Consider the following 57,671-nt stretch of genomic DNA (forward strand, 5'->3'; position numbering starts at 1 on the left):
GGAAGTCGCCTTGGTGCTTGGCGGCGTCGGCGCGGACGTCCAGGCGGCCCTCGGCGGCGGCTTTGATCAGGGTATCGGTATCGGCGATGACCGCGCGCAAATTGGCGCGGATTTTATCGATGGCGTTATTGATAAAGATCAGTTTGCCGGGAAGTTTTTCAATATCGGCATCCAGGTTGCCTTGGCCGAATTGCTCGAAGCAAGCGATGGCTTTTTGGTTGACGGCGATGTGGGCGCCGACCATGTCGTTGACGCCTTTAGCCATCGTCGCGAATTCGCCTTGGAATTTGCCGGTATCGATCTTGAAATCGATTTCGCCGGCGTCGTGCTGCCCGGCCATTCGGTTCATGTCGGCGATAAAACTTTTCAGATTGCCGCGTACCAATTCAATCGCTTCGTTAATAAACGCACGCTTGCCGGGTTGCTTTTCGATATTGGCTTCGAAGTCCCCTTGGCCGAAGTTTTTGAATACGCCCATGGCTTTTTGGGTAACCGCGACTTGAGCGCCGACCATGTCGTTGACGCCTTGAGCCATTGACTGGAAACTGCCTTGAAATTTAGCGGCATCGACGACGGCATCGATATCGCCGGCTTCGTGAGATTGGGCCATTTGGCCCATGGCGGCGAGTAGCGTTTTGATGGTGTCGCTCATGTGCTTCATCGCGGCCATCACGCTGGCGTTATCGCCGGCTTGTAACACGATGGTGCCGCTGAGATCGCCGACGGCGATTTGATTGGCCAGTCCGGCGACCGCGTCCGGTTCGCCGCCCAGTTGGCGCATTAAATTGCGGATGATCATCCAGCTCATCATCCCAACTAGCAGTGTGATCAGTACCGCGATGCCGACCGAAGTATTGGTGGCGCTTTGCTGGATACGGCTCGCTTCGAGCATTCCTTGGTCGGCCAATTGGGAGTTGTAATCCATTTCCGTCTGAATGGCGTCCTGCAGTTTCCTGACGGCGGGCATCAATTCTTCTCTGACGATCGTCTCGGCCTCCTTGGTGCGGTTTTGCCTAGAGAAATCGAAAACTTTTAGACGCGGAATATCGTACGCCGCCAACAGCGATTTAACGTTATCGAGCATGGCCTGTTCCTTGGCGTCCGAAAGACAACTGGCGCCGTTGCAGGCGTCCAAGGTATAGCGCTTAAACGCGTCGTCCAATTTCGCGCGGGCTTCGGCGATTTTCGGCTCCAATGTCGCCATGCCGGCCGGATCGGTGATGATGACGTGAAACAACGAATATTCCCTCAAATCGGCCAGTTGTTTTCGAATCTCGAAAAATATCCGATAGGTCGGTACCGTGTTGACGCCGGCATAACTCGCCGCGTCGTAAACTTTCGCGAGCTGGATATAGCCTAACAGCGCCAGTCCGACCAAGCCCAGCATGGCGGACGACGATAGGAGTAAAAGTCTCTGTTTAACAGTCATGGGGTTTCTCCCTGGATGTCGTTTAGGATCTGAGATGTGGGCGGAACGCTGCGGCGGGCCGTAGCGCGCGTTCGATCAAATTTGTCCGCGCTTCGCGAAACGCTAGGCTTTGGCCGGGGCTTACGGTTTTTCTCGGATTAGCTTAGACCATTTTGAGTCGCTATCCAGTTTGGGTAGGCAAATTCGAAACGGTTACCCGGAGGATCGCACCTAAGCGCTGTGGAAGTTCGATGGCCGAAAATGCTTTGCGCGCCGGTTCGAAGTTTGCCAAGATAGAGGAAGTCGCCCAACCGAGCGTTTGCCGCGCTAGACGACCGGCCGTCCGGAATCGAAGGGCGCGCACGCGCTTCTTCCTTTGGTTTTTGTCATGTCCAAGCCTCTGATTCACAAAGGTCGCGGTGCCGTCAGCAATGCCGCCGGCCGCTACGAAAAACAACGAAGCCAGGCCGAGGACGACGGCTGGGGGAGCTTGGATGTCGACTTGCCGCCGCTGGCGACCGAAATCATCGTCGATGCCAGCAAATCGGTGATCACCTATAACGATTCGCCGGATATTCCGTTCGACCGTTCCGTCAACCCGTACCGGGGTTGCGAACACGGTTGCGTGTATTGTTTCGCGCGGCCGACCCACGCGTATCTTGGCTATTCGCCGGGGTTGGATTTCGAAAGCCGCATCCTGGTCAAACCCGACGCCGCGACGTTGCTGCGCGCGGAACTCGGCAAGCGCCAATACCGTTGCGCGCCGCTGGCGCTGGGCACGAATACCGATCCCTATCAGCCGCTGGAGCGTCGCCAGCGCACCATGCGCGACATTTTGGAAGTGCTGCGGGAAACCCGGCATCCGGTCGGCATCGTCACCAAATCGGCGCTGATCGAACGGGATATCGACATCCTGGCCGAGATGGCCGGCCAGGGCTTGGCGTCGGTGTGCTTGTCGATCACGACCCTGGATCGCCGCTTGGCGCGGACGCTGGAACCCCGCGCCGCCGCGCCCGAGCGCCGCTTGGAAACGCTGACTCGTTTGAGCGAAGCCGGCGTGCCGGTCGGCGTGATGGTTGCGCCGTTGATTCCGGTGTTGACCGATTACGAATTGGAAGCCATCGTGTCGGCCGCGAAGCGGGCCGGAGCGATCAGCGCGGAATACATTCTGCTGCGCCTGCCGCTGGAAGTGGCCGACTTATTCGAGGAATGGTTGCGCGAGCATTACCCGCTGAAGGCCGAGCACGTGATGAACCGGGTGCGCGACAGCCGGGGCGGCAAGGTCTACGACCCGAGCTTTCATCGGCGTTTGCGCGGCGAGGGTGTCTACGCCGATTTGATTGCGCAGCGCTTCGGGTTAATCCGGAAAAAACTCGGCCTGGAACGCGGGTTGCCGCCGCTCCGCACCGACTTATTCCGCAAGCCGGCGGCCGGCGGGCAGATGAGTTTTGACTTTTTCGAGTGAAAGCTGGTCGCGCGGCTTGCGGGCAATGGCGCAGGCTCGAGGCGGGTACGGTAGAACCGGGTTAAGCTCGGTGCATCAAGCGTCCGCATCCTCGTCTTTCTGGCGTTTTTCCAACAACCCTTGCTCGCGAAGCATGGCCTTGAAGCCTTTCATCACCGGTCTGGAGAGCGCCGTTTCGGCGAACAAGCGCTTTTCGTAGATTCGGTTCTTCAGATCTTCGTCGTCCGGCGCGGCGCGGGCCGTCGCGATCAATGCATGCAACTCCGGCTCCAACAACTGACCGGGCAGGTCGCGGATTTGGTCGTACAACAAACTCATCACGACTTTTTCGTCGGCGCGCATTTTGCATTTGCCGTCGATGATTTTCAGCATCACCGTCACCGCGCAATCGACATGCAGCGGGGTCAGCGGGTGCGCCGCCACCCAGGCGGCAACGGTTTCCGGCGTCATCCGACGGCCTCGCCGGCGGCCAGCCGTTTGGCGTAATCGAGTAACGACTCCTCGACCGCCATATAGGCGTAGTCGGCGACCGCCGCGACGCCGATGGCGTTCACCTTGGCGGTCGGGCCGTCGCCGATGCGTGCCACGAACACGGCGTCGCAGTCCTTGATGGTTTCCAGTATGCCGGCCAGCGCGTTCTGATCGCCGTGTTGGCCGTGGCAGTAATGATCGACGTCGCGGCTTTCCAGGTGCTCGCAATGGTCCGGCGTCAAGCGATAGATCGCAAAGTGTTTGGCGTGACCGAAATGTTCGTTGATAGAGATGCCGTCCTTGGTGGCGACGGCGATTTGCAGCGGCGTCGCGCTCATCGGCGAACTCCAGGGGCCGAGGTGGTCGCGCGGCGGTGAGTTGGGCGGTTTGTCATGGCGATTCCGGGGCTACACAAATTATTAGCGATTAAGCAAGAGCGATACCAAGCGCGGGAATGCCGATTTGCCGAGGTTTGCCGGGTGCCGGCGCGTGGCGGTCTCGACAAATGTCGGGTTTGCGACAAGTCGCTGCGGCGTTCGATTCGGAAGGGGTTTTTGCCTATACTGCCGGCATTGCCCATCGAACGAAATCCCTAAATGACGACCACTTTGATCCAGATGACCGTGCTAATGCTGTGCGGCGCGGCCTGGAGAGTCCTGTGCCCGAATAAACTCGCGGCCGATCAAACTCGGCTGGTGTTGACCAGCGTCGTTTATTATTTTTTATTGCCGGCCATGGTGCTGGAGGTACTTTGGAAGGCCGACATCGGCTGGCAGTCGTTGAAATTCAGCCTGTTGGGTTGTTCCAGCATCTTGTTGGCGGTTTTCGTCAGCGGGTTGATCGCCAAGCTGCTTCGTTTCCAGCGCACCCAGGCCGGCGCAATGATACTTGCCGCGGCGTTTCCGAATACTACCTACCTGGGCTTGCCGGTATTGGAGCAGGCCTACGGCGGCTGGTCGCGCTCGGTGGTGATACAGATGGATTTGTTCGCGGCGGCGCCGATGGTGTTCACGGTCGGTATCCTGCTGGCGCGTCACTACGGCGCGGCCGAAAAAGACCAGCCCAAGTCCCGGCTGGGATTTTTTAACGCGCCGCCGTTTTGGGCGGCGTTACTGGCGGTGGTTTTGAATCTGAATCACGTGCCGGCACCGTTGTGGTTGGCCGGATTGCTAACGATGCTGTCGGCCGCGGTGGCGCCGCTGATGATCTTTTCGTTGGGATTGGCCTTGAGTTGGCGAGCGGTAAGGTGGCGCAATCTGCCCTATATCCCGCCGGTGGTGCTTATTAAATTAATGTGGTTTCCGTGGGCCGGCATTTACATCGCGGATGTCTTGCAGCTCGAAAATCCGTTTCGGGCGGCGGCGATTTTGGATATCGCGATGCCGAGCATGGTGTTGGGCGTGGTGCTGTGCGACCGCTACCAACTGGATAGTTCGTTGTATGCCACGGCCGTGACCGTCACGACCGGACTGAGTTTGTTGAGTTTGCCGTTTTGGTTCGAGGTGTTATGAAGGCCATTGCCGAAGTGTTTTCGCAAGGGGAAGAAGTCGTTACCGGCCAGGTGGTGGACAGCAACGCCGCCTGGTTATCGCAACGCTTGGTGGAGCTGGGTTTCAGCGTGACTCGGCACACCGCGGTCGGCGACAAACTGGACGATCTGGTAGCGTTGGTTCGAGAGATCGCCGGCCGCGCCGATTGTTGCGTCTGCACCGGCGGTCTGGGACCCACCGTCGACGATTTGACCGCCGAAGCGGTGAGCATCGCCGCCGATTTGCCGCTGGTGCTGGACGAACAAGCCCTGAGCCATATCGAACGCTATTACGCCAATCGGCGGCGGGTCATGCCGGCTGCCAACCGCAAACAGGCGTATTTGCCGCGCGGCGCGGTGCGCATCGATAATCCGGTCGGCACTGCGCCGGGTTTTGCGTTGCAAATCGGCCGTTGTTGGTTCGCCTTTTTGCCGGGCGTACCGATGGAAATGAAAACGTTGTTTGCCGACGTGGGGTGGCAGTTGGAACAACGCTTCAGGTTGTTGCCGGATCGCTTGGTGATGTTACGCAGCGTTGGGATTGGCGAGTCGGCGATACAGCAAGCCTTGAGCGAGGTCAACCTGCCGGCCGGCGTGCAATTGGGATTTCGGGCGGCGCCGGACGAGGTGCAGACCAAGTTGTTGTTTCCGGGCGATTTTCCGTTTGCGGATGTCCTGGTTTTGGTTGAGAGCGTCCGAATGGCGATCGGCGACTGCGTGTTCGCGATCGATGGCCTGGAAGGTGTGGCTGGTGGAGATTTGCTGACTGTTATTGACCGTGCGTTGCCAGCGGATAGCCGCGTGGCGATACTGGAAACCGCCAGCGGCGGCCGGCTGGCGGCCGAATGCCAGTCTTACGCCTGGTTGGATTCAACCTTAGTCTGTCGCGATGCGGCTCAAGCCGGCCGGCAATTAGAGGTTTCTACCGAGAACGAGCCTCTCGAACTGGTTGCGCAACGACTGGCCGAAAGCCTGCAAGCGCGTGGCGCGGATCTGGCCTTGGTGCAGCTGTATCGAGGCAGCCTGGACGATTACCGCAACCGCGATGCCGCCATCGTCCTTTATAATGGTCTGCTAAGCCCAGCCGGCTGGTATGGCAAACAGCATACACTGGCCGGCACCGCAACCACCAAACAAACCCAATCAGCCTGGCTGACCCTGGACTTACTCCGCCGCTACCTACAACAGCTATGCCTTTAATTCGCCTGACCAACGTTTCCATCGCCTTCGGCACCCATGCCTTGCTCGATCATGCCGATTTTCAGCTCGATCCTGGCGAGCGGGTCGGGCTGTTGGGCCGCAACGGCGAGGGCAAATCGACGTTGATGAAAATCATCGCCGGCGATATTCACGCCGACCACGGCGAGATCTGGAAGCAGCCGGAATTGCGGTTGGCTTGGCTGGAACAGCAGCCGAATCTGAATGACGGCGATACGATCTACGAAGCCGTGGCCGGCGGGTTGGGTGAATTGGGCGGACTAATTGCCCGCTACCACGAGTTGTTGACGCACATGGACGGCAGCGAAGCCGGGTTGGACGCGCTGGGCGAAGTCCAGCACAAATTGGAAGCCGGTAACGGCTGGCAGTTTCAACAGCGGGTCGAGGCGGTATTGAGCCGCTTGCAATTGCCGGCCGACCTTAAGGTTAGTAGTCTGTCCGGCGGCTGGAAGCGGCGAGTGGCCTTGGCGCGGGCCTTGGTGATTGATCCGGAGGTGTTGCTGCTCGACGAACCGACCAACCATCTGGATTTCGAAAGCATCACCTGGCTGGAAGAACAGTTGTTGAACTTCGCCGGCGCGGTACTGTTCGTGACCCACGACCGGGCTTTTTTGCAAAAACTGGCGACCCGCATCATCGATCTGGATCGCGGTCAGTTGACGTCGTGGGCCGGCAATTATCAGGATTACCTGGTGCGCAAGGCGGCGGCACTGGAAGATGAAGCCAATCAGAATGCCGAATTCGACAAGAAGCTGGCCAAGGAGGAGGTCTGGATACGCCAAGGTATCAAGGCCAGACGCACCCGCAACGAAGGCCGGGTACGGGCGCTGAAAAAATTGCGCGCCGAACGCGCCGAGCGCCGCAACACCCAGGGCACCGCCAAACTATCGTTGAATAAGGGCGAGGTATCCGGAAAGAAGGTCATCGAGGCGGTCGATGTCGAGTTCAGCTATGGCGACCGCACTATCATCCGCGATTTCTCGATTCGCATCGATCGCGGCGACAAGATCGGTTTGATCGGCAACAACGGCGCCGGCAAGTCGACCTTGCTGAAACTGTTGCTCGGTCAGTTGCAGCCGACGCAAGGCACGGTCGAACTGGGTACCAATCTGCAAATCGCCTATTTCGACCAATTGCGCGAGCAGCTCGATCCGGAAATTTCGGTGGCCGACAGCGTGCTCGACGGCGGCGAATTCATCGACCTGCCCGGCGGCCGACGCCACGTGATGAGCTATCTGGCCGACTTTCTGTTCGCGCCGGCGCGGGCTCGTTCGCCGGTCAAGAGTCTATCCGGCGGCGAGAAAAACCGCTTGCTGTTGGCGCGCTTGTTTACCAAGCCGGCCAACCTCATCGTCATGGACGAACCGACCAACGACCTGGATTTGGAAACCCTGGAAATCCTCGAGGAAAAACTGGTCGAGTACCAGGGAACCTTATTGCTGGTCAGCCACGACCGCGAGTTTCTGGATAACGTGGTGACCAGCGTGTTGGTGTTCGAGGGCGAGGGCAGGGTGGAGGAATACATCGGCGGTTACGCCGATTGGTTTGCGCTGTCCGAGCGCAATAAAAAACAACAAGCCGAGGTGGCGAAAGTCGCCGACGCAGCGGCCAAGAAAGACAAGCCCAAAACCGCGCCGGCCAAGAAACTCAGCTTCAAGGAACAGCGCGAGCTGGAGCAACTGCCGGAACGCATCGAACAACTGGAAAGCCGCCAAGCCGAACTGACCGCGACGATCGGCGGCGGCGAGTTTTACAAGCAATCGCAAGAGGCCGTCGCGGCCAGTCTGGCGGAATTGCAGGCGGTCGAAACCGAACTGGCCGCCGCTTACAGCCGTTGGGACGAGTTGGATGCGTTGCAGGGCTGAAAAGTTGCCGGCGGCCGAGTCAGAATCAGAGCGGTGGCAAGTTGGTGCTGAAGGGCTCGACGATGACTGACTCGCCCGGTTTGACGCCGGCACAGTCTGCGTCCAGCACAATGAAGCAGTTGGCGTGACTGGCTACTGTCAATTGATGCGACTCTTGGCCGCCCGCGAGCTTGACTGCGTACTGGCCAGGCGCGATTTGGCTGACGATGCCGCGTTGATATTCCTGACGGCCGGCCGATTTTTTCAGCCGGCTGTCGCAACGGGCCAGCAATTGCAAAGGCCCGGCGGCCGGTTCGCCGGCCAGTTGACGCAAGGCCGGCGCCACGAACTTCCGGAAAGTGACCAATACGGCGGCCGGGTTGCCCGGTAGTCCGAAAAACCAGCTGGCGCCGATTTTGCCGAAAGCTAGCGGCTTGCCGGGTTTGATCGCCAATTTCCAGAACTCGACCTGGCCGCATTTGGCCAGGGTTTCTTGAACGTAATCGGCGTCGCCGACCGAGGCGCCGCCGGTGGACAAGACTACATCGAAACGATCGGCAGCGTCGAGCAAGGTTTGCTCGAGCAGAGCCGGATCGTCTCTGACGATGCCAAGATCGACGACTCGATGGTTGGCGTCGGCCAACAGGCCGGATAGCAGATAGCGGTTGCTGTCGTAGATTTTGCCGTGTCCCAATGGCTCTCCGAGCGGTGTCAATTCGTCGCCAGTCGAGAAAAAGCCGATATTCAAACGGCGACGGGCGCGAATGTCGGCGATGCCGGCGCCGGCCAACAAGGCCAGATCGCTGGCGGTCAATTTTTTCGGCGCGCTGATCAAGGTATCGCCGCGATGCACGTCGCTACCGATGGCGCGGACGTTTCTGCCGGCGGGACAATCGGCGCCGAACAGCGCAAACTCGCCGTCCCTATCGACTTGCTCTTGCTGGACCACGCTATCGACCCCGTCGGGTACCACCGCGCCGGTGAATATTCTGACGCATTCGCCATCCGTCAGTTCGCCGACGAAGGGTTGGCCGGCCCACGCAGTACCGACGACGCGCAAGCGGAAGGTTTGACTCGGCAATATCTGCGCGCTGTTTAAACCGTAACCGTCCATCGCCGCGTTGGCTTGCGGCGGAATATCTTGAGGTGCTTGCGGACTTTTCGCGATCACACGGCCAAGTGCGTCCGACAACGCGACGGTTTCGGTTTCCGATAGCGGGATTATTGCCGAGGCGATCCGCTCCAAGGCTTGTTCGGCGCTGAGTAGCGGTTTATGGCTTGGGTAACAAAGGTTGGTCACGATAGCGAGCTCAAATAGGTGTTGAGAATAAAGCCGGCAATCGCCGACGGGTCGTTGAGGTCGAGTTTGGGTATCGGCGGTTCTGGCTGCAGTCGGGTATCGCAGGCAATTGCGATAATGCTGGGATCGCTCGGATACAGCAACGGTTTGCCCAGCGCCGATCGGTGCAATTCGATTTTGGGATAGCGTTCGTCTCGAAAGCCTTCCACCAAAATCAAGTCTAGGCCGGCGCTAGGAAATGCCGCTAATTGCTCGGCTAGCGTAACCTCGGTAGCGGCCGACAATTCGCTGATGATCGCGCGTCGGAAGCGAGATACCAACATGACCGGTGTCGCGCCGGCTAGTCTGAGCCGGTAACTGTCCTTGCCGGGTTGGTCGATTTCGAAATCGTGGTGACTGTGCTTGATCACGCCGACCTTCAGCCGGTTTGCGTTGAGCAGCGGCAACAGACGGGTCAATAGCGTGGTTTTGCCGGTGCCGCTGTAGGCGGCGAATCCCAACAGCGGCGGCGGCTGAAGCATCGCGGGTCTCGGAAGCGCAAGAAAGCTGGGTATTCTAAGGTATTATGGCTAACCTTGGGTGGCGGTCCGGAGGTCGGGTGATACGCATCGTTTTGTTATTGCTGGTGGTGGGCTTGTTTTTCGCGGTACGTTGGTGGATGGCGTTGCCGGCTAAACCATCGGGCGACAAATTGCGTCAATGGTTGACGATTGGCGGCGTGCTGCTGTTGGCGGTTTTAGCGTTGAGCGGTCGTCTGGGTTGGTTGTTCGGCGCGCTGGGTGTGGCGGCGGCGTTTGTCTGGCGCGGTTTACCGATATTGATCAGAGTGGCGCCGCAATTGCAGCGCTTGTGGCTTTGGTTTCAAACCAGTCGCCGCGATTCCGGTCGGTCGGGGCAGGCTGGCTCAGGGCAAGGGCGCGGCGGTAAGACCGCTGCAATGAGCGAGGCTGAAGCCCTGGAGGTTTTGGGACTGAAAGTCGGCGCCAGTCAGGCCGACATTGTGCAAGCCCATCGCAAGCTGATTTCGCGGGTGCATCCCGACCGTGGCGGGTCCGACTATTTGGCCGCGCGGATTAATTTGGCGAAGCGGGTGCTGCTGAAAAACTGATCGTGACGGCATCGTGCCAAACCGCTATTGAGTTTGAATTTCGAATTTATGTGAAGCGCATCACTCTGAACGAAAGATAAATCTGATCGAAGTCAGATTTTGATTTTGAACTTAGTGTGAAATAGTCGCGGTTTCGATATTCTGCAGTCGCCGGATCAATTCCAAAAAGGAGATGTGAGCCACAAAAAAACCTGGAAATTCAACTCATAGGATAAAAAAATTAAAGTTATACTGGCGCTCGCCGTAAACAGGGATAATTTCTGAGTTTATGCTAAGGCGAAAAAAAAGGGAGATGAGGGTTGCAGTTGGTCGGACCGTCCTATCGGGCCGGACTAGGCGACGTAAGGATTGCACTCTAATCCGTATTTGAGATTGAAGGCCGATTCCCTATTAGGGACGGCCCGAACAGAACAATAACTGAATCAGCAAGCCAAATACCTGGGAGACTAATCATGATGGAAGAAGCGATAGATGTAATAAAAGACATGGATATGCCCGATTTCATTTCTTTCGATGAAGTGGAGGACGAAATCGAAGAGGTCGATTCCGCGGAAACGTTCAAACTAGCGGAAATCGACACCAGCGACTCGCAAAACGAAGGGACTTTCGACGCGACCCGAGCCTATCTTAACGAACTTAGCAAATCCCAACTGCTGACCGCCGATGAAGAAAAAATTTACGGTCGGCGCACGCAACAAGGCGATCCTCAAGCCCGCAAAATCATGATTGAAAGCAATTTGCGTCTGGTTGTGAAAATTTCCAGGCGCTACTTAAACCGTGGCCTTCCGCTGCTGGATCTGATCGAGGAAGGCAATCTCGGTTTGATTCGGGCAGTCGAAAAATTCGATCCCGATCGCGGATTCAGGTTTTCCACCTACGCGACATGGTGGATCAGGCAAACGATAGAACGGGCTATCATGAATCAGACCCGCACGATTCGCTTGCCGATTCACATCGTCAAGGAAATGAACGTTTACCTGAAGGCTCAACGCAGTTTGGCGCAACAACTCGATCACGAGCCCACCGTGGACGAAATCGCCAAGCATTTGGACAAACCCGCGAAAACCGTGAGCAAGATGCTGAAATTGAACGAGAGAGTGACCTCGGTCGACGTCTCGTTCGGTAAGGATTTCGACAAGCCTCTATTGGAAACCATCTCCGAGGAAGAGAGCCGCAGTCCGGCGGAAATCCTGCAGGAAGACTTCATTCAAAACAACGTCACCCATTGGGTGTATCAACTAGGCGAAAAACAACGCGAAGTGATTTGCCGTCGGTACGGACTGTGCGGCTTCGAAAACGCCACCCTTGAACAAGTCGCGCTGGAAATGGGCGTCACTCGCGAGCGGGTCAGACAGATCCAGATGGATGGCTTAAAGCGCTTGAAAGAAATCCTGGAAACCAACGGTTATTCGTTCGAATCCATTTTTAATTAACTCGACTGCCGGTTTGTTATTCTGGTGTAGCGGACGTTTCGTTCTCTTCGCCAGGATCGGAGCGGAGTTTTTTCGTTAGTCGGTGCGGTAGAGCGGTAAGTCGGAAATCCTTCGGTCGATTTCCGCTACCGTGGCGGCGTATTTCGGACTTCCAACTGTCTGGTAACGGTTTTTGAAGGTCTGGGCGTCCATGTGCTCGGGCAAGTCTTGCACGTCGGGGATAATCGCGGAATAGTCCTTGATTTGCGAGAGGACCTTCTGTAATTCCCTGGCCCGCTCGGTAGTCGAAATTGCCAGCGTGCCGAACTTGGTACCGGCCCGGTCCGCGCTCAAGTCGATAAAGCTAAAGCCGCTGCCTTTTTCCGCATCGCCCAATTCCTTGTCCACGCCAAGTTGTTCGCCTAAGAGTTTGGCATCGACCGCCGCCAGTAGCGCCGATGCAATGAAATGTTGCGGAATATCGACGCGTTTATAGGCGTAGACCGGAAGTTCCTTGCTGTACACCAAGCCGATTGGCAAAAAGCGGCGTAGCTCGCTTTTATAAATGTAACTGCCGACCGCGATAATGATCGCGCGGTTTTCCCGAATCGCGTCGGCTGCTTCGGTATTGCGGTAGGCAAAATCGAACAAGGGTTGTAGCAGATCGATCAATGACAAGCGCCAGGCCGGATCGTGTTGGCTGACGATAGTATTGATCTGCTGCTGATAGCGGTGCAGATTGGGGTATTCCCGATGTTTTTGGATGGCCAACTGCTTCGCCGATTCGACCACCGAGCCAAGATAACTGATTTCCAGCGCGTTCGGGGTGATCCTGACGTTTTGCACGTATTGGCTGGCGACCAGCCAATATTTTTTTAGGGGCGGGTATTCCACGATGGCGGGTATCAGCACATTCGCGGCCGGATCCGGGATGGATATTTCCCCGATTTTAAAGGATTTGATGCGGATGCCGCGGTCGGCTTGCCGAAGGCTGAAGTTGATGTCCAAATAGCGGCCCCACGGGTTTTCCGGTACGAAAATCGCGATTTGCGCCTGTAGGCGGTCGTTGAGCAACTGAATCTGGGTGGTGTTTTCGACGAAGTGGTTAAGCAGATAGCTGACCGCGATATTTAAGTCTTTTTGGTTTAAATTGACTGTTTTTACAGAGTCGCGTTCATCGGCGCTAACGTTCAGCAATTGCTTGGCGCGTTGGATGTCGTCGCGGTTCAGGCTTTGTTGGATTTGCGGCGATGGGCTGTCATCCAATGCAAAACACAGTAATATCGTAATCGATAGCGCTAGTCCCAGTAGCGAATAGAGCAGGCGTTTCAGCATTGATCGAAGATCAAATTGAAGCGGCTTTCCTTTAAATACAGCATTTCTTTTCTAAGATCGGCGTCGGTTAACGGCGCCTGTTCGAGCCAGCCTTGCGGAAAATCGATCCGGATGTCGCGATCTTCGACGTTCAGTTTGAAGTCAGGGCGCGGACTATGCCGATTGCGATGCAGTAGCGTGGCCAGTCTGAACAAGATCGCCATGATCGGCGCGTGTTGGCGCCAAGGCATGGGCAGGTCTTCGAAGCGGCAGGCCTTGAATTTCTTCCGGTGGCTGCGGACCAGCGACGCCAGCAACAATTGATCTTGTTTGGAAAAACCGGCCAGATCGCCATTCTCGATGATGTAAGCGCTGTGTTTATGATACTGGCTGTGTGCAATCTCGAAACCGATTTCGTGTAAATCGGCGGCCCATTCCAAAAACTGTAGCGTCGCCGGATTGTCGGCAAAGCTGGGGTGGTCGTTCAGTTGTTCGGCCATGTAGCGCAAAGTGGCCTTAAGTTGTTCGCTGTGGCGGCGATCTGTGTGGTAGCGGGCTGTTATTAATTCGCAGGTTTGGCCGCGAATATCGTGGTTGTAGATTCGGCCCAACAAATCGTAAACCAAACCTTCCCGCAGCGCACCGTCCGCGACGGTCATTTGTTCGATGTTCAGCGTCTTGAAAGTCGCGTAGACGATGGCTACCGCGCCGATGAAAACCGGCCGGCGCTCGATGCTGAGCGCCGGAAAGTCGATCTCGGCAATATCGTTCAGTTTCAACAGGTGTTCGACCAGCGCGTCCAGTCCCGCCATCGTAATGCCGTTGTTGCTCCAGCCGGAGGTTTGCAATACGTTACTGACTGCTTTCAGACTGCCGGAAGCGCCGATTGCCTCGTCCCATTGCTTGCGGTTGAAGGTGTCCTGAAACGGTTCCAAATGATGTTCGGCAAACAACATCGCGTTGCGAAAGGCTTTCTTGTTGATTTTGCCGCTTTTGAAAAATGCTTGGCTGACCGTGACGCAGCCCATGTTCAGGCTTTCCTTGATATGGGCGACATCTTCGCGGCCGATGATGTATTCGGTGCTGCTGCCGCCGATATCCATCACGAAACGATTGTTGGCATCGCTGCCCAGGCTATGGGCGACGCCCTGGTAAATCAAACGGGCTTCCTCGATGCCGGAAATGATGTGGATCGGGTGGCCCAGGGCTTTTTCGGCCTTGTTGATGAATTGCTGGGAATTGCGGGCGATGCGCAACGTGTTGGTGCCGACGATCGCCACGCTGTGCGGCGGAAAATTGCGGATACGTTGGCCGAATCGCTCCAGGCAGGCCAGCGCCCGTTCCTGGGTGGCCGGTTCCAGATTGCGGTTTTGATCCAGACCCGCCGCCAGACGCACCATCTCCTTTAAACGGTCCACGGTTTGTAGTTTGCCGTTCATCAAGCTGCAGATAATCATGTGGAAGCTGTTCGAACCCAGGTCCACGGCGGCAACGCTGGTCGGTATCGGAAATGGCAAAGTAGTATTCCTGTTCTGGCTGCTGAGTAAATGCCAATTCTGATAGAATCGACTGCTTTTACGGCCGGCGATCCGCGCCGGAACGTCATCACTACCGCCGGGCATTATAAACTAGAGCATGACGGCTTTATCCATCCGCAACCTAAAAAAAACCTATAACAATGGCTTCCAGGCCTTGAACGGCGTGGACTTGGACGTGGAACTCGGCGATTTTTTCGCATTGCTCGGCCCGAATGGCGCCGGCAAATCCACGTTGATCGGCATCGTCAGTTCGCTGGTCAACAAGTCCAGCGGGACTGTCGAAATCTTCGGTCACGACTTGGATCGCGACACGGCCGGCGCCAAGCGCTGTATCGGCTTGGTACCGCAGGAAGTCAATTTCAATCAATTCGAGACGGCGCATGGCGTGGTGTTGAACCAAGCCGGCTACTACGGCATTCCCCGCAAGCAAGCCCTGAGGCGCACCGAAATCTGTTTGCGGCAAATGGAGTTATGGGACAAACGCGATACCGTATCGCGGCGCTTGTCGGGCGGCATGAAGCGGCGGCTGATGATCGCCAGAGCCATGGTGCACGAGCCGCGTCTGCTAATCCTGGACGAGCCTACCGCCGGCGTCGACATTGAGATTCGCCGGGCGATGTGGGACATGATGCAAGAGGTCAACCAGCAGGGGACGACGATCATCCTGACCACCCATTATCTGGAAGAAGCCGAAAGCCTGTGCCGCAACATCGCCATCATCGACGATGGCCGGATCGTTGAGCATTCGGCGATGAGCGATCTGCTGGCCAAGCTGCATACCGACCATTTCGTGCTGGATATTGCCGAGCCGCTCCGCGAGGCGCCGGCCATTGCCGGTTGCGCGATCGCGTTGGCCGGGGAGCGCGTGCTTGACGTTTCGGTACCCAAGGCGCTGGGGCTGAACCGCCTGTTTCAGGAGTTGTCGGCGCGGGGCATCGAAGTGCTGAGCCTTAGAAACAAATCCAACCGCTTGGAGCAAATGTTTATGGACCTGGTGCAATGACGTACTCCGTCGCGTTTTGGACGATCCTGGGCAAGGAGATTCGCCGCTTCACTCGCATCTGGCCGCAAACCTTGTTGCCGCCGGCGATCACGACCGCATTATACTTTTTGATCTTCGGCAAGCTGATCGGCGAGCGCATCGGCTTGGTGCACGGCGTCAGCTACATGGATTACATCGTACCGGGCATTATTTTGATGTCGGTGATCAGCCATTCCTATTCCAACGTGGTGTCGTCGTTTTATTCGACCAAGTTTCAACACCATATCGAGGAATTGCTGGTGGCGCCGGTGCCGAATTACGTGATACTGGCCGGCTATGTGTGCGGCGGCATCGCCCGCGGCGTGCTGGTCGGCTTGGTGGTGGCGGGGATTTCGATGCTGTTTACCAAGATCCAAGTGCTGCATTGGGACCTGGTTTGCGTGGTGTTCGTGTTGACCGCGACCTTGTTCGCGCTGGCCGGCTTCATCAATGCGGTGTTCGCAGACAGTTTCGACGACATCTCGATCATCCCCAACTTCGTACTGACGCCGCTCAGCTACCTGGGCGGCGTGTTCTATTCGGTGGCGATGTTACCCGAGGTCTGGCAACAGGTGGCTCGGGCCAATCCGATCCTGTACATGATCAACGCCTTCCGCTACGGCATGATAGGTGTCAGCGACGTTCCCATCCTGCTGGCCTTCGAAATGACGGCCGGCGTCATCGCGCTGCTGATAGGCCTGAGTTTGTGGTTGCTGCACAAAGGCGTCGGCATCAAAAACTGAGACCGTTTCGGACCGTTTAAGCGAATCCGTGCCTGCTGAAAGTCTAAAATGCCGGGATTGCGATCCAGAGGCCGGGCGCGGCCAAGCGGTCGTTCAATCGGTCGATTGCAGCAGTTTGCGGAGCGCGGTCGGGTTTTTGATGGCGATAAAGCGGTTTTGCACGCTGATCAGATCGTCGTCCTGAAATTTTTTCAACATCCGGCTGACCGTTTCCAGCGCCAGACCCAGGTGATTGCCGACTTCCTGGCGGGTCAGCGACAATTTAAATTCGGACGACGAGAAACCGCGCCGCTTCAGGCGCTCGGACAGGCTGATCAGGAAATAAGCCAACCTTTCCTCGGCCGGGCGCTTGCTGAGCACCAACTGGTTTTTGTCCTCTATCATTTTTTCGCCGGTATGGCGGAACAATTCGCGGGTCAGGCTGGGTACGTTTTGGAACAATTCTTCCATGCTGTCGGCCGGCAGGATGCAGAAACTCATGGTTTCCAGCGCGATCGCCGCGCAGCCGTGCTTGGCGCCGGACAGGCCATCGAAGCCGAGCAGTTCGCCGGGCAACAATATATTCAGGATGTGTTCGTTGCCGTGGTTGTCGTTGGCGACCAGTTTGGCGCTGCCGGACTTGATCGCCAGAATGCCGCGAAAATTATCGCCCTCGCGGTAGATGAAATCGCCGCGTTGCAGGGTTTTCCGGGCGCGGATGACCTGGCTGATGTTGGCGATCTCGGATTGCGACAAGCCGCGCGGCAGGCAAATGTTGTCCAGGCTGCAATTGGCGCAACTGACTTGCTTGTTGAGGGCGACGACCTTGGCGTCGCTGCCGGCCGAGTCGCAATGTTGCAGGTTGTTCATTAGGCTGCTCCGTCCATGTCCCGGTGGTAGCCGACGATGCGTTCCACCTCGTTTTTCGAGCCCAGGATCAACGGCACCCGTTGATGGATGCTGGTGGGCTTGACGTCCAGCACCCGTTCCCGGCCGGTGCTGCAGGCACCGCCGGCCTGCTCGATGATGAAGGCCATCGGATTGGCTTCGTACAGTAGCCGCAGCTTGCCGGGCTTGGCCGGATTGCGCAGGTCGAATGGGTACATGAACACGCCGCCGCGATTCAAAATCCGGTAGACCTCGGCGACCAGCGACGCCACCCAGCGCATGTTGAAGTCGCGCTCGCGCGGGCCGTCGGAGCCGGCGACGCATTCGTCCACATAGCGTTTGATCGGGGCTTCCCAGAAACGCTGGTTGGACATGTTGATCGCGAATTCGCTGGCGTCTTCGGGTATTTTCATGTTGCAGTGGGTCAGGATGAATTCGCCGACGTCCTGATCCAAGGTAAAGCCGTTGACGCCGTTGCCGGTGGTCAGCACCAGCATCGTCGAGGGGCCGTACAGCACAAAGCCGGCGCAGACTTGTTCGCTACCCTTGCGCAGAAAATCCTCGGGTTCCGGCTCGACGCCTTCCCGGCAGCGCAGGATCGAAAATATCGTGCCGACGGTCAGATTGATGTCGATGTTGGACGAGCCGTCCAGCGGATCGAACAACACCAGGTATTTGCCCTTGGGATATTGCTTGGGAATCTGGATCGGGTCGTTGATTTCCTCGGAAGCCATGCCGCCCAGCGAACCGCTCCAATCCAGCGCCCGGACCATGATGTCGTTGGTGATGATGTCCAGCTTTTTTTGGACTTCGCCCTGGACGTTTTCCGATTCCGCGCTGCCCAACACGCCGATCAGCGCGCCGCAATTGACCCGATGCGAGATTTGCTTGCAGGCGGTGACGATGTTGTTCAGCAATAGCGTGAAGGTACCCGATGCCTCCGGCAGTCCGCGCTGCTGTTCGATGATGAACTGGGTCAGGGTGACTTGGTTGGTCATGCGGTGATTCTCCGTCGGGTATTCGAATAGGTGTTCGGGCGCAACGCTTGCGCGCGACCGATGGTTGGTCGGAAATCGGTCGGCGCGCGGCGCGAAGGGGTGGCCGGGAATGGTTTCATCGGGGCGTTCAAACTTTTTCGCTTAACAGCGTTTGCGGCGGTAACGCGGGCGGTTGGGGCTGGGCGGGTCGGCCTTGTTGTGCGTCCATAAATCCGGGCGTTAATCCTTTTTGTTCAAATTGTTGCCTGAGTTCGGGCAGGCGGCTGTCGATCAGCTCGACGGTACGGGGCGACTCGCTCCAGAAGCGGGTGTTGACGCTGCCGTCGTAGCAGGAAATTTTGCAATGTATTGTACCAATAAGCGGCGGGCTTAGGCTAATGCTGACGGTCCAGGCATCCTTATGTTCCTCGCTTCCGCCGGTTTGGTCGCGTTCGATGCACAGCCGCAGGCTGTCGGCTTGGTCGGCGTTGAAGAAGGGTAGTTCCAGAAACCAGACCTGTTTGGTCGCGTCGTCCCTGGGTAGCGAATTCAGTTGATCGAGCGTCAATTTGGCTAGGCCGCCCTGGGCTTTTTGCAGCGTTTCGCTGAGCGGTTCGCGCTCGGCGGCGGGTAGCGCGGTTTGTTCGGCCAGTTCCCGCTGCAGCAAGGCGACGAATTTGCTCAACTTCAACTTGAAGTCCTCGGGCGGCGGCGTTTGATCGGGCGGCGGATGCGGGCCGCCGAACCAGTCGCTTTCCATGAACAGGCCGGAGCCACGAATCGCTTGCCGTAGCGGCGCGGGTTCGAGCAAGGCCGCGCGGGGCGGTATCGCGGCCAGCAGATTGAGCGCGGCGCGTTTCAGGGTTTCACCGACATTCGCGCCGGCGAAGTCGGCCGTTACCACGCGTGCCAGATGGCTGGCGAACTGGGCCGGCGGGGTTTGCATCGGTAGCAGTTGTTTGTAAGCGGCGGCGACCAAGGCTTCGGTATCCGCGCCGCGCGGCGATAGCGCGACCATCGGCCCGTCGGCGGTTTTAACGATGTGTAGCGTTACGGTCTGGCCCGGCGCGGGCGGCGCGGAGACGCTGGTCGGCGCATTGCCGGTGCCGCTGGCCGGCTGGGACCACGTCCATTGTTTGTCGGTCAGCGTAATCAGATCGGCGCGCGGGTTTGGCGGGCTGGCCGTCGGATTGCTCGAAAGCGGTGGCGAAAACGATGACGATGGCGAAAGCGGTGGCGTTGGCGACGGTGGCGTTGGCGACGGTGGCGTTGGCGATGGTGGTATCGGCGATGCCGGGTTGGCGGCGGGCAGCAATTGCAAGGTCAATCGACCGGCATCGGCCTTAACCACGACCGCCGTCACGCTGGCGGCCGGGTTCGAGTTCGCCGGAGCAGAGGCGGGCACCGCCCCGCCGGCCCCGGCCGCCAAGGTCGCGGAGGGAGAGGAAGTCGCCGAGCTGGCGGGGTTCGCTGAGGTCGCCGCGCCTAAATTCGCCGGCGCGGTCGGCAGTTTGAAAACGCCGCCGTTGCTAGCGCCGGCTACCGGCAAAAATTCGTTTCGATTCGGCTGACTGACCGCCACCAGGCGCAGTTCGGCGGTCGGCGCCAATTTGACGACTTGGAGTTGCAGGGTCTGGCCGACTTGGACCGGCATTCGCGCGGGGTTTTGCAACAGCAGGTTGCGCTCGCCGATTGTCACCGTCACGGCCTGGTTTGGGCTATCCACCAGCGTGATTTTGGCTTCCACCAATTGATTGAGCTTGAGTTCGGGGAGTTCCTCCGCGACCTTGTTCAAGCTGGCTTGCAAGCGGGCGTCCAACGGCAGGTTGATATCCATGACTTCCCCTTGGCCGGCGGCCGTCAGGTTTAGGATGATGCGTACCGCTTCGGCGAGGGCCGGTAGTTCGGCGTAAGCCGGCGGCGCCGATCCGGATGCCGTGATGTCAGCCATGGCACGGCCGGCCGGCTATTCCAGGCCGAGGATGAAGTCCCAGTGCGCGGCGCCGACCGGCATCACGGACAAGCGGTTGCCGCGGCGCAGCAAGGCCAATTCGGCCAGTTCGGACTTTTCCTTCAACTCCTTGAGGGTGATGTTACGCGCCAATTCGCGGACGAATTTGACGTCCACCATGAACCAGGTCGGATTGTCCGGACGGCTTTTCGGGTCGAAATGGATATTGTCCGGATCGAAGGCGGTGAAGTCCGGATAGCCGGCCTTGACGACCTGCATGATGCCGACGATGCCCGGTTCGGCGCAGTTGGAATGGTAGAAAAACACCAGGTCGCCCGGCTGCATGTCGTCGCGCATCATGTTGCGGGCTTGATAGTTGCGGACGCCGTCCCAATGCTCGGTTTGCTCGGGTTTGCGTTGCAAGTCGTCGATGCCGAAAGTGTCCGGTTCGGATTTCATCAACCAATAGTTCATCTCGGTTCCTCGAGGCGGTGGCTAGCGTTGTCGGCATTGTCTCCGCTATTGGTCGTCGGGTGCAAGTACCTCGACGTGGTCGGCGTAAGTTTCGGCGATGCGATGAAATTGCGGTTCGAGTTCCTGGAAGGCCGCGACGATGTCGGGATCGAAGTGGCTGCCGTTACCTTCGACGATCAAGTTCATCGCTTCCTCGCGCGGCATCGGCGCTTTGTAAACCCGGCGGCTGGTCAGCGCGTCGTATACATCGACCAAGGCCAGGATTCGGGCGGACAGGGGAATGTCCTCGCCTCGCAAGCCCAGCGGATAACCGCTGCCGTCCCAGCGTTCGTGGTGGCCGTAGGCGACGTCCATGCCGCATTTGATGAAGCCCTGCGACGGATATTGCTCGTAAACCGAACGCAGCGTATCGCCGCCGATCGCCGCGTGGGTTTTCATGATCTGAAATTCTTCCGGCGTCAACCGACCGGGCTTTTTCAAAATCGCGTCGGGGATGCCGACCTTGCCGATGTCGTGCAGCGGCGACGAGCGCACCAGATCCTGAGTGAATTCGGCGGTCACGCTGGCGGCATAGCGCTCGGTGCAACTCATGTGGCGGCAAATCAGCTCGCAATATTTCTTCAGACGCAATAGGTGCGAGCCGGTTTCCGGATCGCGGTATTCGGACAGTTTAGCCAACGCGGTGATGATGGCGTCTTGAGCTTCGATAAAGGCTTCGCGGTGCCAGTGGCTTTGTAACGCGGTGGCGGTGACGTTCAGCATGCCGATCAATGTCGACAAGGTGTCGGCCGTCAGGGAAGGTCCGTCGCCGGCCAGTGTGACCAGGCCGATGACGCCGCGAGAACTGACCATCGGCAGACAGGCCAGCGGCTGGCCGGTAAACCAGGCGATGCCGCCGCCGTCCAGAGGAGAACCGAATTGCCAACGCCGGTTCTCGGCGATCGCGCGGCGAATCGCGCCCTCGGGCAGATCGGCGACGGCGAACTGGTTCGGTTCGCCGTTTTGCGGATGGAAGCAGCGAAACTGTTGATCGGCCCCCGGACTCAGCCACAAACCGATCGCATTGCTACCGATCAGCTCGGTCAACGCGGCGATCAGTGCCGATACCACGCCTCTTGAGTCGTTCAAGCGGGTCATGTTGGCCACGTAGCGATATTGCAAGGCGAGGGCGCGGGTTTTCTTGGCCACCAAGTCTTCGAGGTGCGCGTTGAGTTGGCCGAGTTGATGGTTGGCTCGCTGCAACTGGCTTTGCAGGATTTGCTCGGCCATTTTCAGGCGATATTGCTCCAGGCCGTCGTTCAAGGTCTCGCGCAGAATTTCCGGCGGACAGGGTTTGTTTAAAAAGCGGGCGATATGAGCGCTGTGTAGCGCGTTGACGGCGATGTCCAATTCGGCCCGCCCGGTCAACATGACCAAGACCGTATTGGGATACTGCCGGTACACCGCATTTAAAAAGGCGATGCCGTCCATATCCGGCATGTTGTAATCGGACACCACCACCGCGAACGGTCCCTGCTCGGCCAGGATGCGCAAGCCGGCCGCGCCGCCGTCGGCGACGGTCAGGTCGAAATCGCGGCGCAATTGGCGCTTGATGCCCTCCAACAGCAGGATTTCGTCGTCGACGAACAGGATTTTCCGGCTGATCTCGGGTAAGGCGGCCGGCTCGGCGGTCGGATTGCTGGGTAGGGTCATCGGCTGCCTCCGGCTTGTTCCGCGACTTTTTCCGCCAACGCCCGCCATTCCGCAAGACGTTCCCATTTGCCCAAACGCCGCAGATAGGCTTCGTCCAATTGCATTTCGAACAAATGGCTGTAGTCGTTCGGATTCGCCGGCTGCAACAGGCAAGCGGCGACGTGAACGGCGGTTAATGCGTTGACGCCGTCGTAATCGGTCTCGTTGGGGGTGTAATGCAACAAAATCGCTTCGATGATGCGCGGCGGGATTTTCCACAGGCTCAACACATAGGCCGCCGCCTGACAGCGATTGAAGCCGAAAATCTCGGTTTCCAAGGCCGTTATCGGTTGCTCGTGGCGTTTGGCGCGCGCCAACAATTCCAGAGTTTTGCCGCCGCCGCGCGACAGAAAAAGCAGCAAGCCCATATTGTGCAGCAAGCCGCCCAGGTAGGCTTGGTCCGGACGGTCTTCGCGCTGATGTTCGGCTAGCGCGATCAGGCGTGCCAACTCGCCGACCCGGCCGGCGTTTTGCCACAAATATTCCATTTTTCGCTCCAATTCCGGACTGGCGATCGGAAACGCAGTCTTCACATGTACCGACAAGACCAGATTGTTCAGGCGCTTGATGCCGATCAGATTGATGGCGTCGGTCAGGCTGGAGACCACCCGGTTCAGTCCGAAATAGGGCGAGTTGATCAGTTGCAGCAATCGGGCCGATAGCACCATGTCGCGGGCGAAAATGTCGGCGATGTCCTTGGTGGTGGTGTTTTCGTCGGCGATCGCCGCGTTCAACTCCCGGTAGATCGCGGGCAGGCTGGGCAGGGCGTTGGCATCCCCGAGCGTGCCAGCGATCAGCGGATCGTTGATGCAATCTTGGATTTTGAAGATTTGGCTCAGCGCTTCCCGCAAGGTTTCGGCGCTGCAAGGCTTGCTCAAATACTGGTGGGCGACTTCCAGGCTCTGTTTCAGGTTGTTTTCGTCGGTGTAGCCGCTCAACATGATTCTAACCACGCCGGGATAGCGCTCGGCGACGGTCTTCAGCAATTCGTAGCCGTGCATCGCCGGCATCATCATATCGCTAACCACCAAGTCGATTTTCTCCGCCGCCATGATGGCTAGGGCTTGCGCGCCACTCGTCGCGAAATACAGCCGCCATTGCTCGCGGTAGGGCCGCAATTGGCGTTGTATACCTTGAATAACCAATTCCTGGTCGTCGACAAACAGTATGTGCTTCTTAGTCATTTTCGGTAACCGGTGCCTGCGGGTCGAGCGGCAACAGTACGTGGAAGGTGGTGCCGAGTCCCGCCTCGGATTCGAAGTATAGTCTGCCTCGGTGTCGCTCCACGATAATGTTGTGGGCCAGGCTCAGCCCCTGGCCGGTGCCCTTGCCGACCGGTTTGGTCGTGAAAAACAGGTTGAAGACTTTCTCCCGAATCTCGGCCGGAATGCCCGCGCCGTTGTCGCGGATGCGGATTTCCACCATATCGCCGAGCTTGTGGGTGGCGATATGGATCACGCCGCGTTCGCCGCCTTTTTCTTCGATGGCATGGGCGGCGTTGATGATCAGGTTGAGCAGGACCTGGCTAAGTTCGTTGGCGTAGCAGGGCACGGCAGGCAAATCGGCGGCGAGGTCGGTTTCGACGTCGGCAATGTATTTGCAGGCGTTTCGGCTGATGGTGATCGCGCCGGCGACGGTGTCGTTCAGGTTGATCGCTTGCCGGGATTGGCTAGGTTCGACGTGCGAAAAAGTCTTCATGGCCTTGACGATTTCGGCGACCCTGGTCACGCCTTCCAGCGCTTGGCCGATGGCTTTGGGACTGTCGTCCAGAATATAGGCCAGATCGAATTGCTCGCCGAGATCGTCTAGCCGGGTTTTCGAGGCCGGGTCGGCTTGTTGGTAAACCGCCGACTGCCAGGCGCTCAGGTCGGCGAAGTAGTTTTGCAACGCGGCCAGGTTGTCGCCGATATATTGAATCGGCGTGTTGATTTCGTGAGCCACGCCGGACGCCAGTTGGCCGATGGCTTCCAGTTTTTGAGCTTGGGTCAGTTGGGTTTGCAGTGCCTTGGTTTCGCTGACGTCGTCGAGGATGCCGCAAAACAGCGTCTCGCCGTCGATTTCGATGGGGCTGATGTGCAATTGCACTGCAAAAATTTCGCCGGAGGCACGGCGGCCCTGGAACTCGCGGCGCTGGTTCATGGCGCGGCTTTCCCGTGTCGCGATGTAGTGCGCCAAATAACCGTCGTGTCGGCTTGCAATGTCGGCCGGCATCAGCCGTTTGACGTTTTCGCCCACCATTTGTCCGGCGGCGTAGCCGAAAATGCGTTCCGCGCCGCGATTGAAACTTCGGATCGCTCCGGTTTGATCGATGGTGATGATCGCGCTGGGCGCGGTATCCAGAATTGTGTTCAGTTGGCTGGTTTGCCGCTCCAAACTGCGCATTTTTTGTTGCAGTGTTTCGTTTTGACGGCCCAGCAGATAGCCGGCTAGGCCCAGAACCAGCGGAGCGCCCCAGATGACCCACAGTTCGGGGTGGAGCCGGTGCAAGGAGGCGAGAGTGGTCAGATCAAGCTGGAAGTCCTCGCCATTCAACAGAAAGGCGCTAGTACCCAGTGGGAACAACAGTCCCAGGCCCGCGGCCAGGATAGCGAATGAAAGTGAAGTGGGGATGCGCGATGGCTTGGTCATTCCGTAAGCTCGGTAGGTACGCGCCGTAAAGCGTTGCGATCACCGGTTTCCGGCGCGGGGAGGTTTGGTCGCCTACACGCCTGAAAAACCCGGAATGCCTTCAATCGCGGGAACGGACGCACGAAAAGCGCCGACCCGGGCCTAAACCCGCTTCCTGATGCGCCGCCGCTTGAAAGAGTATAGACCGCTTAATCGACCGCGACGGTATCGACCAGCAATAATCGGTCGCCGTCCAGCCGTAATGCCAGCGTTTTACAGAGCAGGTTGGTCTCGAAATCGCGATAGCGTTCGGAACTGACGATGCGGTCGCGGTCGCCGCAATGTTCTAGTGCCAACAGTTGAAAGAAATAAGGCCGCCATGACCAATTGAAGCCGATCTTGCGCGGATCGGTAAACCAGCGGTTGGCGCTGAAATTGAAGTCGGGGGAAATCTGGTCGCCCAGGTTGTTGCACAGATAAAAGCGGATTACGCCGCTTTCCGCGAAATTCCAACTGACCAGCTCGTTGAGATTGAAATCGTCCTGCAAAGCCTCCGCCAGCCGATAGGCCAAGCTCTTGAGGGTGTTGATGGCGTTGATTTTGCGTTCTTCGCGGACCAGGGTTTGTTTTAGAAACTTGCCGCGCAACGAGGCAATGTGTTGCTGATATTGCTGGGCCGGCTTGAAATCGGCCTCGGCCTTGCCGAACAAAAAACCCTGCATATATTGCGCGCCGCAGTCCAACCCGAACCAGAATTCCTCGTCGGTTTCGACGCCTTCGCAGGTCAGCCGGGCGCCGGTGCGCTTGCCCAGTCGCGACAACACTTGCATGATGTCGCCGGCGATGCCGCCCTTGGCGGCTTGCTTGAACAAGCGCATGTCGATCTTGATGATGTCGGGCTGGACCGCGATCAGCCGTTCGAGTTGCGACGAGCCGGCGCCGAAATCGCCGATCGCCACGCTCAGGCCGTGTTTGCGGTAGCGCTGGACGATTTGCTTGAGTTTTTGCGGATCGGCGGGGGCGTCGGAGATTTCGACGATGACTCGGCCGCGGTCGATATTCAGTTCTTCCAGCATCCGCACCGTCGGCACCGCGTTCAGCTGGCGCAGATTGTCTATCCAGGCCGCCGAGATATTGATGGCCAGAAAACTGTTGGGATCGGCGTGTTCGGCAAATTTTTGCAAGGCCTGCCAACGCACTTGGCGATCGAGTTCGGTTCGCTGCTTGGCGTCGATGTCGGCCGAGGAAAACCAAGCGCCGGCCGAAACCACGCGGCCGTTAGCGTCGTGCTGGCGGGCCAGCGCCTCGTAGCCGACGATCTGGCCGCTGGCGGTGGAAATGATAGGTTGAAAATACGGAAATAACTGTAGTTTGGCTTGCATCGTTCCCTGGTGGCTGCTCGCATGCGCGTTGTTAGTTCAGGTCGCTAGAAAAACCTTCAACTCGGGCAGGCAGGAACCGCAGCCGGTACCCGCCCCCAGGCAGGCGCCGATCTCGGCGACATTGCCGAGCTTGCGGTCGCGAACCGCTTGCCGAATGGTTTTCTCGCCTACATTGAAACACGAACAGACGATTCGGCCAATATCGGCTTCGCCGGCGGGCGGCGCGCCGCTCAACAGGCTCAGGCGTTCGCCCCGGCTCAAGGCCGTTTTGCCGAACAAGGTCGCGATCCAGCCGGGTTCCGGCAATTCCGGCCCGGCGCCGACGAATAAACAAGCTTGCAGGCCGGCTTCGGTGATCAGAGCAGTCCGAAAGTCGCCGGATGGCGGATCGCTGTATTCCAGCCAGTGGCGGTCCAACCGTTCGGCCGCATTGGCGGCCAGCCGGTGGCGACTCCAGACTCGCCAGTCCCGGCCGGTATGGCCGCCGGCCAGTTGGTAACGGTAAAAACCGTCGCCGCGCATCTCCACCCGGTATTCGCAGTCCGATAGCGGCAAGGCTTGCCGGGACAACAGTACGGCATGCCAGCCGGCCGGCCAGGATTCGATGGCGACCGGCGTTTGCTTGCTTTCCGGCTGACCGGACAAGGGATCGACCACCGGATTGACCAACGCGCCCATCCGGCCGTGGCTGCTGTTGACGCCGGTCCAGTGCATCGGCACGAACAAGCTGCCGGGCCGTTGTTCGGCGCTGATCGCGATCTTGGCGAGCATGCCGCCCCAGCGGCTGGTCAGTTTGGCGATGGCACCGGCCGGCAACCGCAGGCGGGCGGCGTCGTCCGGATGGATTTCGACGCAAGGTTCGACTTGGTGGGTGTTCAGTTTGGCGGCCAGGCCGGTGCGGGTCATCGTGTGCCACTGGTCGCGCAAACGGCCGGTATTCAGCGTGAACGGATAGTTGGCGTCGGGCACGTGGCGGGGAGGGCGGGGCGACACCGGCACGAAGTGGGCTTTGCCGTTGGCCGTGAAAAACCGGCCGTCGCCGAACAGCCGGGCAGTGCCGCCGGCCGCGCTCACCGGCCATTGCAGCGGTTGCAGGTCGGAATAGGCCGGATCGCTCAGCTCGGCCAGACCGGACAGATCGAAGTCGCGGCGACCGTGCCCGGCATCGTTTTCGAAGGCCGACAGCGCGGCGTGTTCGCGGAAAATCTCGGCGCTGGACCGGTAGGCGAAAGCCTCGCCAAAGCCCAGGCGTTGCGCCACCTGGCTGAAGATCCACCAGTCGTGGCGGGCCTCGCCGGACGGCGCGAACAACGCGCGTTGGCGGGAAATCCGCCGCTCCAGATTGGTGACGCTGCCGTCTTTTTCGCTCCAGCCGGTGGCCGGCAGCAGCACGTGCGCCAATCGAGTGGTGTCGGTATCGGCGATGCAATCGGACACCACCACGAAATCGCAAGCCTGCAACGCCTGCCTGACCCGGTCGGCGTCCGGCATCGACGCGACCGGATTGGTGGCGACGATCCAGATTGCCTTGATCTTGCCGGCGGCGACCGCGTCGAACAGTTCCAGCGCTTTCAGGCCCTGGCGGTCGGCGACCCGCTGGCTACCCCAAAATCGGCCGACTCGTTCCACATGGGCCGGATTGTCCAAATCCATGTGCGCGGCCAACATGTTGGCGAGGCCGCCGACCTCGCGGCCGCCCATCGCGTTGGGTTGGCCGGTGAACGAAAACGGCCCCATGCCCGGCCGGCCGATGCGGCCGGTGGCCAGATGACAGTTGATGATGGCGTTGCATTTGTCCGAACCAGAACTGGATTGGTTGATGCCTTGCGAGTACACCGTGACGGTTTTTTCGGTCGCGGCGAACCAGTCGAACAGCAAACCGACGTCGGCGGCGGCCAGACCGCAATTCGCGGCGGTGGCGGCGATGTCCGGCGCGGCGCTTCGCGCTTGCGCCAAGGCCGCCTCGAAGCCTTCGGTATAAGCCGTAATATAGGCGGCGTCGGTGGCGCCGGTCGCCGCCAAATGACCGAGCAGGCCGTCGAACAGCAGCCCGTCCATGCCGGGTTGAATCGGCAGATGCAGGTCGGCGATGTCGCAACTGGCGGTGCGGCGCGGATCGACCACGACGATTTTCAACGCCGGATTGCGTTCCTTGGCCTTGCGGATGCGCTGGAAGGCGACCGGGTGACACCAAGCCGCGTTGGAGCCGACCAGCACGATCAAATCGGCCAGTTCCAGGTCTTCGTAATTGCACGGCACCGCGTCGGCGCCGAAGGCCCGCTTATAGCCGACCACCGCCGACGACATGCACAGCCGCGAGTTGGTATCGATATTGGCCGAGCCGATGAAGCCCTTCATCAATTTGTTGGCGACGTAGTAATCCTCGGTCAGCAATTGGCCGGATACATAGAAGGCCACCGAATCCGGGCCGTGCTCGGCGATCGCGGCTCGGAAACGCTCGGCGACCAGATCCAGCGCGCTGTCCCAATCGGCGCGGGCACCGCCGATACGCGGATAGAGCAGGCGGTTTTCCAAAGACACGGTGTCGGCCAGTGCGGCGCCCTTGGAACATAACCGGCCGAAATTGGCCGGATGCTCCGGATCGCCGGCGATCCGGACGCGGTGGCCGGCGGCATCCTCGATTTCTGCCGAGATGCCGCAGCCGACACCGCAGTAAGGGCAAGTGGTCTTGACGATGGTGGTTGGACTCATGGTGCTATTGTCTCAGGCGGCCTCGGCGGTTGTCGCGCCGCCAAACAGTAAGCGCCGGCGTCTGTCGCTCACCGGCACGCCGTCGCGGACCAAGCGCAGATAGCCATTGGCATCGCCGGTATCGCCGTACAGAATCACGCCGATCGGCACGTCGCCGCGCAGTACCACTTTTTTATAGATGCCGAGGCCATAATCGACGAAGCGCAGGGTTTCGCTGTCGGCATCGCCGTCGAAGTCGCCAACCGAAAATAAATCGATGCCGGTGACTTTCAACATGGTCGCGGCGAAACCGGTCCGATAGCTGCCCGTGCCGCCGGCCAGTTGGTCGGCGCAGATTCTGGCTTGTTCGTAGACCGGCGCCACCAAGCCGAACAATTCGCCGCGATGTTCGATGCATTCGCCGACCGAGTACACGGCCGGATCGCTGGTTTGCATCGCATCGTCGACAACGATGCCGCGCCGGCATTCCAGGCCGGCGGCCTCGGCCAGCCCGATATTCGGCCGAATGCCGGTAGCCATCACCAGCAAATCGGCGGGTAGTTTTTGGCCGTTGTCCAGTTCGACCTCGACGACGTGGCCGGCGCGGCTGGCAATCGCCGCGATCGTGGCGCCGAGTTGGAATTCCATGCCGGTTTCGGCCAGGTGCCGGCGCAGGAATTCGCCGGCCTGGGCGTCGAGTTGCCGGTTCAGCAAGTGGTCGGCGCGGTTGACCACGGTGACTTGCATGCCGCGTTTTAACAAGCCGTTGGCCGCTTCCAGTCCCAGCAGGCCGCCGCCCAGCACCACCGCGTGACGGCGCCGGGCCGATTTGGCGATCATTGTCTCGACGTCGGCGATGTCGCGAAAGCCCATCACGCCGTCGCAGTCGCGGCCCGGAATGTCCAGCAGCAGCGGCAGCGAACCGGTGGCGATTAGCAGTTTATCGTAGTCCGCCGTCGTGCCGTCGCGCGCTATGACTTGGCGTCGCGTCCGGTCGATGGCGACCACGGCTTTGGCGGGGCCGCAGTGTAGCGTGATGGCGCGGCTCCGGTACCAGTCGAAGTCGTGGATCACGATATCGGCGAAATTTTTCGCGCCGTACAGCACCGGCGTCAGCATGATGCGGTTGTAGTTGCCGTGCGGTTCGGCGCCGAATACGGTGATGTCGTAAAGGTCGGGGGCGATTTGCAGCAGTTGTTCGACGGTCCGCATGCCGGCCATGCCGTTGCCGACGACGACGAGTTTCGGTTTCATGTTCTTGCCTCGATAACGTTGCGCCACGGGAGCCGGCCGCTACCGGCCGGCTCCTGTGCTAAGTCGTTAAAAACTGACGTTGGCCTGCAGCCAGATTTTCTGGGTATCGGTAAACGCGGCGTTTTCGGTGTTGAAATTGGCGTACTTGGCCAGCAGCGAGTAGTGCTTGCCGAATTTTTTCAAAATCGAGAAATCCCACTCGCTGCCGTATTCGACGCCGCCGGTGTCGTCGTAGAAATCGTGATACATGCCGGTGACGATCAACGTATCGTTCATCGCCTTATAGCTGGCGGTGGCGAACACGTCGCGGATACCCTGGCCCAAGGTGGCGTTGCTCAGCGGATTGATGAACAAATCGGCCCAGCCCTGGAAGGCGTGGTTGGTGCCCAACGGCGTGTTGAAGGTCTTGTTCAATCCGTAACCGTTCAGCTGTTCCATCGCGCCTTGCAAGGTCAGGTTGAAAGCCGATAGACCGCCCATCAGGTTGATGCGGTCGGCCTGGTAATGGTTGGGGTTGTCGGCGTAATTGGATTGCTTGCCCCATTCGGCGGTGTACAGAAAATTCACGGTATCGAAGAACTGCGGCGATTTGCCGTCGAAGCGCAGGCCGTAGGTTTGCGAGGATTTGGCGTAATTGGCGCGTTCGCGGAAGTCCAGCCAATAGCCGTAGCCGATCAGGTTGCCCCAATCGCCGACTTTGTAATTCAGATTCAGCACCGGCGCGTTCAAGGTGTCGGTTTCGCCGAAAATGTTTTGCACGTGGTCCAGGTAACCGGCGTTGACGGTCAGCCCGAACAGGGTTTGGTTGTTGTGAGTAACCAGCACCGAGTCGTAGGTCGACTCCATTTGCCGCCAGCCGACGTTGCCGATGAAGCGGTCGTCGTCGAATTTGATGCGTTGCCGGCCGACCTTGATCAAGGTGTCGGCGATGCCCTTGTAACTGAGCCAGAACTGGTTGAGCTCGCTACGGTCAGGGTCGGCGATCAGCGAGTAGTCGCGGTGACGGTTCAACGTCGTCCCGCCCTGATCGTAGTCCTCCTGTAGCGCGTAATTGCCTTCGTATTCGGCGTAGGCTTGGAAATCGTAGAAAGTTGGCGACAGCAGGCCCAAGCGCAAGCGGGCGGTATTGGCGTTGGCGGTTTCCACCCGTTTCGGCGCCTTGCCGGGGATGATGGGGCCGTTATCCTGATCGACGTTTTCCCAGCGGTAGTTCAAATCCATTTTGACGGCGCCGTTACTGCCGTAGTGGTAAAAATTCAGCGCGTCCTCCACCTCCTTGGTGATGTCGGCTTGGGCCGGCGTGCCGGCTCCGGCGATCGCCAGCACGCCGGCCGGCAAGATGTGTGTGGATTTGAACATGATGTCTCCTGGTCTGTGGTCGGTCGAAAGTCGGTTTGCCATCCGCCTAAGCCTGCAAGGCGGGAATTTCGGCACAAAGCGTCCTAGGGTACGCAGCGCGTACCTGGTTGAATTCGGTTTGTTCATGGCTTGAAAAGGTACGGGATGCGTACCCAACAATATCTAATGGGTGTGGTCGCACTCCGCCAGAAAGGTCAGCAGGCTTTCCCGGTAACGGTAGTAGTCCGGATGCTCCAGCAGCGCCTTGCGGCTGCGCGGCCGCGGTAGATCGATGTCTTGTATTTTGCCGATCTTGGCGTGCGGTCCGTTGGTCATCATCACCACCCGGTCGGCCAGCAGAATCGCTTCGTCGACGTCATGGGTGACGACGATGGCGGTGACGTGGGTGCGTTCCCACACTTCCATCAACACCTCCTGCAATTCCCAGCGGGTTAGCGAATCCAGCATGCCGAAGGGTTCGTCGAGCAACAGCAGTTTCGGCGACAGCGCGAAGGCCCTGGCAATGCCGACTCGTTGGCGCATGCCGTTGGACAGGTCGGCGGCTTTCTTGAACATCGAGTCGGCCAGGCCCACTCGGGTTAAGTAGTATTCGACGATGTCGTCGCGCTCGTCCTGGCTGGCGTGCGGATAAACCTTATCGACGCCGAGCATGACGTTGTCGAACGCGGTCAGCCACGGAAACAAACTCGGCGCCTGAAACACCACGCCGCGATCCGGGCCGGCGCCGTCGATTTCGCGGTTATCCAGAATGATGCCGCCTTCGGAAATATCGTTGAGGCCGGCGGTCATCGACAACACTGTGGATTTACCGCAACCGGAATGGCCGATGATGGACACGAACTCGCCTTTTTTCATCCGCAAGTCAAAACCGTCGACCACCTTGACGGTGCTGTTGCCGTCCGGGGTCGGATAGATTTTCGACAGGTTGGCGAACTCCAGATAGCGGGCCTTACCCAGATCGGTTTGGCTGGGCTTGAGCGCCGAGGTATCGAGTTTCCAGTCGTTGCTGGTGTTCGGACGCACGTCCGGCAGCTTGACCCGGTCGCCGACTTCGGCTTGGGCTTTTTGCAGGCCGATGTCCATCAGATAGCGGGTGATTTCGGCACGCAGACGTTTGAACTCCGGATCGTGGTTCAACGCGGCGCGATCGCGCGGCCGTTCCAGATCGATGACGAAATCCGGGCCGAAGGTGGCGTCAGGGCCGGGTTTCAGCGGGATCACCCGGTCGGCCATGTAGATGGCTTCGTCGACGTCGTTGGTGATCAGAATGACGGTCTTCTTGTCCTGCTCCCAGATTTGCAGAATCTCGTCCTGCAAGTTGCCGCGCGTCAGAGCGTCCAGCGCGCTGAGCGGTTCGTCCAGCAATAAAATATCGGGGTTGGCTGCCAAGGCGCGGGCGACATTGACCCGTTGGCGCATGCCGCCGGACAGTTCGGCCGGGCGCTTGTCCATGGCTCGGCCCAGATTGACCATCTTGACGTATTTTTCGGCGTGGGCGCGGCGTTGCGCCGGCGTCCAGTCCTTGAAGATCGCATCGACGGCCAACGCCACGTTTTCGTAAACGGTCAGCCACGGCATCAGCGAATAGTTTTGAAACACCACGCCCCGGTCCGGTCCGGGTTCGCGGATCGCCGCGCCGTTTTTCAGCAACTCGCCGGCGTCGGCCTGAATCAGGCCGGCGATCAGCGACACCAACGTGGTTTTGCCGCTGCCGGAAAAGCCGACGATGGCGATGAATTCGCCTTCTTGTATGTCCAGATTGATGTCTTTCAGGATCGAGGTCTTGCTCCGGCCCTCGCCGTAGGATTTACAGACATTTTTCAATTCGACCAGCGGCGCGCGCGCGTCGTTGGCGGGTTGGTTGGTCGCGGTTTTTTGCATGGAAAGTTCGATGATTTTGGCGGGGGCATTCATGGCGGCGGCCTTACACTTTTTGGAAAGAGAATAGGTTTTGCAACGAGTGCATGATGCGGTCCAGCGCGAAGCCGATGAAGCCGATCGTGAACACCGCCACCATGATGCGGCTTAGCGAATTGGAACTGCCGTTTTGGAACTCGTCCCAAACGAACTTACCCAGACCCGGATTCTGCGCCAGCATTTCGGCGGCGATCAGCACCATCCAGCCCACGCCCAGCGACAAGCGCATGCCGGTGAAAATGAAGGGTAGGGCCGACGGCAGAATGATGCGCTTGATCTGGGTCATCCAGTCCAGCCGCAATACCTTGCCGACGTTGACCAGGTCACGATCGATGGACGACACGCCGACGGCGGTGTTGATCAGCGTCGGCCATAGCGAGCATAAGGTCACGGTAATCGCCGAGGTGATGAAGGATTTCTCGAACCAGGAGTCGTCGGTCGTCACGTAGGCGGCGCTGACCACCAGCGTGACGATGGGCAGCCAGGCCAGCGGCGACACCGGTTTGAAAATCTGGATCAACGGATTGAAGGCGGTATTGAGCACCGGACTCATGCCGCACAGGATACCGATCGGCACCGCGATCAAGGTCGCGATCACAAATCCGGCGAACACGGTGCGCAGACTGGTCAGGATTTTGTCGAGATAGGTCGGTTTGCCGGTGTAAGGCCGGGTTTTAATGTCGGCTTTGGGGTCTTCGGCCAGCTTTTCCTTATTGCGCTGGGCTTGGCGCTGGTAGAACTCGGCCTTCTTGGTTTGTTCGGCGGTGTGTTCGGCGATCAGACCGCCGACTTCGTCCCACACCGCGACCGGACCTGGAATCGTGCCCAGGCTGGTATTGACACCGGAGGCCGACACGCTCCACAGTCCCAGAAACAGCGCGAAGGCAATCATCGGCACGCCCATTACCAAGAACAGTTGCCGCAGTTGTTGGGCCGGATTTTCGCCGGCGGCTATTTTTACCAGCGGCACGAACCAGGTCAGGCCGGTGATGTTGAAGAATTTGATGAGTTTGTTAGTCATCTGGATACCTCTGTATGTGATGTCGTAGATACGCACCGCGTACCTTTTTTCGGTCTTGACAATCGGATCGGCTGGCAAGGTACGCGGTGCGTACCCTGCGCTTGCTGCAAAATTTCGGTTGGTAAAAAAGATGCCTCCCTGCATCAAATCGCGTCCCTGCTTTTGAGCACCCACCAAAGGTTCTTAGTCGACGACCTTGCCGCCGGAAACTGTTTGTTTGCCTTTCAAGCCGATCGCGAACTTGGCCAGATAATCGTTGGGCTTATTGGCATCGAACGGTACTTTGTCGATGAAGAAGTTTTGCGAAGGCTTGATGGCGGTGTCGGCCGGAAAGTCCTCGGCCTTGGCCTTGCCTTCGGCGACGAGCTCCTTCGCCGCGGCCAGATAAATGTCGGGGCGGTAGACATTTTTCGCGGTTTCCAGATACCAGTTGTCCGGTTTGGCTTCGTTGATCATGCCCCAGCGGCGCAATTGGGTCAGATACCAGACCGCGCTGCCGTAGGATGGATAGCTGGCGCCGTGGCGGAAAAAGGTGTTGAAGTCGGGTAGCGAACGCTTGTCCCCTTTCTCGTACTCGAAGCTGCCGTTCATGCTGGCCGCCAGTACCTCGACGTCGGCGCCGACGTATTGTTTTTGCGACAGCATTTCGATGGCTTCCTTGCGGTTTTTGTTGTTCTCGGCGTCCAGCCAGATTGAGGCGCGGATCAGCGCCTTGGTCACCGCCAGATAGGTGTTTGGGTATTTATCGGCCCAGGTCTTGGTGACGCCGAAGACTTTTTCCGGCGTGTCTTTCCACAGTTCCTCGTCGGTGATCACCGGCACGCCAATCCCTTTGAATACCGCTTGCTGATTCCATGGTTCGCCGACGCAATAGCCGAAGATGGTGCCGGATTCCAGCGTGGCCGGCATTTGCGGCGGCGGCGTTACCGACAGCAGTGCGTCGGCGTTGACCTGACCGGAAATATCCTGCGGCGGCGCGTAGTAACCGGGATGGATGCCGCCGGCCGCCAGCCAGTAGCGCAGTTTCAAATTGTGCGAGCCGGCCGGGAAGGTCATCGCCATGTTGAACGGCTTGCCTTCGGCCTTGTATTTGTCCACGACCGGTTTTAACGCGTCGGCTTTGATCGGGTGAACCGGTTTGCCGCCGTCCATCGGCACGTTGGGCTTCATTTGCTTCCAGATGTCGTTGGAAATGGTGATGGCGTTGCCGTTAAAACCCATGCTGAAGGCAGTCACGATGTCGGCCTTGGTGCCGAAGCCGATGCTGGCCGCCAGCGGCGCCGGCGCCAGCATGTGCGAACCGTCCAGTTCACCGTTGACGACCCGGTCCATTACCACTTTCCAATTGGCTTGGGCTTCCAGTTGCACGAACAGGCCTTCGTCCTCGAAAAAGCCTTTCTCGGCGGCGACGGCCAACGGCGCCATGTCGGTCAGTTTAATGAAGCCGAATTTCAAGTCTTCTTTTTCCGGCTTGCCGGCCGCCCAGGCCGAACCGGCCAGGCCGGCGGCGATCAGCGTAGCCAAGGCCGCGATCAGAGATTTCGGAGCGAATGTCGTGCGATAAGTCATGGCGGATTCCCGTGGGTTTGAAAAAGTCAGGCCAAAAAAAAGGCGTCTACCCCGTTTCGTTACCGAAACGAGAGTTAGACGCCTTTGTCTGTCGGCTCTACGTCGAGCCTAAATTCAGTCGGCTCCTATCGCGGAGCCACGTTAGCCCGAAAGCAATTCGGATGCCAAAACCGATATTTCTGAGTCGCTTTTCGATAATTTAATTAAAAATCAATAATATGACTTGAGTTCGGTCGGTCGCGGTTGTCGGTGTGGCTTGTCGGTGTGTGGCCAAGTGGGATCAAAGTTGCACTCAATCGGTACGGTTTACGACATTTTGCACGCTTGTGGTGCGGAACGATAGCGCGATGCGGCGAAACCGCTACACTGGTAGTCAGCCAATTCACTTTCGAGGATGCAGCCATGGGCAAAAAGAAATCCGAACGACCGAATTACAAGGACGTGCTGCGGCAGTTGCAGGTAGAACTGGTCAAACTGCAAAGCCATATCATCAAGCACGGCGATAAGATTTTGATCCTGTTCGAGGGCCGGGACGCCGGCGGCAAGGACGGCACCATCAAGCGCATCATTCAGCATCTGAGCCCGCGCGAGACTCGAGTGGTGGCCTTGGGCAAACCGTCGGATCGCGACCTGGGGAGCTGGTATTTTCAGCGCTATACCGAGCATCTGCCGGCCGCGCAAGAAATGGTGCTGTTCAACCGCAGTTGGTACAACCGGGCCGGCGTGGAAAGGGTCATGGGATTTTGCAGCGACGCCGATTACCACGAGTTCATCGAAACCGTCGCGCATTACGAGCAATTGCTGGTGCGTTCCGGCATCAAGCTATTTAAGTACTATCTGGATATCAGTAAGGAAGAGCAAAAAAAGCGTCTGAAGGCGCGGCTGGACGATCCGCTGAAACAATGGAAGATCAGCCCGATCGACAAAGCCGCCCAAAAGCATTGGCGCCAATACAGCGAGGCGCGCAACATCATGTTCGCCCGGACCCATCATCTATCGGCACCCTGGACCGTGGTGCGCGCCGACGACAAGCAGGCGGCGCGCGTCAACATTATCAAGGATTTATTGTCGCGACTGGATTACAAGGGCCGCGACGAGGAACTGATCTTGCCGGACGGTAATGTCGTTTTCAACTACGAAGAAAGCTATTTGCATAACGGCATGATCGCGCCTTAGCCGGCGACCGCCGAGACGGCCGCCTGCCGCCCTTTACTTGGCGGGTTTCGCGGCCGGTTTCGCGGCTTCCGGCGCGGGCGTTGGGGTTGCCGGCCCTGGCGGTGCAATAGGCCCGTTCGCCGGCGCCGGTGCGGTCGCCGGAGTTTCTCCAGCGGTCGGCGGGGCGGTAGCGGGTCCGATATAGCCTTGTCGCCAAGCCCAGCCGGCGCCGGCCAGCAACGCGAGCAGCAACAACAGCGCGGGCCAGCGGCTGGGTTTTTCGCCAAACGGATCGGCCAGATGGGTTTCGGCGTCCTTGGGTAGTTTGGCGACGTCGGTCAGCAAATGGCCGAACGGAATGTTGATGTAGGCCTTGGCGTTGACAGCCCAGCCGCAGGCATCCAGCAGCGGTGCCAGATTGCGTTGGCGCAGTTTTAGAAAGGCGATGAACATCGATGGTCCGGAAACCGCCATCATGATGCCGGCGATCACCGGCGGCATTTGCCACCATTGCAAGGCCAAAAAGCCGCTAAATACCGAAGCCAGCGCGGTGCCGATCGCGCCGATCGCCAGACCTATGGCCGCGAAGATCCCGGCGAACTTGCCGACATCGAAGGCGGTCGCGGCCGGCGGCGCCTTGCCTTCGCCGGCCTGAGCGCCGGCTTCGTTGATGCCTTTGAATGCGCCTTCGTGGGCTGCCTTGTCGCGGGCGCTGGCACTTTTTTCCAATTGTTCGTTAATCATCCGTGCCACCCGTTTATAGGGAGCCCAGAAGGCTTGCTGGATGCTGATCGGGTTTTCGATAATCTTAACGACGGTCGCGTCCCAGTCCTGGCCGGCGCGGTCGTAAAACACGCCGTTGCGGCCGACCCGCAAATTGTCGCTGTCGCCGTCGGTGAACGCGGCGGCAATCGTCAGTTTCTCGCTGCTGCCCTGGCGTCGGCATTCGCAGTACGCCAGAAATATCTTGCTCAGTTCGGCCAGTTTGCCGTGGGTGGCGACGTCGTCGACCTTAACGCACAGACGGCAAGCCCGGCCGTCCAGATACAAGGTACCGGCCTGAAAGATCGCGTGCGGCTCGGCGGTGTAAAAATCGCGGAAGGAGACGAAGTTGTTCAGCAGCCGGTACAGGTCGCGGTGATAGTGCAGCAAGCGGCTCAGGCCGTCGATCGCGTCGGCTTCGGCCTTCAGGGCTAGATCCTGTTCGATCAACGCCGCCAGCTTGGCTTGGGTGCCGCTTTCCAGATAGGTTTTGACGCTGGCGATCGGCAGGCCGGCGGCCGCGCTGGCCGGCTTTTGCGCCAGCCAGGCCCGGTAGTCGGCAAACCGGCCGAGTACGTCCCGCCATTGGGCGTAGCTCAAACTTTCCAGCGTGCCGAGTAAGGGCGTCAGCACGTCGGCGCGCAATTGCGCCAACGCATCGCTCCAGGCTGGATTGAGCCCGCCGCCCAGCGGCAGATCGCGGTCGGGCCCGATGGTGGCCAACGGCAGTTGCGCCACCGCTTCCAGCTCAGGCGCCAGATCGAATCCGGCCAGTTGTTCGTAGCGGGCGTCGCTGGGATTCAGTGCCGTGGCGGCGCGTTCGTCGAAGGCCGCCAGCCGGCAGCGGGTGAAATAATCGTCGATCTTGGCCTTGATTTTGTCCAGCGAGGCTGCCGCCGATTCCGGATCGGCGATGTTGCCGCGCACCTGGGCGGCTTCCCGGTCGCATTCCCGCCACCAGTCGTAATAGACCTGGGCGTCCGCGAAGAATTGCGTCAGTTTTTCGGCGTCGATGCCGGGTTCGCCGCAACGGTCGATCAACTCGCCTTGGCAGGCCATGATGTCGCTAATAGCCGCTTGGCCGGTTTCGTCGGCGGCGGCTTTGGCCGGGACGATGCCGTCGCCGTTAAAACGGGTTTCGGCAAAGATTTTCGCCATGTCGGCCAAATCTTCGTCGGTGATTTCGCTGGCTTGCGGTTTGCCCAGATTTTTCAGTACTTCCTTGGCGCAAGCCAGCAGCTGCTTGCCTTCCTCATCGTGGTCGTTGATCGCCGCGAGCGGCAGGCTGGCTTTTTGTTGCAGCAAATCGGACGGGTTTTTCAAGACCTTGCCGACCCAGCGTACCGCCGCCAGCACCTCCGGCACCCGAATCCGGCCGTCGCCGTCGCTGTCGAGCAGTTGCAGCGTGCGTTCGTCGAAGTACAGACCGTGGGTCGGACAACTCAGCGCCGCCCACAATTTCTGATCGAGTTCCGGCAGCGCCAGTAAATCGCTGGCGCGCTTCAGTTCCACTTGGTCGAAACCGCCGAGTTTGGCGAAACGCCATTTTTCGGCGGGTTGGCGTGGATAGGCTTGATTCATCGGAGGGTCTCCCTGCTTGGTGGCGTACGATTGCAAATACTAACTGAAAACCGGAAATTCGCCGTCTCTGTCCCGGAAACGGCCGAACCTTGACATCGACAGGCGGGGGCGAGCCGCGAGCCGCCGGACTGGCGGCAAGCCTGAATCGGCTGGACGCGGCAGAGCTTAAGCCACTCGAAAACGGAGTGCAAATATCGGCCTCATATAAAAAGCCGTGTTCGTCTGTAAAGCGACCGCGGCTACCCAGGGATGGGCGACAACGAGCGATCGGCGCGAGGTCGGCGATATTTTTGCTTCGGGCCTATTAATCCGGCGATTCATTCGAACGCGCCCAGCAATCCTTCCGAGTTGGCGTCTCGTTCGCCGAGCGGCGGCAGGCCGAAGCGGGTTTCGATCAGCTTTAGGATGGCCGTCGTGTCGTAGCGAGTGTGGTCGATGTAGTGTTTTTTCGCGAACGGCGAAACCACGACGGCCGGAATCCGCGTACCGGGTCCCCAACGGTCGCCCTCGGGTGGGGCGACGTGATCCCACAAACCGCCGTATTCGTCGTAGGTGATGACGATGGCGGTGGAGGACCAGATCGGGCTGGCGCGAATTGCTTCGACCACGTCGCGAACATCCCGGTCGGCTTCCAGGATGCTGGAGTAGCCGGGGTGTTGGTTGCTGCGCCCGACCGGCTTGTAAAACGCGACTTGCGGAAAGCCGGTTTTCAGGTCCGCGAACAGGCGCTGTTTGTCGCGCAAATGCTCGGCGCGGGCGGCGCTGTTCGGCGCGTAGTTGGCGTAGTAGATAAAGGGTTGGTGGTGGTACTGAAAGTTGTCGCCAAGGTCGCGGCCGGCCACGGCGTCGTCCCAACCGCCGGCATACCAGGCCCAACTCACGCCCTTGTCCGACAGGCGATCGCCGATGGTTGGCGCGGTTTGTATCGGCAGACGCCGTTCGGGGTGCTTGTCGTCGTGCGGTGGGAAAAACGGTTGTATCGTGCCGACCGCGTAGCCGTCCAAGGTGACGCTGGGATCGCCGACCGGCTTGCCGGTGGCCGGGTCCGCCTGCCAGTGCAGCATGTCGTCCGGCGCATTGTTGAAACGCGGCGTGCAGGCGCAGATCAGCCATTGATGATTTAAAAACGAGCCGCCGTAAGCCGCCTGGAAAAAATGGTCGGCCAGCGTGAACTCCTTGGCATATTGCCACAGCGCCGTGCCGGCCAGATTGTAGTAGCCTTGGGTCAGTCCGCCGGCCGACGATAATTGCGCGAAACGGTCGTTACGGCCGGCGTTGATTTGCATCTGGTGGATGAAAAACCGGTGAGTCAGATCCGGGTGACGTTGGTTGGGGTTGATGTAACGGCCTATGTCGAATGGGGCGTTGGCGAGATCGGCCGGGAAGCGCTCGTCGTTTTTGCCGTCGCTGCGAATCGGCGGCAGCGTGCCGTAGGGCCTACCGAATTCGTCGATTTGCGGCGGCGCCGATTGGGCGTTGCTGAGGCCGTCGGCGCCGGGGAACAGGCCGAACACATTGTCGAAACTGCGATTTTCCAGATAGATCACCAGGATGTGCTCGATGCGCGATAAATCGGCGGACGATGCCACCGTGGACAGCAGCGCGCCGGTCGCTAACATAGTGATCTGCAAACATTTCATCGATGAACTCCGGGATGTGAGGCGTAATAATAAGAAAACGATTAAATTCGGCAATTGCCGGCGGATTGGATTAGAATTCGACGCAACGATGGCACAACGCCCTCGCTCCGTAAAGATCTGGAGGCCCCCATGGACATCAATACCCAATACTCGCAATCCAGCGCCCTGACCACTCAGGCAACCCGCGATCTTAAAGCACCCAAAAGCGCCGAATCGGCGGAACCCAAATCGGTTACGACGCCGGATCGCGATTCCGATAGCGACAATCAGGCCGTTGGCGATACCGTGAGCTTTTCCCAAGCCTCGTTGCGCTTGGCGCAAAGTCAATCGAAGACCGACGCGCAACCGGCGCTGAATTCCAGCGCCGAAGCGCGCCGGGCCGCCGAGGATCTGGTGAGCTCCAGCGCGGCCAACCCGGCGGCTTTCTACGCCGCTCAAGGCAACGGCACGCGCATCAACGTTGGCGGTTTGTTAGGCTAATATCAGCTGCATATATCAGCTGCATATATAGGTATCTTACGACGGCCGCGGGCGTCATGCCCGCGGCCGTTTTTTTTGTCCGGCGGATTGAGATACCCACTCGCTTAACTCGTCACACCGGCATTCCAGGCCTGGGAGACGTAAGCTATTCGTGTTTTATAGGGGCGTTCGTTTAGAAGTGTTTCCCAACCCATGTCGTTTGGGCGCCTAAATTCCTTTGTGGCTTAAGTTTCTCCTCGCCCCCAAATCCGCTAGACGGATGTAGGGCATGGCCAGGGTGGGTGTCCTCGGCTGGGTAAAGCGATGCGGCGATCCCAAAAGGTCGGCATGCGCAAATAAGGCGCGCCCAACGTTTCACCTCGCCAGCCCAGAGACAAGCCGTACACTCGGCAGTCCGGATGTCGGCCCGACCGCCGGCGCCCATCAATTCGGCAGGCCGCTGCGCCGATTGCGGCCAAGTTGTCCGCGCCGCCGCGGTTCGTGAGCGTTCGGAACCGACTGGGCGGATTTTGTCGGCCACGGGCGGTTCGATCATCAGGCTGGCCTGTTGAGATATACCAATTCCGTCACACACCAAGCAATTGACGCAGGCCGTTTTCCTGAACGGCTAGCCAGACAGTATCGATCCAACACAGAACGCTGGGGCAATGACGGTTGGGGCGATGCCCGACATGTCGATTGATTCCGGTGTGAAGTAGTCGTGATCTGGGAAGACTTGCTGTGACAGTAGTCGACTGAGACCACGCCGCGTTGTTGCCGAAACAGCAGTCGTCCAGCAATCGCCGATCCTGCAGCAACAATCCGCCGACATTCGACGGCCGGGTTCGGCGTTACCTCCAGGTCCCGATCGTATTCTCGTCACGGTCTATTACGGAGTGTCAAACCTAGGTTCGACGCTCCGGATTCAAAGCGCGACCGAGCAAAGACGCCGGGTTGGACTATTCAGGGATCATCGCATGGCGCGGTAGCAACCGCTGCTTTTCCGTCCGGATCGCACGCCATTACAGCGCATGGCATAAGTTTTGCCCTGTGACGGAGCATCGGCATCGCCATTCATCCGACATCTGACCAGGAGTCATCATGCGCATTTCCTTCAACGCCGCCAGCCTCGGTACCGCTCTGGCCGGCCGCGCGGGTTTATCCCAAGATAAGGTTAAACTGACCAGCGAATCGGCCGGTGTCGCTCTGATAAAGGCATCGAATGTTCCGGTGTCGGCCGTTGGTTTCAGTTCGTGCAGGTACCCGCGCCGGATTTGTCTAGACCTCCGGTCGCGGTTGACAGCTTTAATTACGATACCAGCATCAGGGTGCGGATCGCCCGCGGCCAGATGGTCGAGCCGGGCGGTACTTCCCGGCCAGGGACGGCGAATTGATGGACTGTAGCCAGTTCGCCGAGCGGTATTGCCTCGCCACCCACAAACTGAAGAGTTGTTGCTGGCATGCCGTGCAAGCCGCTGCCATACCTTTTGCTAACCCAATATGAGTTGGCTCTCCAAGCCACTGGCCGAGGCGGGAACTAAATCGCCGCTGTCGACCTAAGGTTCGTGAAACAATGTTTGCCAAAGGGAAATACCAAACGATGGCCAAGCCGCGGCTTCAACTCCGTTAGCAGGCTAACCGCCGCGACGCCGTCGTCAGTGTCCAGGTTCCAGCGATTAATCGTTACCGCTTGAAGCCCGGCCGGCTCGCCTTGCAATGCAACCGTTTTTCGACTCTCGGCGGAACCGGCGGCCGCTTCGCACGCCTAATAACGACAATACCTTGGCAACCTTATATCCTCATATAGAATCCCTTGCATGACTAACCCAACCCCCATCGATGCTTCTATCCGGCGCCGCTCTCGCTGGTATTGGCGCGGCGCACTTTCTACCCTCGGCGTGATCGGTATTCTGGTCTATCTGCAATTCGGTCAGGCCGCGCCCGATACTAAAGCCGAGCGCGGCTCCAAAAACCGGCCGCCGTTCGGCGAGCGGCCGGACGCACCGGCTGTCGTGGCCATCCAATCCGCCGATAGCGGCGATTTTCCGGTGTATTTGCACGCGCTAGGCACTGTCACCGCGCTACGCACCGTCACCGTCAAGTCGCGCGTTGACGGCGAACTGGTGAAAGTGAACTTCAGCGAAGGGCAAATGGTTAAAGCCGGCGATCTGTTGGCCGAAATCGACCCGCGTCCGTTTCAAGTACAATTGCAGCAAGCCCAGGGCCAGCTGACCCGCGACCAGGCCTTGCTGCAAAACGCCGAACTGGACCGGGCCCGCTATCAAACCTTGCTGGAACAGGATTCGATTGCCGCCCAACAAACCGTCACCCAAGAATCCCAGGTCAAACAATATCGAGGGAATGTCGAGATGGACCAGGCCCTGGTCGATAATGCCAAACTGCAACTCGGTTACGCCAAACTGACCGCGCCGATTTCCGGCCGGGTCGGCTTGCGGCAAGTGGACCAAGGCAACCTCGTCAGAGCCGGCGATGCCAACGGCTTGGTGGTGATTACCCAACTGCAACCGATCAGCGTGGTGTTTACCTTGCCGGAAGACAAGCTGCCGGACGTGGTAAAACGCTATCGCGAAGGCAAGGAGATTGGCATCGAAGCTTACGACCGCGCCGGCAAAATCAAACTGGCCGACGGCAAACTGATCGCGCTGGACAATCAAATCGATCCGACCACCGGCACCCTAAAATTGAAGGCCCAATTCGACAACCGCGAGCAAACCCTGTTCGCCAACCAGTTCGTCAATATCCGCATGCATCTGGACACCTTGCGCGGCGTCACTCAAATACCGAGCGCCGCGCTGCAGCACGACAGTCAGGGCGCCTTTGTCTACGTGGTCGATGCCGAAAACATCGCTCATCTGCGCCGGGTGGAACCGGGGCCCAGCGAAGGCGAAAAGGTCGCGATCGAGAAGCGGATTGCGCCGGGCGAAACCTTGATCGTTACCGGCATCGACCGGGTCAAGGATGGTGGAGTGGTCGATGTCGCCGAAAAAGACGGTCAGGCAGTGGCGGCAAGGCCCGAACTACAGCCCAAGCCGGCAGACGAATCCGGCCAACGTCGGCGGCGCGGTTAAGCCATGAGTTTCAGCGATCCCGGCAAGGCGGGCTTCAATCCGTCTCGACTGTTCATTCTGCGGCCGGTTGCCACCTCGTTGCTGATGGTGGCGCTGTTGCTGGTCGGCGTGTTGGCCTACCGGCTGCTGCCGGTCTCGGCGCTGCCGCAGGTCGATTATCCGACCATCCAGGTCACCACGCTGTATCCCGGCGCCAGTCCGGAGGTGATGACCGCGATTGTCACCGCGCCGCTGGAACGGCAATTCGGGCAAATGCCGGGCCTGACGCAAATGACCTCGATCAGTTCCGGCGGCGCCTCGGTCATCACACTGCAATTCAACTTGAGCCTAGACCTGGACGTGGCCGAACAAAGCGTACAGGCCGCGATCAATGCCGCCAACAATTTCCTGCCCAGCGACCTGCCGCAAGCGCCGATCTACAGCAAGGTCAATCCAGCCGACACGCCGATCATGACCTTGGCGGTCAGCGCCGAATCCATGCCTTTGTTCAAAGTAGAAGACCTGGTCGATACGCGTCTGGCGCAAAAAATCGCCCAATTGCCGGGCGTCGGCATGGTCAGCATTAGCGGTGGCCAGCGACCGGCGGTGCGAATTCAGGCCAACCACAAGGCCTTGGCGGCCTACGGCATCAGCCTGGAAGACGTACGCACCGCCATCGCCGCCGCCAACGTCAGCCAGCCCAAGGGCTCGATCAACGGCCCAACCCGCGCCGCGACCATAGACAGCAACGATCAACTGCGCTCGGCCGCCGAGTACCGCGACCTGGTGGTGGCTTACAAAAACAGCGCACCGGTCAAATTGACCGATGTCGCCACCGTAATCGACGGCGCCGAGAACGCCCGGCTGGCGGCCTGGGCCAACGACAAGGCCGCCATCATCGTCAACATCCAACGCCAACCGGGTGCCAACGTCATTGAGGTGGTGGATCGTATCCAGACCTTGCTGCCCAAGCTGCAAGCCTCGTTGCCGAGCGGCGTCGAAGTGAACGCACTCACCGATCGTACCGTAACAATCCGGGCCTCGGTACGCGACGTGCAATTCGAATTGCTGCTGGCCGTGGCCCTGGTGGTGATGGTGATTTTTCTGTTCCTGCGCAACGTGCCGGCCACCATCATCCCCGGCGTCGCGGTCCCGCTATCGCTGGTGGGCACCTTCGCGGCGATGTATCTGGCCGAATTCAGCATCAATAATTTAACCCTGATGGCATTGACCATCGCCACCGGCTTTGTGGTTGATGACGCGATTGTGGTCATCGAAAACATCTCGCGCTATATCGAGCGCGGCGAATCGCCTCTCAAAGCCGCCTTGAAAGGCTCGGAGCAAATTGGCTTTACGATTATTTCGCTGACGTTTTCGCTTGTCGCGGTGCTGATTCCGCTGCTGTTCATGTCCGACGTGGTCGGTCGCTTGTTTCGGGAATTCGCCATCACGCTGGCGGTGGCGATTCTGATTTCCGCCGTGGTGTCGTTAACGCTGACGCCGATGATGTGCGCCAAGCTGTTACAGCCCGGCGCAGGCCATCAACACCAAAATAAAATCAGCGACGACTGGTTTGAGCGGCTGATTAAACTCTACGGGCGCAGCCTGAGCTGGGTAATGCAACGCCAAGCGGCGACTTTGGCGGTATTTTTCGCCACCGTGGTCCTGACCGCCGCGCTGTACGTCTGGATACCCAAAGGCTTTTTCCCCAGTCAGGACACCGGCATTATTCAAGGTTTTTCCGAAGCGCCGCAGACCGTGTCGTTTCAAGCCCTGGCCGAACAACAACGCAAGCTGGCGCAACGCATCCTGAAAGACCCGGCGGTCGAGAATTTGTCGTCGTTTATCGGCGTCGACGGCATCAACGCCACCCCGAACAGCGGCCGGTTTTTGATTAATCTAAAACCCCACGACCAACGCCCGCCGGCCCGCGAAATTATCGCCCGTCTGAAAGACCGGCTGGCCGATTTGCCCGGTATACAACTGTATTTGCAACCGGTGCAGGATTTGACGATGGAAAACCGCGTCACCCGCACCCAATATCAATTTACGTTGGAAGGCGCCGATCTGGACGAATTGAACCGCTGGACCGGCAAATTGGTAGACCAGCTGCAAGGCCGCCCTGAATTCGCCGACGTGGTCAGCGACGTACTCGACCAAGGCCGGCAGGTGTTCGTCAACATCGACCGAGCCACCGCCAGCCGCTTGGGCGTCAGCACCGCCGCGATCGACAATGCGCTGTACAGCGCTTACGGCCAGCGCTTGGTTTCGACGATATTCACCCAGGCGAACCAATACCGGGTCGTGTTGGAAGTCGATCCGGCCGAACAAACCAGCCCGGCGGCGCTGAACGAATTGCGGGTGCCGTCGACCAACGGCAGCCAGGTGCCGCTATCGGCCATCGCCGAGTTGTCCGAGCGGCCGACCACGTTGGCGATCAACCACCTCGATCAGTATCCGGTGGCCACGGTATCGTTCAACCTAGCGCCCGGCTATGCCTTGGGCGATGCGGTGACCGCCGTCGAAGCGGCCAAGAGCCAAATCGACTTACCGCTGGCGATTCGCAGCGAATACCAGGGCGCCGCCCAGGCCTTCAAGGCTTCACTCAACAACACGTTGTTGCTGATCCTGGCGGCGATCGTGACCGTGTACATCGTGCTGGGCGTGCTGTACGAAAGCTACATTCATCCGCTGACGATATTGTCCACGCTGCCCTCGGCCGGGGTCGGCGCTTTGCTGGCCCTGCAGCTGTCCGACGGCGATCTGGGGATTATCGGCATCATCGGCATTATTTTGCTGATCGGCATCGTCAAGAAAAACGCCATCATGATGATCGACTTTGCGCTGGAAGCCGAGCGCCATCAGGGGCTGCCGCCGGACCAGGCGATTTACCAAGCCTGCTTGCTGCGCTTCCGGCCGATTCTGATGACCACGCTGGCCGCGCTGCTGGGTGCCTTGCCGTTAATGCTGGGCAGCGGCGTCGGTTCGGAATTGCGCCACCCGCTGGGTATTACGATGGTCGGCGGCCTGCTGCTCAGCCAATTGCTGACCTTATACACCACCCCGGTGATTTATCTGGCGATGGATAATCTGGCGCGGCGGGTCAAAACCGCTCTAGGAGTCGAGTCCGGCGACGCCGTCGAACAGGACCTGCATTGAGATGAATCTGTCCGCGCTATTCATCCGCCGCCCGGTCGCCACCACCTTGCTGACCGTCGCCATCAGCCTGTGCGGGGTTTTAGCGTTTTTGAATCTGCCGGTTTCGTCGCTGCCGCAGGTGGATTTTCCGACCGTTGCGGTGCAGGCGCAATTGCCCGGCGCCAACGCCGAAACCATGGCCGCGACGGTCGCCACGCCGCTGGAGCGTGCGTTGGGACGCATCGCCGGCGTCACCGAAATGACCTCCAACAGTTCGCAAGGCTCGACTTCGATTACGCTGCAGTTTGATTTAAACCGCGACATCGACGGCGCCTGCCGCGACGTGCAGGCCGCGATCAACGCCGCCGCCAGCATGCTGCCCAGCGGCATGCCCAACCGGCCCAGTTATCGGCGAGACAATCCGTCCGATTCGCCGATTCTGATCCTGGCGCTGACCTCGGACAGCTTCACGCGCGGCCAGCTGTACGATTCCGCGTCGACGATTTTGCTGCAAAAAATTTCGCAAATTCCCGGTATCGGCCAAGTGCAAATCGGCGGCGCGACCCTACCGGCGGTGCGGGTGGAACTGAATCCCAATGCCTTGAGCAAATACGGCATCGGTTTGGACGACGTGCGCAACACCATCGCCCAAACCAACATCACCCGGCCCAAAGGCGTGTTGGAAAGTGCAGACACCCGCTGGCAAATCCAGGCTAACGATCAGGCCCGCGCCGCCGCCGAATATCTGCCGCTGATCGTTGCTTACCGTAACGGCGCGCCAGTGCGCATCGCCGACCTGGGCGAAGCGGTCGATTCGGTCGAGGATTTGCGCAATGTCGGCCTGAAAAACGGCAAACCCTCGGTGTTGCTGATCATCCGCAAACAACCCTTGGCCAATGTGATCCAAACCGTCGATCAAGTGCTGGCGGTGTTGCCGCAACTTAAGGCCGCTTTGCCCAGCAATATCGAACTGTCGGTGGTGGTGGATAGATCGTTGTCGATTCGGGCGTCTATCCGGGAAGTCGAGCACGGCTTGTTCGTCGCGGTGGTCCTGGTGATTTTGGTGGTGCTGGTATTTCTGCGTAATCCGCGTTCGGCGGCGGTGCCGATCGTCGCGGTACCGGCTTCGCTGCTGGGTTCCTGCGCGGTGATGTACTTCTGCGGTTTTAGCGTCAACAACTTGACCTTGATGGCCTTGACCATCGCCACCGGCTTTGTCGTGGACGATGCGATTGTGGTGGTCGAAAACACCAACCGGCATATCGAGGCCGGCATCGCACCGTTCAAGGCCGCGCTGCTGGCCGCCAAGGAAGTGAGCTTCACGGTGTTGGCGATGAGCGTGTCGCTGGTCGCGGTGTTTCTGCCGATTCTATTGATGGGCGGCGTGCCGGGCCGGCTGTTTCGGGAATTCGCGGTGACCTTGTCTGCGGCGGTGCTGGTTTCGCTGCTGATTTCGTTGACTACCACGCCGATGTTGTGCGCGCGCTGGCTGGGCAAGGAGCCAACGGAACACGGACCGATCTATCGCGGTATCGGCGCGGCCTTCGATTGGGTGCAGGACAATTATCGCATCAGCCTAAGTTGGGCCTTGCGTCATGGTCGGATCATGCTGAGCCTGTTGCTGGCGACGATAGGCTTGAATTTTTATTTATACGGCGCTATCGACAAAGGCTTTTTCCCGACCCAGGACGGCGGCCGTTTGTTGGGCGAGATACAAACCGACCAAAACACCTCGTTCCAGACCTTGCAAAAGCAGTTTGGGCAAATCTCCGAGATTTTGCTGAAAGACCCGGCGGTCACCAATGTCGCCGGCTTTGCCGGTAGTTCGCAAAGCAGCAATAGCGCGCGGGTGTTTATCACGTTGAAGCCGCACGGGGAGCGCGAAGCTATCGAGATCGTGATGGACCGGCTGCGCAAGGCGGCCGGCCGAATCCCCGGCGCTAATTTGCATATGTTTCCGGCCCAGGAGCTGCGCATCGGCGGGCGGATGTCCTTCGGTTTAATCGACTATACCTTGCAAGCCGACGATCTGGCCTTGTTGAAAGAATGGACGCCCAAGGTCCAGGCCGCCTTGGCCCGCTTGCCCGAACTGACCGATGTTAACAGCAGTCAGCAGGACAAGGGCGAACAAATCGGCTTGACCGTCAACCGCGATCTGGCCGCGCGTTACGGCGTCAGCCAGGCCCTGATCGACAACAGCTTGAACAGCGCCTTCGGTCAGCGGCAAGTGTCGGTGATTTACAATCCGCTCAACCAATACCGGGTGATCATGGAATTGGCGCCGCAATATTGGCAATCGACGGACAGTCTGAAACAACTGTATATCAGCGCGCCGGCCCAGAGCGGCATTGCCGGCACCGGTCAGCCGCGCCAAATTCCGCTGTCGGCGTTGGCCAGTTTCGCGCCGAGCAACGCGCCGCTGTCGGTACGCCATCAAGGCCAGTTCGCGGTCAGCGAGCTGTCGTTCAATCTAAAACCCGGCGTGGCAATGTCCGGCGCCAGCGCGGCGATCGATCAAGCCTTACGCGACATCGGCTTGCCGGCGGCCGTTACCGGCAGTTTTCAAGGTTCCGGCAAAGCCTTTCAGGACGCGTTGCGCAATCAACCCTGGCTCATTTTGGCGGCGCTGATCAGCATTTACATTGTGCTCGGTGTGCTTTACGAAAGCCTGGTGCATCCGTTGACAATACTGTCCACGCTGCCGTCGGCCGGCGTCGGCGCGTTGTTGGCTCTGATGGTTTGCGGTAAGGAGTTCAGCATCGTTGCGCTGATCGGCGTGATCCTGTTGATCGGCATCGTCAAGAAAAACGCGATCATGATGATCGATTTTGCGTTGCTGGCCGAGCGCGAGCGCGGGCTGGATTCGCGCGAGGCGATCTTTCAAGCGTGCATGCTACGCTTCAGACCGATCCTGATGACGACGTTGGCCGCGCTGTTCGGCGCATTGCCCTTGGTCTTAGGTAGCGGTTACGGCGCGGAACTGCGCCAGCCGCTGGGCATCGCTATCGTCGGCGGCTTGATATTCAGCCAACTATTGACCTTATACACGACGCCGGTGGTTTATTTATATCTGGATCGGTTTCGGCTCCGGATGCTACGGCTCGGCGCAACGCCATTGCCAGCCTGACGCACACGGGGCCGCGTGACTTGACTTGGTCGCCCGCGCGCGACTCAGAGATCAAGGTCATGCCGATAGCCGGACATTTCCAGCGTTTTGCCCCGGCCGGCCGCTCCGACCAAGCTAAATCGGCCCGGCGCCGCCACCCGCCTCTGCTCGGAGGAGAGGCGCGGCGTTTTGATGGAACGCATTTAGATCGTTTCGCCGAGTTGCATGCCGCCGAACCGCTAGGGAAAGGGTGCGCATGAGGCCGTCAACGTCGAGTTAACACCGCCGGCTTCGGCGGAGCACAGGCGATTTAACGTGACGCGGAAACGGCGCGAAGCGGCGCACCAGCCATTTACGCAATTCCTCGCAGATTAGCAGGCCCAGCGCGAACGGCAGCGTGAACAGCCAGACTTCGTGGCCGAGCGGCGCGGTGCCGAACAACAGATTGCCCCACGGCGTGTAGACGATGGCGAGGATCAGCGCAATCTCCACGCCGACGCCGGCCAGTATTAGCCGGTTGTCCAGCAGGGGCGTGGCCAGCAGGCCGCGCTGGCGTTGCTTGCAGAGGAAGACGTTGGCGATCTGCATCACAATGATCGCGGTCAGGCAGGCGGTCGTGGCCCGCAGGTACAGCGGATCGTGGCGCGGCAGGCTGGCGCCGTAGTCCCAGCCGGCAGCGTTCAGCACGAAGAAAAACGCCGCCATTGCCGCCGCGGCTTCCAGCAAGCCGAGAAATCCGTAAGCTCGGGCCAGCAGGCGCCAGTCGATCAATGACTCCTGGCTCGAGCGCGGCGGCTTGCGCATTGCCGCCGCATCGGGTTTCTCGACGCCCAGCCCCAAGGCCGGCAGCATGTCGGTGCCCAGATCGACCGCCAGAATTTGCAGGATGGTCAACGGCAGCGGAATCTTGAACAGCACGAAGGCCAGGTAGGGAATCACTTCCGGGACGTTGGAGGTGAGGATGTAGGTCAAGAATTTGCGAATGTTGTCGAACACCGCGCGGCCTTCTTCGATCGCGGCGACGATGCTGGCGAAATTGTCGTCCAGCAAAATCATGTCGGCGGCCTCCTTGGCGACGTCGGTGCTCGCCAGTCCCATCGCGATGCCGATGTCGGCCTTCTTCAAGGCCGGCGCGTCGTTGACGCCGTCACCGGTCACCGCGACCACTTGCCGCTTACGCTGCAACGCTTCGACGATGTGCATTTTCTGATCGGCGCCTACCCTGGCGAACACAATTTCCGGCGCATCCAAGGCCAATTGCAATTGGCTGGGCGTGAGTTTTTTCAGCCGGTCGCCGGTGATGACTTTGGGATGGTCGGATTGCACCAGACCGATTTGGCGGGCGATCGCGACCGCCGTGTGCGGATGGTCGCCGGTGACCATGATGACTTTGATCCCGGCGATCCGGCATTGGGTTATGGCGTCGGCGACTTCCGGGCGCGGCGGATCTTCCAAGCCGACCAGGCCGCTGAAGATCATCGCCGCTTCAGGGTCGGCGCCAACGCTGTCGGTCAGTGGGCGGTGGGCTAGGGCCAGTACCCGCAAGCCTTGATCGGCCATGGTCTGCAGGGCGTCCTGGAGTGTGCGGCGGCCGGCGTCGTCCAGCGGCAGAATCTGATCGGCGACGGCGATTTGCGAGCACAGCGGTAGCACCATTTCCAGCGCGCCCTTGCAATACAGCCGCTTGCCGGCCGGGGTATCGTGCAGGGTGGACATGCGCTTGCGGTCGGTGTCGAACGGCACTTCGCCGATTTTGGGATAGGCCACGCGCATGCCTTGGTCGTGAGCCAAATTGACCAGCGCCACTTCCATCGGGTCGCCGAGCAAGTGCTGGCCTTCGACGCGTTTCAGATCGTGACATAGGGCCGCGCAGGCCAGGAACTCGGCATGGTGTCGCAGGCTGTCGCGGCCCAATTCGTCCGGCCGACAGTGGCGATTGTCCAGAAATAGTTGTTTGACCGCCATTCGGTTCTGGGTCAGCGTGCCGGTTTTATCGGTGCAGATGACCGTGGTCGAGCCCAGGGTTTCCACCGACGGCAAATTGCGGATCAAGGCGTTGCGCTTGGCCATGCGCTGGGTGGCCATTGCCAAGGCCAGTGTCACGGTCGGCAGTAGGCCTTCCGGTACGTTGGCGACGATGATGCCGATCGCGAACATGAAATTTTCCCAGAAGCTCAGGCCGATGGCCTGGCCGATCAGAAAAAATGCCGCGCCCAGCAACAGCGCCAGTAGCGCGACGAAGCGGCTCAGCCGAGCGATCTGGCGTTGCAACGGCGATTGGCCCTTGATCGTGGTTTTCAGTGTGTGGGCGATTTTGCCGAATTCGGTGTGCATGCCGGTGGCGAACACCACGGCCTTGGCCTCGCCGGCGACCACCGATGTGCCGGCCAGCAGAATGTTACGACTTTGCGCCAGGTCTTCGGCCGCCGACGGTAGAGCGTCGCGGCCCTTGGGTAGGGATTCGCCGGTGATGGTCGAGTTATTCACCCGCAGGTTGAAAGCCTCCAGCAGTCGGCAATCGGCCGGGACGTTGTCGCCCTCCTGCAAGACCAGCAGGTCGCCGGGCACCAGTTCGTCCGCGAGAATTCGGCACAGCGCGCCGTCGCGCACTACCTTGACTTGGTTCGGCAATAATTTGCGTAGCGCGGCAATGGCCTGCTCGGCCTGGACGCGCTGCCAAAACGAGAAGCAGCCGTTGATCGCGATCACGCCCAATATTGCGTAACCCAGCGTCGCCATGCCTTCGCCGGGTTGTTGGGACTCGGCGAAGAAGGCCAGACCGGCCGCCAGCCAGAGTATCAGCGCGAAGAAGTGTAAAAACTCCCCTGCAAACAACAGCCACTGCGATTTTTTTCGGGTTTCTTCGAGACGGTTGAAACCAAACTCGCGCAAGCGGCCTTCAATTGTCGTATCGGCCAGGCCGTTGGGGCCCGAACCGAGACTGTCGAGGGCTTCCTCGGGCGTTAGGTGGTGAATTTTCATGGTAGCTTCGTGCGGTCGGCTAGCGTGTCGTTTAGTTTAGCGGTGGCCGAGTGATTCCGGATGGTAAATGTCGGCGACGACGCTGCTCGGGATCGGGCATTGCTGATAAAATGAACGGTCTGAGAGTGCGAGTTCGCGGTAGGATGACGTTTTGAGGAAGCAAACATGTGGAGCGGCTACGGGATGACCGGCGGGAGCAGGGCGTTGGCGGCGGGGTTGGCGTTGAGCTTGGCGGGATGCGTTTCGCCGCCGGCCCTGGATAGGGCCGTCATCGAGTACGATAAGGCCACTAACGACGTGTTGGCGAAGCAGTTACTGCTAAACATCGCCCGCGCCCATCAACACCAACCGCTGCATTTCACTGGCGTATCCAATATCGCCGCCACCTTCAATTTCCAGCTTAATGCCGGCGCCACGCCGGCGCTGACCGGACCGACCGGCTCGCTGTTGACGCCGGTGTTCGGCGGCAGCCTGTCCGAGAATCCGACCATTAGTATCGTACCGATCGAAGGCGAGGAATTCACCCGCCGCTTGTTGACGCCGTTTCAGGAAAGCAAGCTGACGATGTTGCTCAGGCAAGGCGTGGACGTGGATTTGTTACTGCGCCTGTTGGCCGGCGAGCTGCGCTTGTCCGGCGGCGATCAAGCCGGCATCCACCGCAACTTGCCTGCGGACGCCGATGGTTACCGGGTATTTCGCCAGGCCGTGTTGCATTTATCGTCGATTCAGGACCGCCACCGCTTGTTCGTCGAGCCGTTGTTGTTCGAACGTAGTTGGACTTTGCCGGCCGATGCGTTGCCGGCCGACCAACTGGCGGCGCTCGAAAAAAACTACCAAGTGACTTTCGATCCGGCGCGTAAACAACTGACATTGACCAAGCGCGAGGTCGGCCGGATCGTGCTGACCAATTACGATCCGGCTACCTTAAGCAACGAGGAACGGATGCGTTTGCAGCAGGAAGCCGAGCAGGGCGCCGACAACGATGTGAGTGTCGATATTCGCCCCGGATTTCCAGGTGGCGAGTGGCCGTTGCACGGCGTGTTCCGCTTGCGCAGTTTTCACAACGTATTGAATTTCGTCGGCCAAACCTTGGGCGATATGCCCGAATATTCGGTGGCCCGCCATCCGGCCACGCCGGAAGTTCGCGAAAATCCCGTGGAAACGCTGGCCTTGACGGTCGGCGACGAGCCCGACGACGATCCGAGCGTGCGCTTGGGCGACCGTTACTATTCGCTTCGCCCTGAAACCGGCTATCAATGGAACCGGGAAGGCTTTCGGTTGCTCTGTCAGATTTTTCAAATGACGATGACCCAGTTCGCCCAATCCGGGGCTCCCGTCATCACGATTTCCAAATAAGGGGAAGCCTTTGGCCGAATCCATCGATAGCAGCATGATTATGAAATGCGTGGCCTACCGGCACGGCATTGGTATCGGCGAAGTGTCGATTCCGGACATCAGCGAAGTGATCCGGCAGGATCAGACCTTCGTGTGGTTGGGCTTGCGAGAAACTAATTCGGCCTTGTTGGCCGAGTTGCAACAAGAATTCGGTTTGCACGATTTGGCAATCGAAGATGCGTGCGCCGCTCATCAACGACCGAAAATCGAGGAATACGCCGATTCGTTGTTCATCGTGCTGCACACCGCTAGACTGGTCGACGACAAAGTGGAGTTCGGTGAAACCCACTTGTTCATGGGGGCGAAGTTTTTGGTAACGGTACGACACGGTTCGTCGCTGAGTCACGCCAAGGTACGCGAGCGTTGCGAGGCGATGCCGCAGCAATTGGCGAAGGGACCGGGGTTTGCGCTGTATTCGATCATGGATTTTATCGTCGATAACTATGTCCCGGTGATCGACGGCTTGCAACAGCGCTTCGAGGTGCTGGAGTCGGCGATTTTCGAGCAACGGCCCAGTCGGCAGACCATGGAAGGCTTGTACGAACTAAAGCGCGAGCTGTTGATGCTGGAAGCGGCGATCACGCCGGTGATCGACATCTGCAACGAATTGATGCGCTTTCATAACGGCTTGATACCGAAGGACGTGCGGTTTTATTTTCGCGACATCGCCGACCACATCAAGCGAATAGACCGATCGATTCAAGGCATGCGCGAGATGCTGATCGCGGCGATGCAGGTTCACCTGACCTTCGAAACCGTGCGCCAGAACGAAGTGGTCAAAGGTCTGGCCGGTTGGGGGGCGATTCTGGCGATCCCGACGATGGTGTTCAGTTGGTACGGTATGAACTTCCGCCACATGCCGGAGCTGGAGTGGACCTTTAGTTACCCGTTGGTGCTGGGCGGCGTGGCCTTGAGTAGCTTGCTGCTGTATTGGCGCTTGAAGCGGTCCGGCTGGTTGTGAGTCGTGTTCGTAAGGACCAAATTATAGAGATGATGGATAGCCGATGCCCTAATTGAATGTTTGTTTTTAAATCCCTCAACTGTTTCAACCATCAAAAACCGGCGAATGGCGCCACGGAAACACCATACAATGAAGTTTAGCGTTTTAGTTAGAAGACTTTCCCACCCCCAAGTCAGACGCCGCTTGAAGATCGGCTTGTCGATCTGGGCAATCGCGATAGCCGTGAGTGTTGTCGCCAAACTGGCCTATGACATCGGCTATTTCAAGGCGCAGTCGATGATAGACGAAAAAAATGCGGCGGCCCCGGCCACTCGCTCGGTATTGACGCTGGAATACGCACAGCGGATCGTATCCGGCGCGTTGAACGAAGACCCGAATAATCCGAAAACTGTCGTAAGCCAAGTAGTCGATAATAACCCCAGGCTGGCGACGATTGTCGTGGAAAACAATAAGCAAAAGAAAATCGCCTGGATATTTGAGATGCGTTTGTTTTTTGCCGGCGATTTGCTCAACGACCAGGGTTATAACCTGACCGAAGCCATCGAACGTCAGCAGGATATGTACCGGAATAATCGCTGATCGGCGCGGCTTGCGGGCAATCAACACGCCTGGACGGCGAGTGTTGGAGCCCGTGCAGACGGATAGCCCAAACCCCTATCAGCGAGCGTGAATGCCGAGGGCCGTTGGCGGAGCGGCGTCTTTCGGCGCTGAACGACAGTCTCACGGAATTCGAAGTGGAATAGGGCATTTTCTCGGCGTAAACGCTATCGGACACCGTTCTTGTATGGCGAGGCGGCAGCGTTCGTGATTCGGGCGAAAAGATTATCGCAATCGTCGAACGCGGCGGCTTTTAAAATCGCGAATCGGAACTACGCTTCATTTTCTAAACCGGTTCCAAGATCCAGGCTAGCCGAATCGGCCGCGTTGGGCTATAACCTGTCTGTCGTCAAATTTCCCTATAACCGGTGTGCCAGAGACACTCGAATTTGAGTAGGCTAGCTAGCCAAGAATCGACGGCGTTAACTCAATAATCTTTTTACTGCTCCAAGTCGCGCGAGGTTTATTGCCAAGCTTCTAATGCAAATTCCGGATCACCAGGGATATGCGTTTCGATAGTTCAGCTTAAAACAAACACATACTCCCTACTGGCGGTCAGCTTTTTCGATTAATTTTTGCCGCAAGGATTTTGGTCTTGATGCGCCGCGTGATTCGCACTCATCGACTGGATCTTGCTCATACTTTGGAAGTCGATTA

40 protein-coding genes are annotated in these 57,671 nt (G+C 59.1%); 16 read left to right on the plus strand and 24 right to left on the minus strand.

Translation table 11 applies throughout. From position 1 onward, the window contains the following. Positions 1-1,429, minus strand: a 1,429-nt coding sequence (locus A1355_RS12665; RefSeq protein ID WP_197471797.1) for an MCP four helix bundle domain-containing protein, incomplete at its 3' end; no start/stop codon positions are given. 367 nt (positions 1,430-1,796) lie between these two features. Between A1355_RS12665 and A1355_RS12670 the strand changes: the two genes are divergently transcribed. Beyond that, positions 1,797-2,873, plus strand: a complete 1,077-nt coding sequence (locus tag A1355_RS12670) for a PA0069 family radical SAM protein (protein ID WP_064028627.1) — start codon at positions 1,797-1,799, stop codon at positions 2,871-2,873. A 75-nt stretch (positions 2,874-2,948) separates the two neighbouring features. On the opposite strand, the gene A1355_RS12675 is transcribed toward A1355_RS12670, so the two are convergent. Beyond that, positions 2,949-3,323, minus strand: coding sequence for a hypothetical protein (locus tag A1355_RS12675; protein WP_064028630.1), 375 nt, complete (start codon positions 3,321-3,323; stop codon positions 2,949-2,951). Continuing rightward, entirely contained in the window at positions 3,320-3,682 is a 363-nt protein-coding gene (locus tag A1355_RS12680) for a NifB/NifX family molybdenum-iron cluster-binding protein (RefSeq protein WP_064028632.1), read from the minus strand. Before A1355_RS12680 ends, A1355_RS12675 begins: the two co-directional genes overlap by 4 nt. 258 nt (positions 3,683-3,940) lie before the next feature. On the opposite strand from A1355_RS12680, the gene A1355_RS12690 reads away from it, so the two are divergent. The 3 genes from A1355_RS12690 to A1355_RS12700 are packed head-to-tail and all read left to right on the plus strand — an operon-like array spanning position 3,941 to position 7,955. After that, positions 3,941-4,855 carry an AEC family transporter gene (locus tag A1355_RS12690; protein ID WP_064028637.1) on the plus strand — a complete coding sequence of 305 codons (915 nt, stop codon included), beginning with the start codon at positions 3,941-3,943 and terminating at the stop codon, positions 4,853-4,855. Continuing rightward, the gene (locus A1355_RS12695) at positions 4,852-6,072 is read left to right on the plus strand and encodes a competence/damage-inducible protein A (RefSeq protein ID WP_064028639.1); all 1,221 of its coding nucleotides are present in this window, start codon (positions 4,852-4,854) and stop codon (positions 6,070-6,072) included. The genes A1355_RS12690 and A1355_RS12695 overlap by 4 nt, the downstream gene beginning before the upstream one ends. Next, complete coding sequence (locus tag A1355_RS12700; protein WP_064028641.1) at positions 6,063-7,955, plus strand: ATP-binding cassette domain-containing protein; 1,893 nt, start codon at positions 6,063-6,065, stop codon at positions 7,953-7,955. The genes A1355_RS12695 and A1355_RS12700 overlap by 10 nt, the downstream gene beginning before the upstream one ends. A 25-nt stretch (positions 7,956-7,980) precedes the next feature. Here the strand turns inward: A1355_RS12700 and glp are convergent, their stop codons facing one another. Both glp and mobB read right to left on the minus strand, forming a co-directional pair. Then, the gene (gene glp / locus A1355_RS12705) at positions 7,981-9,234 is read right to left on the minus strand and encodes a gephyrin-like molybdotransferase Glp (protein WP_064028643.1); all 1,254 of its coding nucleotides are present in this window, start codon (positions 9,232-9,234) and stop codon (positions 7,981-7,983) included. After that, on the minus strand, positions 9,231-9,755 hold the full coding sequence (gene mobB, locus A1355_RS12710; protein WP_064028645.1) for a molybdopterin-guanine dinucleotide biosynthesis protein B: 525 nt from the start codon (positions 9,753-9,755) through the stop codon (positions 9,231-9,233). The genes glp and mobB overlap by 4 nt, the downstream gene beginning before the upstream one ends. A gap of 77 nt (positions 9,756-9,832) precedes the next feature. On the opposite strand from mobB, the gene A1355_RS12715 reads away from it, so the two are divergent. Both A1355_RS12715 and rpoS read left to right on the plus strand, forming a co-directional pair. Beyond that, positions 9,833-10,342 (plus strand): hypothetical protein, encoded by a 510-nt coding sequence (locus A1355_RS12715; protein WP_064028647.1) that lies wholly within the window; start codon positions 9,833-9,835, stop codon positions 10,340-10,342. A gap of 452 nt (positions 10,343-10,794) precedes the next feature. Further along, a complete protein-coding gene (rpoS, locus tag A1355_RS12720) occupies positions 10,795-11,775 on the plus strand; it encodes an RNA polymerase sigma factor RpoS (protein WP_064028649.1) in 981 nt (326 codons plus the stop codon). A gap of 75 nt (positions 11,776-11,850) precedes the next feature. Here the strand turns inward: rpoS and A1355_RS12725 are convergent, their stop codons facing one another. Next, complete coding sequence (locus A1355_RS12725) at positions 11,851-13,089, minus strand: hypothetical protein (protein ID WP_064028651.1); 1,239 nt, start codon at positions 13,087-13,089, stop codon at positions 11,851-11,853. After that, positions 13,083-14,585, minus strand: coding sequence for an exopolyphosphatase (gene ppx / locus A1355_RS12730; protein WP_064028707.1), 1,503 nt, complete (start codon positions 14,583-14,585; stop codon positions 13,083-13,085). Before ppx ends, A1355_RS12725 begins: the two co-directional genes overlap by 7 nt. 118 nt (positions 14,586-14,703) lie before the next feature. Here ppx and A1355_RS12735 point away from each other — a divergent pair, with 118 nt between their 5' ends. Next, entirely contained in the window at positions 14,704-15,609 is a 906-nt protein-coding gene (locus A1355_RS12735; RefSeq protein ID WP_064028653.1) for an ABC transporter ATP-binding protein, read from the plus strand. After that, positions 15,606-16,370 carry an ABC transporter permease gene (locus A1355_RS12740; RefSeq protein WP_064028655.1) on the plus strand — a complete coding sequence of 255 codons (765 nt, stop codon included), beginning with the start codon at positions 15,606-15,608 and terminating at the stop codon, positions 16,368-16,370. Before A1355_RS12735 ends, A1355_RS12740 begins: the two co-directional genes overlap by 4 nt. 93 nt (positions 16,371-16,463) lie before the next feature. Here A1355_RS12740 and A1355_RS12745 read toward each other — a convergent pair whose 3' ends face one another. The 14 genes from A1355_RS12745 to A1355_RS12810 all read right to left on the minus strand — a co-directional run bounded on the left by A1355_RS12745 (position 16,464) and on the right by A1355_RS12810 (position 36,170). After that, complete coding sequence (locus A1355_RS12745; RefSeq protein WP_064028657.1) at positions 16,464-17,219, minus strand: helix-turn-helix domain-containing protein; 756 nt, start codon at positions 17,217-17,219, stop codon at positions 16,464-16,466. Beyond that, a complete protein-coding gene (locus A1355_RS12750; protein ID WP_064028659.1) occupies positions 17,219-18,235 on the minus strand; it encodes a class 1 fructose-bisphosphatase in 1,017 nt (338 codons plus the stop codon). Before A1355_RS12750 ends, A1355_RS12745 begins: the two co-directional genes overlap by 1 nt. A gap of 127 nt (positions 18,236-18,362) precedes the next feature. After that, the gene (locus tag A1355_RS12755) at positions 18,363-20,165 is read right to left on the minus strand and encodes a flagellar hook-length control protein FliK (RefSeq protein ID WP_064028661.1); all 1,803 of its coding nucleotides are present in this window, start codon (positions 20,163-20,165) and stop codon (positions 18,363-18,365) included. A 15-nt stretch (positions 20,166-20,180) separates the two neighbouring features. Next, the gene (locus A1355_RS12760; RefSeq protein WP_064028663.1) at positions 20,181-20,639 is read right to left on the minus strand and encodes an EVE domain-containing protein; all 459 of its coding nucleotides are present in this window, start codon (positions 20,637-20,639) and stop codon (positions 20,181-20,183) included. A gap of 45 nt (positions 20,640-20,684) precedes the next feature. Further along, positions 20,685-22,331, minus strand: a complete 1,647-nt coding sequence (locus tag A1355_RS12765) for an HD domain-containing phosphohydrolase (protein ID WP_064028665.1) — start codon at positions 22,329-22,331, stop codon at positions 20,685-20,687. Beyond that, on the minus strand, positions 22,328-23,554 hold the full coding sequence (locus A1355_RS12770) for a response regulator (protein WP_064028667.1): 1,227 nt from the start codon (positions 23,552-23,554) through the stop codon (positions 22,328-22,330). The genes A1355_RS12765 and A1355_RS12770 overlap by 4 nt, the downstream gene beginning before the upstream one ends. Next, entirely contained in the window at positions 23,547-24,998 is a 1,452-nt protein-coding gene (locus A1355_RS12775) for a two-component system sensor histidine kinase NtrB (RefSeq protein ID WP_064028669.1), read from the minus strand. The genes A1355_RS12770 and A1355_RS12775 overlap by 8 nt, the downstream gene beginning before the upstream one ends. Positions 24,999-25,186: 188 nt before the next feature. Further along, complete coding sequence (locus A1355_RS12780) at positions 25,187-26,359, minus strand: EAL domain-containing protein (RefSeq protein ID WP_064028671.1); 1,173 nt, start codon at positions 26,357-26,359, stop codon at positions 25,187-25,189. A gap of 36 nt (positions 26,360-26,395) precedes the next feature. Continuing rightward, complete coding sequence (locus A1355_RS12785) at positions 26,396-29,071, minus strand: nitrate reductase (protein WP_064028673.1); 2,676 nt, start codon at positions 29,069-29,071, stop codon at positions 26,396-26,398. A gap of 12 nt (positions 29,072-29,083) precedes the next feature. After that, complete coding sequence (locus A1355_RS12790) at positions 29,084-30,304, minus strand: NAD(P)/FAD-dependent oxidoreductase (RefSeq protein ID WP_082885529.1); 1,221 nt, start codon at positions 30,302-30,304, stop codon at positions 29,084-29,086. Between the two features lie 66 nt (positions 30,305-30,370). Beyond that, on the minus strand, positions 30,371-31,663 hold the full coding sequence (locus A1355_RS12795) for an alginate export family protein (protein ID WP_064028684.1): 1,293 nt from the start codon (positions 31,661-31,663) through the stop codon (positions 30,371-30,373). A 162-nt stretch (positions 31,664-31,825) separates the two neighbouring features. Next, entirely contained in the window at positions 31,826-33,577 is a 1,752-nt protein-coding gene (locus A1355_RS12800; protein WP_064028686.1) for an ABC transporter ATP-binding protein, read from the minus strand. 10 nt (positions 33,578-33,587) lie between these two features. Continuing rightward, complete coding sequence (locus A1355_RS12805; protein WP_064028709.1) at positions 33,588-34,601, minus strand: ABC transporter permease; 1,014 nt, start codon at positions 34,599-34,601, stop codon at positions 33,588-33,590. Positions 34,602-34,784: 183 nt separating this feature from the next. After that, the gene (locus A1355_RS12810; RefSeq protein WP_064028688.1) at positions 34,785-36,170 is read right to left on the minus strand and encodes a CmpA/NrtA family ABC transporter substrate-binding protein; all 1,386 of its coding nucleotides are present in this window, start codon (positions 36,168-36,170) and stop codon (positions 34,785-34,787) included. A 402-nt stretch (positions 36,171-36,572) separates the two neighbouring features. Between A1355_RS12810 and ppk2 the strand changes: the two genes are divergently transcribed. Then, positions 36,573-37,346 carry a polyphosphate kinase 2 gene (ppk2, locus tag A1355_RS12815; RefSeq protein WP_064028691.1) on the plus strand — a complete coding sequence of 258 codons (774 nt, stop codon included), beginning with the start codon at positions 36,573-36,575 and terminating at the stop codon, positions 37,344-37,346. Between the two features lie 33 nt (positions 37,347-37,379). Here the strand turns inward: ppk2 and A1355_RS12820 are convergent, their stop codons facing one another. Continuing rightward, positions 37,380-39,668 carry a hypothetical protein gene (locus A1355_RS12820; RefSeq protein ID WP_064028693.1) on the minus strand — a complete coding sequence of 763 codons (2,289 nt, stop codon included), beginning with the start codon at positions 39,666-39,668 and terminating at the stop codon, positions 37,380-37,382. 317 nt (positions 39,669-39,985) lie between these two features. Then, positions 39,986-41,308 (minus strand): alkaline phosphatase family protein, encoded by a 1,323-nt coding sequence (locus A1355_RS12825; RefSeq protein WP_082885527.1) that lies wholly within the window; start codon positions 41,306-41,308, stop codon positions 39,986-39,988. 129 nt (positions 41,309-41,437) lie between these two features. Here A1355_RS12825 and A1355_RS12830 point away from each other — a divergent pair, with 129 nt between their 5' ends. From A1355_RS12830 to A1355_RS12845, 4 genes are all read left to right on the plus strand, one after another. Further along, positions 41,438-41,788, plus strand: coding sequence for a hypothetical protein (locus A1355_RS12830; RefSeq protein ID WP_064028696.1), 351 nt, complete (start codon positions 41,438-41,440; stop codon positions 41,786-41,788). Positions 41,789-43,584: 1,796 nt separating this feature from the next. Next, positions 43,585-44,856: an MdtA/MuxA family multidrug efflux RND transporter periplasmic adaptor subunit gene (locus A1355_RS12835; protein ID WP_064028698.1), complete on the plus strand. Its 1,272-nt coding sequence runs from the start codon at positions 43,585-43,587 to the stop codon at positions 44,854-44,856. Positions 44,857-44,859: 3 nt separating this feature from the next. Beyond that, positions 44,860-47,994 (plus strand): MdtB/MuxB family multidrug efflux RND transporter permease subunit, encoded by a 3,135-nt coding sequence (locus A1355_RS12840; protein ID WP_064028700.1) that lies wholly within the window; start codon positions 44,860-44,862, stop codon positions 47,992-47,994. A 1-nt stretch (position 47,995) separates the two neighbouring features. Beyond that, positions 47,996-51,100, plus strand: a complete 3,105-nt coding sequence (locus tag A1355_RS12845; RefSeq protein WP_064028703.1) for an efflux RND transporter permease subunit — start codon at positions 47,996-47,998, stop codon at positions 51,098-51,100. A gap of 255 nt (positions 51,101-51,355) precedes the next feature. Here A1355_RS12845 and A1355_RS12850 read toward each other — a convergent pair whose 3' ends face one another. Further along, positions 51,356-54,061 (minus strand): cation-translocating P-type ATPase, encoded by a 2,706-nt coding sequence (locus tag A1355_RS12850; RefSeq protein ID WP_064028705.1) that lies wholly within the window; start codon positions 54,059-54,061, stop codon positions 51,356-51,358. 165 nt (positions 54,062-54,226) lie between these two features. Here A1355_RS12850 and A1355_RS12855 point away from each other — a divergent pair, with 165 nt between their 5' ends. The 3 genes from A1355_RS12855 (at position 54,227) to A1355_RS12865 (ending at position 56,996) form a co-directional block, all read left to right on the plus strand. Then, entirely contained in the window at positions 54,227-55,417 is a 1,191-nt protein-coding gene (locus A1355_RS12855) for a hypothetical protein (RefSeq protein ID WP_231883657.1), read from the plus strand. Between the two features lie 34 nt (positions 55,418-55,451). Next, entirely contained in the window at positions 55,452-56,417 is a 966-nt protein-coding gene (gene corA / locus A1355_RS12860) for a magnesium/cobalt transporter CorA (RefSeq protein WP_064028715.1), read from the plus strand. Between the two features lie 129 nt (positions 56,418-56,546). After that, positions 56,547-56,996: a hypothetical protein gene (locus tag A1355_RS12865; protein ID WP_064028717.1), complete on the plus strand. Its 450-nt coding sequence runs from the start codon at positions 56,547-56,549 to the stop codon at positions 56,994-56,996. Positions 56,997-57,671 lie beyond the last annotated feature (675 nt).

Source organism: Methylomonas koyamae (assembly GCF_001644025.1).
GTDB lineage: Bacteria > Pseudomonadota > Gammaproteobacteria > Methylococcales > Methylomonadaceae > Methylomonas > Methylomonas koyamae_A.

Coding starts and splice junctions, on each gene's coding strand:
- A1355_RS12725 (WP_064028651.1), bottom strand. CDS start 13,089: ATGCTGAAACGCCTGCTCTATTCGCTACTGGGACTAGCGCTATCGATT.
- A1355_RS12780 (WP_064028671.1), bottom strand. CDS start 26,359: ATGCAAGCCAAACTACAGTTATTTCCGTATTTTCAACCTATCATTTCC.
- A1355_RS12830 (WP_064028696.1), top strand. CDS start 41,438: ATGGACATCAATACCCAATACTCGCAATCCAGCGCCCTGACCACTCAG.
- A1355_RS12675 (WP_064028630.1), bottom strand. CDS start 3,323: ATGACGCCGGAAACCGTTGCCGCCTGGGTGGCGGCGCACCCGCTGACC.
- A1355_RS12840 (WP_064028700.1), top strand. CDS start 44,860: ATGAGTTTCAGCGATCCCGGCAAGGCGGGCTTCAATCCGTCTCGACTG.
- corA (WP_064028715.1), top strand. CDS start 55,452: ATGATTATGAAATGCGTGGCCTACCGGCACGGCATTGGTATCGGCGAA.
- A1355_RS12790 (WP_082885529.1), bottom strand. CDS start 30,304: ATGAAACCGAAACTCGTCGTCGTCGGCAACGGCATGGCCGGCATGCGG.
- A1355_RS12680 (WP_064028632.1), bottom strand. CDS start 3,682: ATGAGCGCGACGCCGCTGCAAATCGCCGTCGCCACCAAGGACGGCATC.
- A1355_RS12865 (WP_064028717.1), top strand. CDS start 56,547: ATGAAGTTTAGCGTTTTAGTTAGAAGACTTTCCCACCCCCAAGTCAGA.
- A1355_RS12745 (WP_064028657.1), bottom strand. CDS start 17,219: ATGAACAACCTGCAACATTGCGACTCGGCCGGCAGCGACGCCAAGGTC.
- A1355_RS12795 (WP_064028684.1), bottom strand. CDS start 31,663: ATGTTCAAATCCACACACATCTTGCCGGCCGGCGTGCTGGCGATCGCC.
- A1355_RS12855 (WP_231883657.1), top strand. CDS start 54,227: ATGTGGAGCGGCTACGGGATGACCGGCGGGAGCAGGGCGTTGGCGGCG.
- A1355_RS12850 (WP_064028705.1), bottom strand. CDS start 54,061: ATGAAAATTCACCACCTAACGCCCGAGGAAGCCCTCGACAGTCTCGGT.
- A1355_RS12740 (WP_064028655.1), top strand. CDS start 15,606: ATGACGTACTCCGTCGCGTTTTGGACGATCCTGGGCAAGGAGATTCGC.
- A1355_RS12800 (WP_064028686.1), bottom strand. CDS start 33,577: ATGAATGCCCCCGCCAAAATCATCGAACTTTCCATGCAAAAAACCGCG.
- A1355_RS12770 (WP_064028667.1), bottom strand. CDS start 23,554: ATGACTAAGAAGCACATACTGTTTGTCGACGACCAGGAATTGGTTATT.
- A1355_RS12735 (WP_064028653.1), top strand. CDS start 14,704: ATGACGGCTTTATCCATCCGCAACCTAAAAAAAACCTATAACAATGGC.
- ppk2 (WP_064028691.1), top strand. CDS start 36,573: ATGGGCAAAAAGAAATCCGAACGACCGAATTACAAGGACGTGCTGCGG.
- A1355_RS12825 (WP_082885527.1), bottom strand. CDS start 41,308: ATGAAATGTTTGCAGATCACTATGTTAGCGACCGGCGCGCTGCTGTCC.
- A1355_RS12835 (WP_064028698.1), top strand. CDS start 43,585: ATGACTAACCCAACCCCCATCGATGCTTCTATCCGGCGCCGCTCTCGC.
- A1355_RS12810 (WP_064028688.1), bottom strand. CDS start 36,170: ATGACTTATCGCACGACATTCGCTCCGAAATCTCTGATCGCGGCCTTG.
- A1355_RS12775 (WP_064028669.1), bottom strand. CDS start 24,998: ATGACCAAGCCATCGCGCATCCCCACTTCACTTTCATTCGCTATCCTG.
- A1355_RS12805 (WP_064028709.1), bottom strand. CDS start 34,601: ATGACTAACAAACTCATCAAATTCTTCAACATCACCGGCCTGACCTGG.
- A1355_RS12690 (WP_064028637.1), top strand. CDS start 3,941: ATGACGACCACTTTGATCCAGATGACCGTGCTAATGCTGTGCGGCGCG.
- A1355_RS12670 (WP_064028627.1), top strand. CDS start 1,797: ATGTCCAAGCCTCTGATTCACAAAGGTCGCGGTGCCGTCAGCAATGCC.
- A1355_RS12755 (WP_064028661.1), bottom strand. CDS start 20,165: ATGGCTGACATCACGGCATCCGGATCGGCGCCGCCGGCTTACGCCGAA.
- A1355_RS12820 (WP_064028693.1), bottom strand. CDS start 39,668: ATGAATCAAGCCTATCCACGCCAACCCGCCGAAAAATGGCGTTTCGCC.
- rpoS (WP_064028649.1), top strand. CDS start 10,795: ATGATGGAAGAAGCGATAGATGTAATAAAAGACATGGATATGCCCGAT.
- A1355_RS12750 (WP_064028659.1), bottom strand. CDS start 18,235: ATGACCAACCAAGTCACCCTGACCCAGTTCATCATCGAACAGCAGCGC.
- A1355_RS12700 (WP_064028641.1), top strand. CDS start 6,063: ATGCCTTTAATTCGCCTGACCAACGTTTCCATCGCCTTCGGCACCCAT.
- A1355_RS12765 (WP_064028665.1), bottom strand. CDS start 22,331: ATGACCCTACCCAGCAATCCGACCGCCGAGCCGGCCGCCTTACCCGAG.
- A1355_RS12695 (WP_064028639.1), top strand. CDS start 4,852: ATGAAGGCCATTGCCGAAGTGTTTTCGCAAGGGGAAGAAGTCGTTACC.
- A1355_RS12845 (WP_064028703.1), top strand. CDS start 47,996: ATGAATCTGTCCGCGCTATTCATCCGCCGCCCGGTCGCCACCACCTTG.
- A1355_RS12785 (WP_064028673.1), bottom strand. CDS start 29,071: ATGAGTCCAACCACCATCGTCAAGACCACTTGCCCTTACTGCGGTGTC.
- A1355_RS12760 (WP_064028663.1), bottom strand. CDS start 20,639: ATGAACTATTGGTTGATGAAATCCGAACCGGACACTTTCGGCATCGAC.
- mobB (WP_064028645.1), bottom strand. CDS start 9,755: ATGCTTCAGCCGCCGCCGCTGTTGGGATTCGCCGCCTACAGCGGCACC.